Raw genomic sequence first — 57,671 nt, forward strand, 5'->3', positions numbered from 1 at the left:
GCCTCCGGTCAAGCTGCCCCCGGCCAGGCTGCCCCCGGTCAAGCGGCTGTCGGCCCGGTGGTGCCCGTACCGCACCAGCAGGCCGAGCCACCCGCCGCCGAGCCAGCGGCGGGCACTGCTGTCCACGCGGGGGAGGCGGAGCCCCGGTCCCGGCAGGCGGACGGTGACCCGGAGCCGCAGACCTGTGTGACCGAAGCCGAGCTCGGCCCCGTCTGGAACGACGGCGTCATCGCCCGCCGGGTACGTGCCCAACGGGCTCCGGAACCCACCCAGCAAGGCGCGCCCGACCACGCGCCGGGCCCCGACGGCCGCGCGCCGCTCCCGTTCGGTCACGTACCCGCCGCGGAGGAGTCGGCGGAGCGGACGGCCGACCTCTCCGCACCCGGGCTCGCGCCTGCCTGGCGCAGCGTACCCTGGCCGGAGCCCGCCGCAGGCGCGCATGCCGCCACCAGCCGTGATGCCGGTACGGACACCGGGACCGCCCTCCACACCGACGCGCCGGTCCCCGCCCCGACCCCCGCTCCGGACCCCGCCTCCGCTTCCGGCACCGGTCCGGCGCAGGGCTCGGTACCCGGTCCTGCCCCGGCTGCCTCACCCGGCCCCGCCGCCACCGGTGCCGACGCCCCCTCGGCCGCCCGCATCCCCCGGGCGACCGAGGGGGGCGCGCGGTGGGACGCACGCCGGGACGCCGGCCCCGACGCGTACGGCGCCCCCGCCGCACGGGAAGCCGTCGACACGCACGCCACCCGTGACGGACGGGACACGCGGCAGGGACGTGACGGAGGGGACGTCGTCGAGACAGGCGGTGCACGCGAGGAACGGGCCCTGCACGGCACCGACGGATACGACGCCTACGGTGCGCCGGACCGGCACGGCCCGGGCATCCCCCCCACCCCGCGGGAGACCCACGGCCCGAGTGCTTCCCCCGGCCTGAGCGACGCGCACCGCCCGGGTGTCTCCCGCGGTCCGAGTGACGCGCACGGGCTGAGCGAGGCGCACCCGCTGGGTGAACTGCCCGGCCTGCACACCGTGCGGGAGATGCACGGCCTGCACGACATGCACGGCCTGAGCGGCGCCCGCGGGGCCCGCGGCGGCTGTGACGGTCGGGCCGGGAGGGACGGGGACGGCGCTCGCGACGCGGGGGAGCAGCTCCTGCGGCAGCGGCTCGGCGCGCTGCGAGAGCTCGTCGGACTCTCCCGTACCCGGCTGGACGCCGACGTGCTGGCCGAGGCCGGGCGGGTGCTGGACGAGGCGGCGGCCCGCCGCGGACTGCCCCGCTCCTACACCACCGTGGCCCTGGCAGGCGCCACCGGAAGCGGCAAGTCCTCGCTGTTCAACGCGTTGGCGGGGGAGCGCCTCTCCGAAGTCGGCATGCGCCGCCCCACCACCGCCGCGCCCGTCGCCTGCACCTGGGAGACGTCCGCACGGGAGAGCGACGCCGGGCCCGACGGCCTGCTCGACCGGCTCGGCATCCCGGTGCACGCCCGCCACCGCACGCGCGAGAACACGCTGAGCGGACTGGTCCTCATCGACCTGCCCGACCTCGATTCCGCCGCCCCCGGCCACCGCGAACAGGTGGACAGGCTGCTGGAACTGGTCGACGCGGTGGTGTGGGTGGTCGACCCGGAGAAGTACGCGGACGCCGTACTGCACGAGAGCTACCTGCGCCGCATGGCCGGGCACGCCGAGGTCACCTTCGTCGTCCTCAACCAGACCGACCGCCTCACCCGGGACGCCGTCGACGCCGTCCTCGACGACCTGCGGCGCCTGCTGGACGAGGACGGCATGGCTCTGGGCGAGCACGGCGAGCCCGGCGCCGTCGTCCTGTCCGCCTCCGCGCTCACGCACGAGGGCATCGGCTTCCTGCACGAGGAGCTGAGCGGGTTCGTCGCCCAGCAGCGCGCCGCCGTACTGCGGCTCAACGCCGACCTCGACGGCACGATGGAACGTCTCCGCCCCGTCTACGCCGACCCCGGCCCCGGCGCGGCGGGCGGCGGTGCCGGACTCACCGAAGGCGCCCGCGACGACTTCGAGGACCGTCTCGCCGTCGCCGTCGGTGCCGCAGCCGCCGGTCAGGCCGCCGAACGGGCCTGGCTGCGCCAGGTCGAACACTCCTCCGGCGCCCCGTGGGTGAGGGCCCTTCGGTGGTACGCCTCCCGGCCCCGCGTCGCCGACCGTGCCGACGCGTCCTCCTCCCTCGAACAGGAGACGGACGAGGGCTGCGAGGGACCGGCAGAGGCGGGGCCTTCGGTGGACCACGCGGGGCCGGGTGACGGCGCCGAGGGGGCGGGACGAGGGAGCCGACCGCCCCGGGGAGCGGCGGCCGGGGCCCGGGCGGAAGCCGGGACGGGCAGCGACGGTCCCAGGGCCGGACGGCGTACGCGCGACGCAGCCGGCACCCGGGAGACCCTCCAGCAGCCCCGCGCCGCCCGGCCCGTGGTGGCCCAGGCCGTACGAGAACTCGCCGACGCCGCCGCGACCGGCCTGCCCGGCGCGTGGGCCCGCACCGTACGGGACGCCGCGCGCCGCGGCGCCGCCGGTCTGCCGGAGGCGCTGGACGGGGTGATGGAGTCCTGCGCCGCGGACATCCATGGCAGCGCCCATCCGGCCCCGGCCGCGGGCGGGGCCGGAGAAGCCCCCGGGACCGTCGCGCGCGACGCCGAGGCCCGGGAGACCGGAGGAGAAGGGGAAGTTGCGGACGCCCGCGAGGCCGGGGCGGACGGAGCCGTGGAGGACGGCGCCGACGGCAAAGGACGTGCAGGCCGACGGCGGCGTGCGGACCGCACCCGGCGACGGGCCGCCCGCGCGGCTCGGGCCTCACGGGCTTCACGGGCCTCGCGGCCGCCGCGCCCGCCGTGGTACGGCGCCGTACTCGCCGGGCAGTGGCTGCTCCTCTGCCTCCAGGCGGCCGCCGTCGTCTGGGCCCTGGCCACTGTCGCCATGGCGGGCGGCGTCACCCACGCCGTCCTGCTGCCCTGCGTCGCACTGACGGCGTCCACCGTGGCGGGGCCCCTGCTCGCCTGGGGGTGCCGCAAGGCGGCGCGCGGACGCGCCCGTGCCCACGGTCTCGAAGCGGAACGCAAGCTGCGGCAGATGGCCGCCTGCTGCGGTCACGACCGGGTACTGGACCCGGTCGCCGCGGAGCTCCAGCGCTACCGGGAGGTCCGGGAGCAGTACGCCATCGCGGCCGGCTCGGTCGGTGCGGGGGACGAGTTCGAGACCCCCGGTGTCCTCGGCGCTCCCGGCGCGCGCGCCGGCTTGGGCGAGACAGGCGGCCCCGGCGCGTTCGGAACCGCCGGTACGGGGGCGGGAGGCGCCTTCGCGTACGACGACGCCACCCCGTACGACCACGCTGCGGGGAGCGGGGCGGGCCGTGCCCCGGTCGGCGCCTCGGGCGCGGCGGCCTGGGACGAGACCCCGGGTGAGACCTCGGGCGACGCGTGGCGCCGTGCCGATCCCGCCGCCCGTGAGGAGCGCGTCGGCCACGGCGAGCCGGCCGGCCACGTCTGAGCCGGGCAGCCGCTGACGAGTCGGTCGGCCCTCTCCGGGCCGGTCGGTCGCGGTTCGGCCGGGCAGGCTCGACCGGGCCCGAGGGACATGCACAAGCGGCCGGTCCGTGGCAGCCGGGACGCCACGGGCCGGCCGTTGTCACCCACACAAGTGACCGGCCTGTGCACAACTCCCGAGTAATCCACAGATTTCCCTCCCTTTTTCTACGGCCTCGTTCCCTCCCCCACGCTGGAAGCCGAACGCACGAGAGCACACAGCAAACGCGCGGCAGCACCAACCTGCCGCCGCACGGGGGTGGTTCGTATGAATGAGACGCAGGTGACGGTGCTGGGGAACGTGGCGACGAAGGTCGACCACTGGATGTCTCCATCCGGCGTACCGGTGGCCAGGTTCCGGCTCGCCAGCACGGTGCGGCGCTTCGACAGGCGCACCGAAAGCTGGACCGATGTGTCCACCAGCTTCTACACGGTGTGGGCGTGGCGCTCCCTGGCCACCAACGTCGCCTCCTCGATCTCCCGCGGCGAACCCGTCGTCGTGCGCGGCCGGCTCCGCATCGTGGAGGACGAACGCGAGGGCAGGCGCTATCTGACCGCGGATCTGATGGCATCCACCGTGGGACACGACCTGTCGCGCGGCACCGCTGCCTTCGTCCGGGGCTCCCGCGCGCACCCGGAGCTGACACGAGGCCCCGCCCCGGCCTGGCCGCCGGCCGACAGGGACGCCACGCTGTCCGGCCACCGGCACCCCTCGGGGCACTTGGAGGAAGACACCGGCGAGGTCCCTGGCAAAACCGGTGATTCCGGCGGAGGTGCGGACGGAGCCACGGGACGGACGAGGGGAGAGGCGGGCGGGAAAGCGGCGGAAGAACCGAGGGAAGAAGCGGGGAAGAGGTGAGCGGCACGGAGGGGCCCCGGAGAGACAGGTGCTGGTCCGAGGGCGTTCCGGAAGGGAGCGTTCCAGGTCAGTGAGGTGCGCCGTGATCGTCCCGGTCCGCCGGATTCGGCGATAACGATTCCGAGTCGGAATGTGTGACCACCGTGAATCAGGGGGAAAGCGCGCCGTTGATCTTCCTACGATCCCAAACGGTACCGACCGGGGGGTTCGAGCTTTGCGGCAGATCGGAGACGCGGGTCCGATGCGGGACCGGGTGCCTGCTGCCAAGAGGGGAAGACCATGACTTCTGTACGCGCGCGGGCGGCCCACCGCCTGGCGGCCGTCGCCGCAGCCACGGGGCTGTGCACGGCCGTGACGGCGGTGAGCGCACCGCCGGCGGCGGCGCATCCGGCGGCGCACGCGCTCGCCGCCGGTGCCGTGCCCGCCGGAGAGCTGCCCGCTCAGCGCAGCGGAGCGGCGGCCACCCTGAGCGGGCTGAGACTCTCCGACCAGGCGGTCCTCACGGTGGCCGGTGAGCGCCAGAAGGTCAGCGCCGGGCTCTTCGAGATGGCCGTCGACAGCGGCGGCACGCTGCAGACCTACGGAATCGACGCGCTCAACCCCGCTCAGAGCCAGTCCCGTTACGCCGAGGGGGCGTGGAAGTCCTCGCCGCTGTCGGGCAACCGCAACGCGGGCAGGATCCGGTGGGTGGTCGCGCATTCGTATCCGCGCCTGAACGACCTCCAGGCGCTGGCCAAGGCCGCGGGGACCAAGCGGCTCAGCCCGGAGACCGCCGCTGCCGGTACACAGGTCGCCATCTGGCGCCTGGCCGAGAACGGGACACGGGGGGACGCGGGGGGAGGGGGGAGGGGGGCGGCCACCCGAGCCCATCCCTCCATCACCCCCACCTCCCCCGCCGCCCGGAAGCTCGCGGACCATCTGGTCAGGAAGGCCCGGCCGATGGCCGAGCCCGGGGTGTCGCTGGCCTTCGACCGGGGGGAGGTCTCGGGGCGCAGTGGCCGGCGCACCGGTCCGGTGACCGTACGCACGAACGCGTCCACCGTGAGTGTGGCGCCCGGTCCCCGTGCCGCCTCCGCCGGGGTGCGCCTGGTCGACAGGAAGGGCGAGCCGGTCGAGTCCGCCCGCAACGGGACGAAGCTCTACCTCGATCTGCCCAAGGGGGATGACTCGGGGGCGGCCACGCTCACCGCGCAGGCGGCGACGAAGGTGGCGGTGGGCCGGGTCCTCACCGGCCTCGGGGAGCGGGGCAGGAGCCAGGCCCAGATCCTGGCGGGTTCCAGCCAGTCGACGGTCTCGGCCGTCTCCTCCGTCAACTGGGCCGGGAGCGGCCCGGTGCCGGCGACCACCTCCCGGGAGAACTGCGCCGGCCACGGCGTGGACATCACCGTCGCCAACGAGGGGGATGCCGCGTTCCCTCTCCGGGTGGGCAAGCAGCGCAAGGAGATCGCCGAGGGACAGCACGGGACGGTGACGGTGCCCGTGGACGAGGACCAGCCGTACCGGATTCCCGTGCGCGGACCGCACGGGTACGCGAAGACGTTCAGCGGGGTCCTGGACTGTACGACGGCGGCCGCCACCGGCGGCATCACCCGGCGCAGCGCCCCGGAGACGGTCGAACGCCCGGCGACCGTCGGCGGAGGCGGGGCCGTGAGGGGAGACGGTGACCTGGCCGAGACGGGCGGCGGCAGCACGCGGCTGTTCGGAGCGGTGGCCATCGGCCTCCTCGCCGTCGGTGTCACCACGCTGCGGATCGTCCGCCGCCGGGACTGACCGCGAGCGCCCCTGCTTCCTCCTCTGCCCTGCCCGCCCGGCGTCACCGCCCCGTCGCGGTGACGCTGCCATGGCCGCCCCCCACCCCCACGGGGTCCGGGGTGGCGGGCTTCAGAGCGGACGGCCGGTGTCGGGGCGGGAACCGGCGTCGGAGGGTGGCCGTTTTCGGAGGGGGGCGGGGTGCGGGGCGGATCCCGTTTCCGGGGTCGGGCACGAGTGCGGCAAGATGGGGTGCGTATGCCTGACGTGGTACGGCCGCAGCTCACTCATCGGCGAGCACCGCGGCGCGCTGCCGCATGACGAGACGACCCGCGCGGCCTGGCCGCGTGCGACTACCTACGAAAGCTCGGACGGTTCCTCTTGGCTGAGTACATCTACACCATGCGCAAGGCGCGCAAGGCGCACGGCGACAAGGTGATCCTCGACGACGTCACCTTGAGTTTCCTGCCGGGCGCCAAGATCGGTGTCGTGGGCCCCAACGGTGCGGGCAAGTCGACCGTGCTCAAGATCATGGCGGGTCTGGAGCAGCCCTCCAACGGCGACGCCATGCTCTCCCCCGGCTACAGCGTGGGCATCCTGTTGCAGGAGCCGCCGCTGGACGAGTCGAAGACGGTGCTGGAGAACGTCCAGGACGGTGTCGCCGACACCAAGCAGAAGCTGGACCGGTTCAACGAGATCGCCGAGCAGATGGCGACCGAGTACACCGACGCGCTGATGGAGGAGATGGGCAAGCTGCAGGAGCAGCTCGACCACTCGAACGCCTGGGACCTGGACGCGCAGCTCGAACAGGCCATGGACGCGCTGGGCTGCCCCCCCGGCGACTGGCCGGTCACCACCCTGTCCGGTGGTGAGAAGCGCCGCGTCGCCCTGTGCAAGCTGCTGCTGGAGCAGCCCGATCTGCTGCTGCTGGACGAGCCCACCAACCACCTGGACGCCGAGTCGGTGCAGTGGCTGGAGCAGCACCTGGCGAAGTACCCGGGCACCGTGGTGGCCATCACCCACGACCGCTACTTCCTGGACAACGTCGCCGGCTGGATCATGGAGCTGGACCGCGGCCGGGCCATCGGTTACGAGGGCAACTACTCCACCTACCTGGAGAAGAAGCAGGCCCGCCTCAAGGTGGAGGGGCAGAAGGACGCCAAGCGGGCCAAGCGTCTCAAGGACGAGCTGGAGTGGGTCCGCTCCAACGCCAAGGGCCGGCAGGCCAAGTCGAAGGCGCGGCTGACGCGGTACGAGGAGATGGCGGCCGAGGCGGAGAAGACCCGGAAGCTGGACTTCGAGGAGATCCAGATCCCGCCGGGCCCGCGCCTGGGCAACGTCGTCGTCGAGGTGGAGAACCTGAACAAGGCGTTCGGGGACAAGGTCCTGATCGAGGACCTGTCCTTCACGCTGCCGCGCAACGGCATCGTCGGGGTGATCGGTCCCAACGGTGCGGGCAAGACGACGCTGTTCAAGATGATCCAGGGCCTGGAGGAGCCGGACTCGGGTTCCATCAAGGTCGGTGACACGGTCAAGATCTCCTATGTGGACCAGAGCCGCGCCAACATCAACCCGGACAAGACGCTGTGGGCGGTCGTCTCCGACGAGTTGGACTACATCAACGTCGGCCAGGTCGAGATGCCCTCGCGCGCCTACGTGTCGGCGTTCGGTTTCAAGGGACCGGACCAGCAGAAGCCGGCGGGCGTGCTCTCCGGCGGTGAGCGCAACCGGCTGAACCTGGCGCTGACCCTCAAGCAGGGCGGCAACCTGCTGCTGCTCGACGAGCCGACCAACGACCTGGACGTGGAGACGCTCTCCTCGCTGGAGAACGCGCTGCTGGACTTCCCCGGCTGCGCCGTGGTCGTCTCCCACGACCGCTGGTTCCTGGACCGGGTGGCCACGCACATCCTCGCCTACGAGGGTGACAGCCGGTGGTTCTGGTTCGAGGGCAACTTCGAGTCGTACGAGAAGAACAAGATCGAGCGGCTGGGGCCGGACGCGGCGCGTCCGCACCGGGCGACGCACAAGAAGCTGACCCGGAGCTGACCGCGTGCGGCACAGCTACCGGTGTCCGCTGCGCTGGTCGGACATGGACGCCTTCGGGCACGTCAACAACACCGTCTACCTCCGCTATCTGGAGGAGGCCAGGATCGACTTCCTGAGCCGGGCGGCGCGCACGACGGTCCCGGAGGCGTTCGCCGGCGGCACGGTCGTGGCGCGGCACGAGATCGACTACCTGCGGCAGTTGGTGCACCAGGCCGACCCGGTGCTGGTGGAGCTGTGGGTGGAGAAGCTGACGGCGGCCTCGGTGACGTTCGCGTACGAGATCAGGGACGAGGCGGCCGGGGACGGCGAGGGCGCCGCTTCCGGCAGCGGCCCGTACGTGCGGGCGCGCACGGTCGTGGTGCCGTACAACATCAAGGAGGGCCATCTGCGGCGCCTGTCGGCGGCCGAACGGTCCTTCCTGGAGGGCTACTTCGATGACAGCCACAGTGGCTGAGCGGCTCGTCTTCGCCGATCCGGGGGAGGCGGCCGGGCTGGCCGCCTTCCTGGAGCGGCTGGTGCGCTGGGAGAAGAACGCCGCGGTGCGTGTCCAGGCGGGCGACGGCGTGGCCGGGGTGTTCGCCAAGCCGGCTCGCTTCGAGGTGCTGGCGGTGCGGACGGGCCGGCTGCTGGAGCCCGCCGGGCAGCCGGCCGAGCTCGATGTGACGGTCGCGGCCGGGGAGCTGCTGGAACTGGTCGAGGAGGAACGCGAGTCGGTGGGCGTTCCCCGGCCGGTCACGGGGCCGTCCTGGGCGGGGGTGCTGCCGCCCCGCGGTGGCTGGCAGGAGTTCGCCCGGGTGCCGTTGGACGCGGTCGGCTCGGTGGCTGTGGCTGCCGTGGGCGAGTTCCGGCAGCGGGCGGAGAAGTTGCCGCCGGAGCGGCGCGGCCGGCAGGCGCTGGACGCACTCGCGGAGGAGATCTGGTCCCGCCCGCTGGGGCGTACGGGGCTGCCGATGCGCGCCGCGCACGCGGCCCACGCGCTGGGGTTCCTCCGCGGCACCGAGCCGGTCACGCTGCTGGAGTCCGGCGCCTGGCTGCGGTTGCGGACGGCGTACGGTTCGGTCGTGGTACGGCGTCAAGGCGGACCGGGCGCCGGTGCGGGGCTGAGCGTCACCCCGGTGTGACCCTCGACGGTTCTCCGCCCTCCGTCCTGCGCTGCCGGGCCGGCCCGCCCGTCTCCCCGGTCCCGTCGCGCTTGCGGGCTCGGGCCCTTTCCGTGCGGTCGGCCGCGTCCGGCTGATGAGCGCCGCCGTGGTCGTCGGTTCCGCGACCAGGACGGTGGGGTGGTGCCCAGTTCGCTGGTGGCGCGGCGCAGCCCAGGTGGAGGACGCGAAGCGGGCCAGGTCGGGCTCGTCGCCCCCGGTGCCGCCGTCCGTGCCGCCTCTGCCGCCCGGGTCGTCCGCACCAACTCCGTCTCCCGAGCCGCCCGGGCCACGGGTGCGGGCGCGGGTGTCCTTCGGGTGCAGCGAGGGCGGCAGGGCTCAGGGGCCGGAGTGGACACCGGCGGCGACGGTGACGGGCAGCCCGCCGAAGGCGCCGCGCGCCGCCGCGCGGACCGTCTCGCCGGTGCGCGCCCAGGTGCCGGCGGTGACATCGGAGCGCATGTCCAGCACGGTGCGGTCGGCCGGCTGGTGCTCCAGCGCACGGCGCAGCCCCGCGTCCCCGACGGCGGTGCCGAAGGCGGGCGAGGCCAGGACGGAGGTCGCCGCCAGCACGGAGAGCAGAGCCGCGGTGACGAGTAACCGGTGTGCCCGCATACGCGCCACGACGATTCCGCCACGCGCGCTCGGCCCCGGTCCCCTCGGTGCGCGGGGCCGCCCAGGCGCTCTCGACCCCCCGCGTGCGCGGCGGGGTGCGCTCACGTGTCCGCGTGCGGGTCGGCGCGCGCAGCCGACGGGTCGGCGGTCTGCTCAGTCCGGGGAGTTGACCATGGACCCGGCGGCGTAGACGAGGTAGTCCCACAGCGGGGTTTCCAGGTGCTCGGGCAGCTCCAGGCTGTCCACGGCCTCGCGCATGTGCCGCAGCCACGCGTCGTGCGCCGCGCGGTCCACCTTGAACGGGGCGTGCCGCATCCGCAGCCGGGGATGGCCCCGCGAGTCGCTGTAGGTGCGCGGGCCGCCCCAGTACTGCATCAGGAAGAGCGCCAGCCGGTCCTCGGCGGGGCCCAGATCCTCCTCGGGGTACATCGGCCGCAGCACAGGATCCTCGGCGACCCCTTCGTAGAAACGGTGCACGAGCCGTCGAAAGGTCTCCTCGCCGCCGACCTGTTCGTAGAAGGTCTGCGTCGGAAGACTGCCGCGCCTGATCTCCATCACCCGTCCATGGTGGCAGACACTGCGGCGGAGGACCCCGGCCCTAGGACCCGCCCGGGCCGGTCACGCGCCGTCGCCCGGCAGCCGGGCGGCACGCGTCCGTGCGCTCACGTGCTGTCCCGGTCCGACAGCCGGGAGGCGATCAGCGTCGTCACCGCCGCGAGCGGCAGCAGGCCGCCCCTCACCGGCAGTGCCACACACCGGCCTCCGCCGCTGCTGGTCCGGCCGCCACAGCCGCTTTTCCGACATGGCCGGAGAACAGGTGCGGAACCTGCGGTTCCGTTCCGTCGCGGACACCGCTGACCGCGCGCAGTGGGAACCGCCCGGCCGCCCCGCGGCGTGCAAGCGGGTGGGTGCGGCCCCTTGCGGCAGGCGGCGGCCGTCCGGTGCGGGCGGAGGCCCGGGTGCCGACGGCTCGGCGCGGTCGGACAGCACGGGACAGCCGTTCCGGGGTCTCGCGGGCCCGCGCCGGTTTGGTCGCGATACGAACAAGATCCCGGCCGGGCCGGTGTGGTCACCGGCCACTGCGGCCATACTGCTGCACCGAGGCACCACGGCCGCACGCTCCGACGTCCGCGGCCCGGGCAGGGGAGCCGGGGCCGCGCCGGGAGGGGAAGAAGCGCGGGGGAGACCGGCGAGGTGTCTGCACGCGACCGAGGGGGAGGCTCAATCCGTGACACGACCGCCGACCGCGCCACCGACTCCACCGCCCGTGCCGGCGGTGCCGGAACCCGCGCCCGCTGCGCCCGCCGCGGGCAGCGCGGCGACACCGCCGTCGGCGCCCGGCGGGGGCGCGCGCCCCGGGCGGGCGGCGTTCCTCTCCCGGGCGGCGGACGGGTCGCGGGCCGCCGTGACGACCGAGCCGGGCAGGCTGCGGGCGATCGGTGCCGCCCTGGCCGTGCTGCTGGTGCTGTTCGGCGCGGTCACGGCCTGGCAGGTCTCCGACCGGGTGGCCGCGGCCGACTCCGTCGTCGAGCACAGCCAGCCGCTGAGCGCGGACGCGGCCCGCATCTACCGCTCCTTGGCCGACGCGGACACGTCCGCCTCCAGCGGCTTCCTGGCCGAGGGCGACGAGCCCCGCGCGGTGCGGCAGCGTTACGAGAAGGACATCCGGGAGGCGTCGGAGCTGCTGGGCAGCGCGGCCGCCAACTCCTCGGGGTCGGGCACCGCGGAGCGGCAGATCTCCGTCCTGAACCGGGAACTGCCCGTCTACACGGGGCTGGTCGAGGCAGCGCGGGCCGACAACCGGCAGGGGCTGCCGCTGGGCGGCGCCTACCTGCGGTACGCCAACGACAAGATGCGCGGCGAACTCCTGCCGGCCGCCCGCAAGCTGTACACGGTCGAGAACGGGCGGCTGCACGGCGACTACCGGGACGCGACCGCCTGGCCCTACCTCGCCGTCGCTGTCGGCCTCGTCGCGCTGGCGGCGCTGGGCTGGGCACAGCGCCGCACGTACCGCCGCACCAACCGGGTCCTCAACCAGGGTCTGCTGGGCGCCACCGCAGCCACCCTCGCCCTGCTGGTGTGGCTCACGGGCGGGCATGCGCTGGCCCGCGCGGGGCTGCACGAGTCGGACACCAAGGGAGCCCGCTCCCTGCACGCCCTCAACGAGGCGCGGATCGCCACCCTCCAGGCGCGCGGCGACGAGAACATGACCCTGGTGGCGCGGGGTGGCGGCGCGGCGTACGAGGACAGTTACCGCAAGCGGATGAAGGCCATCGTGGGCGAGAGGCGGTCGGCGGCGCACGGTGCGGAGGGGCTGTTGCGTACGGCCCGCGGCCTGGCCGACGACCGTACGGGACGGCAGGCGGTGCGGGACGCCGAACAGGCCCTCGACACCTGGGAGCAACGGCACCTGGCCGAACGGGTCAAGGACAACAACGGGGACTACGAGGCAGCCGTCGAGCAGGTGATCGGCGCGAAGGACAGCACAGGGGAGAGCTTCGACCAGGCCGACACGAGCCTCGGCCGTGCGGGCGCGCACGAGCAGCAGCAGTTCGAGCAGGCCGCCGGATCGGCCCGTGACTGGTTCGACGGCCTGACCGTCGGCGCCCTGCTGCTGGCGGTCCTGGGCGCCGCCGCCGCGGTGCTGGGCGTCGGGCGCAGGCTGGCGGAGTACCGGTGAGGGGGGACGGGATGACAGCCACCGGAAGCGGACACGTGCAGGAACCGGGCGCCGAGGGGGCCCGCCGGAGCGGGGAGACCACGACGGACAGGGCAGACACGACGGACAGGGCGGACGTGGCGGACGGAGCGGCCAGGACGAGAGCGGCCGTGCCCGGACGGGGAACGGCCGCGCGCGGGGCGCACCGCCGCCGGTGGGCCGTCGTCGCGGGCGGTGCGGCAGCCGCCGCCGCGGTCGCCGTGGTCGCGGGGGCCGCAGGGGTCGCCCCCGCTCCGGCACCCGCTCCGGGCGCCGGAGCCCGGCACGTCGCACCCGCCGCCGCGGGCCATCCGGCCTCGGCCACCGACCCGGACGAGAAGCCCGAGCCGGAGAAGTGCGACGACGGCCACAACCCCGCGGCGAGCCTCAAGCCCTCGGGCGACGACGGGGAGGCCGTCAAGCGGATCAAGAAGAACGGCAAGCTGGTCGTCGGCGTCGACCAGAACAGCTACCTGTGGGGCTACCGCGACCCCACGACCGGGAAGATCGAGGGTTTCGACATCGATCTGGTGAAGGCCATAGCGCGGAACCTGCTCGGGGACGACGGGTCCGACAGGATCACTTACAAGACGATCCCGACCGACCAGCGCATCCCCGCCCTGCAGAAGGGCGACGTCGACATGGTGGTGCGCACCATGACCATCGCCTGCGACCGCATCGACAAGGTCGCCTTCTCCACGGCCTACTTCGAGGCGGGCCAGCAGCTCCTCGTGCCCAAGGAGCACGCCCGCGTCAAGGGCTTCGATACGAGTATCCGCGGCAAACGGGTGTGCTACGCCTCGGGTTCGACGGCGGAGACGATGATGAAGTCGGACAGGTACGCGGCCCTGGGCGCGAAGCCCGTCGTGGTCCCCAACCAGCTCGACTGCCTGGTGCGGCTCCAGTTGGGCGAGGCGGACGCCACCGTCACCGACAGCGCCCTGGCCGCCGGGCAGGCGGCGCAGGACCCGTCCGTGGAACTGATCGGCGAGCCGCAGACGATCGAGCCCTACGGTGTCGCGATGAACCTCCACGACAAGGACCTCGTGCGCAGGGTCAACAAGGTGCTGAAGGACTTCCGCAAGGACGACTGGCACACCTCGTACAAGCGGTGGCTGGCCGAGAACATCGAGGGAACGGAAGGAAAGAAGCCCGCACCGCCCGAAGCGCTCTACCGTGACTGAACCGGTGCCGGTCCCGGCCTCGTCCCCGAGGGGGAGACGCCGGACCGCACGTACGCGTCGAACAGCGAGGTGATCGATGGGGACCGCCGGGCCCGCCGGAGAGGTGATGAGCCGGGAGGAGGTCGACCGCGCCCTGGAGCGGCTGGACGCCGAGCACGAGGCGGTCGAGTCCTCCCTGCTGGCGCTCCAGGACCACGCCGGGCGCAGGCTTCTGGAGGGCGCGCAGCTCACCGGGGAGACCGCGGACCGCTGGACGCGGGCCGAGGCGGCCATCACCTCGCTGTGGAACGGGTTCGAGGCCTACTCGCGCACCCTGGAGCAGGCGCGGGAGCTGCGGGCCCGGCGCCGCTGGCCCAGCCGTGACGACCTCGCCGAGCTCACCCGCCTGCTGCGCGGCACCCTGACCGTCTCCGGGGGTGCCCTGCCCGGCACCCCGGGAGCGCGCCTGACCGAAGCACCGAAGCTGGCCGAGGAGGTGACCCTGAGCCGGCTCGTGGAGCGGATGAACGAGTGGTACGCGCAGGCCCTCGACGTGGTGGCGGCCGCCGACTCGGTGTGGTCGGCGCTGCCGGCCCGCATCGACCTGCTCGCCGCCGAACTGGGCCGGGTGCGTTCCCTGGCGCACTCGGTCGGTGTGCGCCCCGGCGAGCACCCGGCCGCCGACGACCTGGAGCGCACCACGGCCGAACTCGCCGCCCTGCGCGAGGAGGTGCTCCGCGATCCACTGGCGTTCTGGATCTCCACCGGCGGCAGCGGCGCCCCCGGCGGCGGCCGGCCCGACACCACGCGCTACGACACCGCCGCCCGCGCCCTGGAGGACGTACGCCGCGAGATCGACGCCGTCCTCGCCGTGCGGCAGGACGCCGAGACCCGGCTGATGAAGCTGCGCGACGTGCTCTCCCGTGCCGACCGCACGCTCGCGGAGGCCCGTGCGGCACGCGGTGAGGTGCTCGCCAAGATCGCCGCCTGGGAGGTGCCCGCCGTCAGCGGGCCGCCCACCGCGCTGCAGGAGCAGCTCGCCACCGCCGCCGACCACCGCAGGCACGCCCGCTGGCACCGGCTCTCACCGCTCCTGGAGAGCCTGGAGGAGCGTGCGGAGGCGGAGCTGGAGCGGGCGCGCGCCGAACTCTCGGCCGTCACCGCGCCGCTGGCGGTCCGCGCGGAACTGCGCGGCCGCCTCGATGCGTACAAGGCGAAGGTGGCACAGAACGGCCTGGCCGAGGACCGCATCCTCATGGAGCGCTACGACACCGCACGCCGCATGCTGTGGAGCGCGCCGTGCGATCTGCGGGCCGCGGAGGAGAACGTGCTGCGCTACCAGCGGGCCGCACAGGAGGCGCTGGCCCACCGGCGGCAGGATGCCCCGCACCGTGCGGGCGGGGACGCCCGGCACCGTGCGGGCGGAGCGATGAACATGGGGGCAGAGTGAGCGAGCAGTCGAGCGCGCTGAACCGGCCGTGCCAACGGCCCCAGTGCGAGGGCACCTACGAGGACATGGGCGGTGGTGAGCTGTACTGCGACACGTGCGGGCTCGCGCCCGTGGTGGCGCCCGGCGGGGTGCTGGGCTCGGCGCCCACCGGGATGACCAGCGCGGGGCGCGGCAGCCGCTCCTTGGGAAGGTCCGGCGGGTCCGGCGCCGGCACCCCGGGTGCCTCGGGCTCGTCCCGCACCGGGTCCGCGCGCGCCTCCTCGCGCTCCCACTCCTCCCGCCGCTCGGTCTCCGGACGGCTCTCGCGCGCCCTGTCGGGCCGCGCCACCGAACGCTCGGTCTCGGTGCGCAGCGCCCGCTCCTCCACCCGCACGTCCGCACGGGGCAGGCTCGGCGCCGGACTCGTCCAGGTCCCCGACGTGCCGCGGCCGGACCCGGCCACCGTCGTGCTGGAGAACCCGGAGGTCCCCGAGCGCAAGCGTTTTTGCAGCAACGGCGACTGCGCCGCACCCGTGGGCCGCAGCCGCGGCGCGCGCACGGGCCGCACCGAGGGGTTCTGCACCCAGTGCGGGCACCCCTACTCGTTCGTGCCCAAGCTGAGCCCCGGCGACATCGTGCACGGCCAGTACGAGGTCGCCGGATGCCTCGCGCACGGCGGGCTCGGCTGGGTCTACCTGGCCGTGGACCGTGCCGTCGCCGACCGCTGGGTCGTCCTCAAGGGCCTGCTCGACACCGGCGACGAGGACGCCATGGCCGCCGCGATCGCCGAGCGGCGCTTCCTCGCGGAGATCGAACACGCCAACATCGTCCGCATCTACAACTTCGTCGAGCACCTCGACCAGCGCACCGGCAGCCTCGACGGCTACATAGTGATGGAGTACGTCGGCGGCAGCTCCCTCAAGCAGATCGCCAACGCTCGCCGCACCCCGGACGGCAAGCGCGACCCGCTGCCCGTCGAACAGGCCTGCGCCTACGGCATCGAGGCGCTGGAGGCACTCGGACACCTGCACAGCCGCAACCTGCTGTACTGCGACTTCAAGGTCGACAACGCCATCCAGCAGGGCGGTCAGCTCAAGCTCATCGACATGGGCGCGGTCCGCCGCATGGACGACGACGACAGCGCCATCTACGGCACCGTCGGCTACCAGGCGCCCGAAGTCGCCGAGGAGGGCGCCTCGGTGGCCTCCGACCTGTACACCGTGGCCCGCACGCTGGCCGTCCTCACCTTCGACTTCCAGGGCTACACCAACGTCTACGTCGACAGCCTGCCCGACCCCGGCAACATCGACGTCTTCCGCAGGTACGAGTCCTTCTACCGCTTCCTGGTACGCGCCACCGACCCCGACCCGCAGCGCCGGTTCGCCTCCGCCGAGGAGATGGCCGAACAGCTGCTGGGCGTCCTGCGCGAGGTCGTCGCCGTCCAGACCGGCCGGCCGCGCCCCGCCCTCTCCACCCTCTTCGGGCCCGAACTGCGGGTCGTGGACACCGACCTGGTCGCCGGGCAGCCCGGCGACGTCTCCCTGCTGGGCGGCCGGGCCACCTCCGGCGGACCGTCCCGGCGCAGCCGCCGCCCCGGCACCGCTGCCGGCCCGGCCCCCGTCGCCGTGCCCGCCCGGTCCACGGGCCCCGCCGCCGTGGCCGCCGCCCCCTCGGCAGTCACCCCCGCCGCACCGGGCACGGCCACCGGCGCGGCAACCGCGGCGCCGGGCACGGGGACGGGTACGGCAGTCGCCGCGCCGGACACCACCGGCGGACCCCTCACGCGCAGCGCGCCGCCCGCGCCGCTGTCCGCCTTCCCCGCGCAGGGCGGGCCCGCCGCCGCGGAGACGACCGGTATCGCGCTGCGACCCCTCCAGGCGCGCGCGACCGCGCTGGCGCTGCCCGTACCGCGCGTCGACCCGTCCGATGCGAACGCCGGGTTCCTCGCCGGGCTGATGGCCTCGGCCCCCGCCGACCTGCTCACCGCGCTGGACGCCGCCACCACCGACTCGCTGGAGCTGCGGCTGCGTACGCTGCGCGCCCGACTGGAGCTGGGCACCGGACCGGCCGGCTCCGCTGCGGACCCCGGCCCTGCTCTCGACGGCCTCGACGCCCTCGACGGCCTCGACGCCCTCGATGTGCTGGAGGCCCGGCACGCCGAGGACTGGCGGGTCGTGTGGTACCGCGGGCTGACCTCGCTGGTGACCGGGGACCGGGAGAGCGCGGCCCTCTCCTTCGACGCCGTCTACGACGCCTTCCCGGGCGAACCGGCACCCAAGCTGGCGCTGGGCGTCTGCGCCGAGGTCCTCGGCCAGATGGACAACGCCGCCGAGTACTACCACCTGGTGTGGACGACCGACCCGGCGTACGTGAGTGCCGCGTTCGGCCTGGCGCGGGTCCGGTTGGCCACCGGCGACCGGGACGGCGCCGTACGGGTGCTGGAGTCGGTGCCCGAGTCCTCCATCCACTTCACGGCCGCACGGGTGGCTGCCGTACGGGCCCGGCTGCGGCAGCGCTCGCCCCACGAGGCGCTGCTGCCCGACCTGGAGGCGTCCGCCCGGCAGGTCGCCCAACTCGAACACCTCGGCCTGGACGCCGTACGCCGCCACGAGCTGACCTGCGAGGTACTCGGCTGCGCGCTCGACTGGCTGCTGTGCCAGGCTGGGGGCGCCCGGGGGTCCGCCCCCGGGACCGCGCCTGCGGGTGCGCCGGGCTCACCACCCGGCGCCGGGGTACGGCTGTTGGACAGTCCGCTCACCGAGGAGGGGCTGCGCTTCGGCCTGGAGCGCTCCTACCGGCTGCTCGCCCGGCACGCGCAGACCGGAACCGAGAGGATCGAACTGGTGGAACGCGCCAACCGCTTCCGCCCCCGGACGTGGGTGTGACCATGCCTCAGCTCGACCAACTGTCCGCCTGCCCGAGTTGCGCGGAGCCGCTGGAGTCGGGGGACCGTTTCTGCGGCGCCTGCGGTGCCGACCTTCAAGCCGCGGCCCGTGACCTGGCCGCGGGCGGGGCACAGGCCGCGCAAGCGCGCACGCCCACCCTCCCGGACGGCGTACCGACCGTGCCGCCGCCCGGCGGCCAGGGCCACCCACCCGTGCCACCGCCCCCTCCGGCGCCCCCCGCGCCACCGGGCCTGCCGGGCGCCGCGGCGCCGGCGCAGCCGGGCGCGGGCGGCGGTACGGACGGGCCCGCCGGTACCGGCCACGCCCCCACCGGCGCCGCGGCCTGGAACCCCCTTCCGGTCACCGGCCCGCCGGCCGGGTCCGAACCGGCCGCCACCGAGCCGGACTTCCCCCTCGCCCCGGCCCAGGATGCACCCCACGCCCACGGCTCACCGTCACCCGCCGCCGGGGCCGCGCAACCCCCAGGCGCACCGGCCGTGCCCGGCACGGCACCGGGCGCCCCCGGGCAGGGCGCGGGCGAGGGCCAGGACGCGGACCACCGACAGGCGGCCGCCCAGGGTCCGGGCGGGACCTCCGCTCCGGCGCACCCGTCTGCGGTGCCGGAGCCCGGGGCGCCGTCGGCGGCCGAGGCCGCACCGCCGCCCACTGCGCCCACCGGGCCCGACCCGCGTACCGTCCTCGACGATCCGGCGCAGCCGCCGGCCGGAGACGGCGCAGCGGGCGGCCCGGCCACGGCCGCCGGGGAGCCCGAGCCGCTCGGGCCCACCTGCGTGGCCTGCGGCACCGGCACCATCGACGGCGACGGCTACTGCGAGCACTGCGGCCACAAACAGCCCCGCGACCGCGACCACATGGAGTTCGCGCTGCAGACCGTGGCGGCCGCCTCCGACCGCGGGCTGCGGCACCACCGCAACGAGGACTTCTTCACCCTCGCCGAGACCACCACCGACCAGGGCGCGCCCGCCACGATCGCCGTCGTCTGCGACGGCGTCTCCTCGGCGACCCGCCCCGACGAGGCCTCGGCCGCCGCCGCCGAGGCGGCCGGCGCCGCCCTGCGCACGGCCCTGTCGCAGGGTCGGCACGCACAGCAGGCGATGCACGACGCGCTGCTCGCTGCCGCGGACGCGGTCAACGAACTGGCCGCGGACACGCCGGTCGACCCGGCGAAGAACGCGCCCGCCTGCACCGTCGTCGGCGCCCTCGAAGCCGAGGGCGTCCTGACGGTCGGCTGGATCGGCGACAGCCGCGCCTACTGGGTGCCCGACGACCGAACGGCCGCCCCCGCACGGCTGACCGAGGACGACTCGTGGGCCGCGCAGATGGTCGCCGCAGGGCTCATGAACGAGGCCGAAGCCTATGCCGACCCCCGCGCGCACGCCATCACCGGCTGGCTCGGCGCCGACGCCTACGAAATCGACCCGCACACCGCCTCGTTCCGGCCCGACCGGGCAGGTGTCGTCGTGGTGTGCACGGACGGACTGTGGAACTACGCGGAGTCCGCCGCGGACATGGCCGCCGCCCTCCCGCCGGACGCCGCCGCCCGCCCCCTGCACTGCGCGCGGCACCTCGTCGGCTATGCGCTGGACGGCGGGGGCCACGACAACGTGACAGTGGCGGTGCTCCCCGTACCCGCACCGCCGGAAGGGGCCGACCCGGCCTGACCACCGACGCCGACAAGCGCACCGGCCGGCACCCCGTGTGCGACCGGTGCGAGGAGCCCGACGAGCACGCTGCGGGGGCCCCAGCACACCCGGGGGAGGGGACGGTGCCGGGGAACGTCCGGGGGGAAGCACCGCGAGCAACCGCCACACTTCCGCCCGCCCCTTTGTGTACCTGTCGCCGTAGAACACACAGGAGCGGAACAGATGGCCAACTTCACCAAGTCGAACGCGCCGCAGTTCTCCGTGGACGTCTATCAGAACGAGTACCTGCACGAGGGCGCCCGTGAGGTGAACGCGATCGTCACCGTGACCTCGACGGGCGGCGGCACCACCGGCGGCCTCCCGTTGCCGGCCGCCCTCTCGGCGCCCGCCGGGGCGGACGCGGCCGTCGTCGTCATGGTCGACTGCTCGGGCTCGATGGACTACCCGCCGACCAAGATGCGCAACGCCCGCGACGCGACCGCCGCCGCACTCGACACCCTGCGCGACGGCGTCCGGTTCGCCGTCGTGGCGGGCACGCACAAGGCCGTCGAGGTCTACCCCGGGAACGGTGCCCTCGCCGTCGCCGACGCCGGCACCCGCTGCCAGGCCAAGGACGCGCTGCGTGGCCTGTCCGCCAACGGCGGCACCGCCATCGGCACCTGGCTGACCCTGGCCGACCGGCTGCTCGGCTCCGCCGACGTCGCCATCCGGCACGGCATCCTGCTCACCGACGGGCGCAACGAGCACGAGGAGCCCGAGCAGCTCAGGGCCGCGCTGGACGCCTGCGCCGGCCGCTTCACCTGCGACGCCCGCGGTGTCGGCACCGACTGGGAGGTCAAGGAGGTCACCGGCATCGCCTCCGCGCTGCTGGGCACGGCCGACATCGTGGCCGATCCCGGCGGCCTGGCCGACGACTTCACGCAGATGATGGAGAACGCCATGGGCAAGGAGGTCGCCGACGTGGCGCTCCGCCTGTGGACCCCGCAGGGCTCCGAGATCAAGTTCGTCAAACAGGTGGCGCCCACCGTCGAGGACCTGACCGGACGCCGCACCGAGGCGGGCCCGCGCGCCGGGGACTACCCGACGGGGTCATGGGGTGACGAATCTCGCGACTACCACGTCTGTGTGGAGGTGCCCGCCGCCGAAGTCGGCCAGGAGATGCTCGCCGCCCGGGTCTCGCTGGTCCTGCCCGCGGCCGACGGAGGTGCCCCGCAGACCCTCTCGCAGGGCCTGGTACGCGCGGTGTGGACGGACGACATGGTGGCCACCACCTCCATCAATCCGCAGGTCGCGCACTACACGGGGCAGGCCGAACTGGCCCAGGCCATCCAGACGGGCCTGGAACTGCGCAAGGTGGGGGACGAAGTGGGCGCGACGGCCAGACTGGGGCGAGCCGTGCAGTTGGCGAGCGCCTCGGGGAACGCAGATACCGCGAAACTGCTTTCGAAGGTGGTCGACGTGGTCGATGCCGCGGCGGGTACTGTTCGACTGAAAGCGAAGGTAGCCGAGGCCGATGAGATGACGCTGGAGACGCGGTCCACCAAGACGGTCCGCGTCAAGCGCTGACCGCGCGCGGTCCCGGCACCGGATCCCTGCCCGGCGAGGCGCCGGGTACGCACCCGAGCAGGAGCACGGAGGGGGAGGCACTCACCATGCCGACTTGCCCGAACGGCCACCAGTCAGCGGCCGACGACTGGTGCGAGGTCTGCGGTCACCGCATGACCGGCGCACCGGCGTCGCCCGCTGGGGCCGTACCGCCGCCCCCTGCGCCACCCGGACCCGCCTCCGGCGGTTACGGCTACCCGGGCCCGCCCGGATCCGGACAGGGCCAGGGGTACGGCTACCCCGGCCCCGAGGCCCCCGCTCCCGGCGGCTACGGCTACCCGGGCCCCGGCGCCACCCAGCCGGAGCTGTGCCCCCAGTGCGGCACCCCCCGCGAGTCGCAGGCCCCCTTCTGCGAGGAGTGCCGCTACAACTTCCTGACCCACACCCCCACCACTCACGCCCCACCACCCGCGCCTGGCGGCCCGGGCGGTCCGCCCGGTCCCCACGGTCCGCCCGGCCCGGGTGCTCCAGGGTTCCCGGGAGGCGGTGGTCCGGCTGGACCCGAGGGCCCCCGCGGTCCAGGTGGCCCCGGCGGACCGGGCGTTCCGGGTGGCGGTGGTCCGGCTGGGCCCGAGGGCCCGGGTGGTCAGGGCGGCCCCGGTGCCTCTGGTGGTCCCGGCGGCCCGGAGGGCCCTGGTTGGTTCGGTGGTTCGGGTGGACCTGGTGGTCCGGTCGGTCCTGCCGGACCCGGAGCGCCCGGTGACTCCGGTGCGCCTGGCGGTCCGGCTGGTCCCGGCGGCCCGGGTTTCCCCGGTGGCCCTGGTCCGGCTGGGCCCGACGGTCCGGGCGATGCCGGTGCGCCTGCTGGCCCTGGTGGTCCGGGTGGGCCCGGGGCGCCTGGTGGCCCTGACGGTCCCGGTGGCTTCGACGGTCCGGGCACGCGTGGCCCGGAGGGGCCGGGCACCGCTGGTCCCGGTGGCCCGGGCGGTCCCGAGGGGCCCGGCAGGCCTGGCTGGCCCGGCCCGGGTGGCCCCGGAGCGCCCGGTGGCCCCGGAGCCGGAAGCCCGAGTGGTCCCGGCGGCCCGGATGTCGGTGGCCCGGGCGGTCCGGGAGCGCCTGGTGGTCCTGGTGGCCCGGGCATCTTCGACGGTCCTGGTGGTTCCGACGGTCCTGGTGCCCCCGGCGGCCCCGGGGCCGGTGGTCCGGGTGGCCCCGGCGGCCCGTTCGGTCCTGGTGGTCCGGGCGGTCCCGAGGGTCCCGGTTGGCCTGGTGGTCCGGGTGGTCCGGGTGCTGGTGATACCGGCGGTCCTTCCGGTCCTGGGGCGCCCGGTGGCCCTGCGGGCCCGGGGCCCGGTGGGCACGGTGGACCTGGTGGTTCCGGCGGGTACCCCGGCGGTCCGGCGGGGCCTGGGGCACACGGCGAGCCGGGCCCGGGCGGGTCCGGTGGTCCTGAGCGCGCGGGCGCCGGGCGGCCCGGCGAGCCCGGCATGCCCGGTGGTGCGGGGTATCCCGGAGCCGGAGGTCCGGGTCCGGAGGGGCCCGGCGCCGGCTTCCCCGGTTCCGGTGGGCAGGCGGGCCCGGAGGGCCCGCCTCCTCCGCCGATGGCCCCCGGTCCGTACGGTCCCGGCGGCCCTGGCCGTCCCGGCCCGGACGGCGCTTCCCCGCAGGGCCTCGGTGGCCCGGACGAACGCGAGCCGGGCGTCCCCGACTGGCCGGGCGGACCCGAGCCGCAGGCCCCCGGTGCGCCGGGACCCGGGTGGCGCCCCGGTGCAGTCGGCGGCGCGGGACCGGACGCTCCCGCCTCGCCCGCTCCGGGCGCACCCGGCATGCCCGGTGGCGCCCCCGGTGGCGAGCCGTACGGCGGGCAGCCCGCCCAGAGCGACTGGGAACTGTCGCCGCCCGCCCCGGCACCGCAGGGCCCAGCCGGACCGCCGCAGGCCCCGCCGCCGGGTGCCCCGCAGGCACCGGACGGCTACCAGGGCCCGCCGCCTCCGCCCCCGGGCGGTCCGGGTCCGCAGGGCGGTCCGGGTCCGCAGGGCGGGGCGCCCGTGCAAGGCGGCGGCCCGTGGACGGCGTTGATCGGTCCGGACCGCGAGTACTTCGCGGCGATGATGCAGCGCAGCGGCCCCGAGGCCGCCTCGCTGAACCTGCCGGCCTACTCCCCGGAGCAGCGGCTGCCGCTGACGGGTCCGCAGGTGACGATCGGGCGTCGGCGCGCGTCGACGGGTGAGGCCCCGGACATCGACCTGGGCCGTCCTCCGGAGGACCCGGGGGTCTCGCACCAGCACGCGGTGCTGGTGCAGCAGCCGGACGGCTCCTGGTCGGTGGTGGACCAGGACTCCACCAACGGCACGACGCTCAACGGCGCGGAGGATCCGATCCAGCCGTTCGTGCCGGTTCCCCTCAAGGAGGGAGACCGGGTGCACGTCGGTGCGTGGACGACGATCACGCTCGTCCGCAGCTAGTCGCGGCGTGGGCGGGCGTCCCGACGTGGGTGCCCGCCCACGGACTTGCGCACCCGCCCACGCCCGCGCGGAGCCCACCCCTCACGGGGCGGACCGGCGGCGGGTCACTTCTCCAGGGCGACGGGCGCTCGCGCTGCCTCCAGGGCGAGCGACTGCTCGTCGACCAGGCGGATGCCCCGCGCGTCGAGTGCCCTCTTGATGCGCCAGCGCAGCTCCCGTTCGACGCCGAGGCTCTTCTCGGGCATCGTCTTGACGGAGACCCGCAGCACCATGGAGTCGAGCGTCACCTCGTCCAGCCCGAGGACGCCGACGGGCTCCCACAGGATCTCGTCCCAGGGGCTCTCCTTGCTCATCTCCTCGCCGGCGGCGAGCACCGCCTCGCGGACCTCTTCCAGGTCCTCGTCGGCGCGCACGCGCACGTCCAGGCCTGCCATGGCCCAGCCTTGGCTGAGGTTGCCGATCCGTTTGATCTCGCCGTTGCGGATGTACCAGATCTCGCCGCCGTCGCCGCGGAGCTGGGTCACCCGCAGGCCGATCTCCAGGACGATGCCGGAGGCCTCACCGGCGTCCACCCGGTCGCCGACCCCGTACTGGTCCTCCAGCAGCATGAACATGCCCGCCAGCACGTCCGTGACCAGGTTGCGGGCGCCGAACCCGAGTGCTACCCCCGCAACACCGGCGCTGGCCAGCAGCGGGGCGAGGTTGATGCCGAGGCCGGAGAGGACGGTGAGCGCGGCGGTGCCCAGGATGACGAACGAGGCGACGCTGCGCAGAATGGAGCCGATGGCCGCGGACCGCTGCCGCCGGCGCTCTCCGTTGACCAGCAGCCCGCGCAGCGCGTTGCCGCTGTCGGCGATCTCGGCACGGCGGTTCATCCGCGTGATGAGCTGGGTGATGGCCCGGCGGATCAGGTAGCGCAGCACGACGGCGACGACGCAGATGAACACGATGCGTACGCCCGAGGCGAGCCAGTGCGTCCAGTTGTCCTGTATCCATCCGGCCGCCGCGCCCGCGCTGTCCTGCGCGTCCTGGAGCGACGTGGGCGGCTGCGGACCGTCGGGCGGGGGAGAGGCACTGAGCAGCCAGTACACAGGATCGACCTTCCGTGCGAGTCACATCCACCGGGCACACGAACGGATGCCTCGACCACACTAACGGCGCAGGGGCTTCACAATTGGTGCCGGAGAAAAGTATGCGGCCACCCGTTCGAGGGAGTTGCCTGATCCGTCGGAGAAGTGTGCGGTGTGGTCCAAAACACGCTCAGCTTCGTGCCCGGTCGTGGTGGCGGAGTGACCAGGCCACAGGACACACTGAGGGGAGATCGTCACGGCGCGAGCCACGCGCCGCCGACGTACAAGGAGGCACCGTGCCGCATGTCCTGGTCCTCAACGCGTCGTACGAGCCGCTGGGCGTCGTACCGCTCCGCCGCGCGCTCGTTCTCGTCCTCAACGAAAAGGCCGTCAGCCTGGAGGACTCCGGCGCCCTGATGCACAGCGCGACCCACGTCATACCCGCCCCCAGCGTCGTCCGTCTCAAGCGTTTCGTGAGGGTGCCCTTCCGGGGCGCCGTCCCCCTCACCCGCCGGGCGCTGTTCGCCCGGGACGGCGGCCGCTGTGCCTACTGCGGTGGTGTCGCAACCAGCGTCGACCACGTCATCCCGCGCAGCAGGGGAGGGGTGCACGCGTGGGAGAACGTGGTGGCGGCCTGCCGCCGCTGCAACCATGTCAAGGCCGATCGCCAGGTGGCCGAGCTGGGCTGGCGGTTGCGTCATCAACCGGCCCCGCCTTCCGGTCTGGCCTGGCGGATCATCGGCACGGGTCATCGGGACCCACGCTGGCTGCCGTACCTTCAGCCGTACGGCGCGGACGACGACCTCGCCCGGATCGACGGCAGAGCCACTGCCTGAGCTCCGGGCTTTGTTGTGTCCGCAACGTCTCCGTGGCGGCCGCGCCACCTCTGGCGCCCCACCGTTCCCGGGCGCCTCGTCGACCCCGGTGATCCCCCGGGAGGGCGGGGGCGCACGGTACGGCCTCGGCGCCCCGGATTCCAGGGTTCCGGGACGCCCCGCGCAGGACTCCGCAAAACCTGCCGTCAGATGTCCGTTTGGTCCCTCGTTCCTCCGTCCCCCGGCCCACCCCTCGGGGAATCCTCGCGGGGAACCGACGTGAGGTGGGACACGTTCTGACTTCTGACACGTCTGCACTCACGCCGACTGGGTAGGGCGAGTCCTGTCCGCATTTCGTCAACGAACGGAGGCCCCCCGTGGCCGCGTCCGCTGAACTGCTGCTGTCCGCGCTCGCTCCGCTTCCCCAGCAGCGGGCACTCTCCAAACGAGGGCACGAGCCGGTAGACCTGTCCGGTGTGTCCGACCCCGACTCCGGACTCGACGGCTCGTGCACGTGCGGGTGCACCGACGCCCCTCTCACCAGCGAGCCCCCACTCGCCGACGCCATCCCGCTGACCAGTGAGCCGCCCCTCGCCGAGGCGCCGCTGACCAGCGAGCCCGCCGGGGTCGGTTACGGCACGGAGCCGGCGGACATCTGATGCCCCCGCCCGAGCCGCCCGGCCAGGCCCCCACCCAACTGGCGAGGCTGGCCGCGGCTCACGGGGTCTCCCTCTCCTACGAGCCCGCGCCCGGTCGTCGGGTCGAGGTGCCGCAGGAGACGGTCGTCTCGGTCCTGGCCGCCCTGGGCGTCGACGCGTCCACGCCGCGCGCGGCCCGCGCCGCCCTGGAGCAGCACGAGTGGGACGGCCGGCGTCTGCTGCCGCCCACGGTCGTGCTGCGCTCCGCCGCCCACCGGGGCACCGCCCCGCACCCTGGCGGCTCCACCCGGCACCAGGGCTCCGCCCCGGAAGCGGCTCCGGCCCCCCTCTCCCCCCTCTCCCCCCTCTCCTCCTTATCCCGGCTTCCTGACGGCACCGTCCTGCGGGTCGTCACCGAGGACGGGCAGACGCTCGACTGGGGCCCGGGCACCGCACTGCCGCTCGGAGTGCACACCCTCTTCGCCCACGCCCCCGACGAACGGTCCGCGCACAGCACCCTCGTCGTGGCGCCCGAGAGGTGCCCGGCCCCTCGCGCGCGGCCCGGCGCCGCGCGCGGGTACGGGCTTCTCGTGCAGCTCTACTCGCTGCTGTCCGGCCGCTCCTGGGGCATGGGCGACCTCGCCGATCTGCGGGAGCTGGCCGCCTGGGCCGGGCGCGGCCCGGGCGCCGACTTCGTCCAGCTCAACCCGCTGCACAGCGCCGTACCGGGCGGCGCCGGCGCCGCGGGCCGTACCGACCCCTCGCCCTACCGGCCCTCGTCCCGCCGCTTTCCCGACCCGGTGCACCTGCGGATCGAGGAGATACCCGAGTACGCCTACCTGGGCCCCGGGGAGCGGGCCGGGGCCGATGCGCTGCTCGGCCGCGCGGCCGCTGCGCGGGAGGCCGTGCTGAGCGGCAGGACGCACATCGACCGGGACGCGGTGTGGGCCCTCAAGAGCGCGGCGCTGGAGCTGGTACGCACGGTGCCGCTCGCGCCGGGACGGCGGGCCGCCTACGACGACTTCCGCGCCGAGCGCGGGCGGCCCCTGGAGGACCACGCCACCTGGTGCGCGCTGGCCGAGGTGCACGGTGCCGACTGGCGCGCCTGGCCCGCCGGTCTCGACGATCCGCGCTCCGACCGCACCGGCCGGGCCCGGGACGAGTACGCGGACCGGGTCGACTTCCACACCTGGGCCGCCTGGCTCACCGACTGCCAGCTCGCTGCCGCTCAGCGCGCCGCGCGCGAGGCCGGCATGGCGGTCGGGCTGGTGCACGATCTGGCCGTCGGTGTCCACCCCAGCGGCGCGGACGCCTGGGCGCACCAGGACGCCCTCGCGCAGGGCATCAGCATCGGCGCCCCGCCCGACCGGTTCACCGCGCGCGGTCAGGACTGGGGGCTGCCGCCCTGGCGCCCCGACGCGCTCGCACGGAGCGGTTACGGCCCGTACCGCGAGGTGCTGGCCGGCCTCTTCCGGCACGCCGGCGCGCTGCGGCTCGACCATGTGATGGGCCACTCCCGGCTGTGGTGGATCCCCGAGGACCGTCCGCCCACCGAGGGCACGTATGTGCGGTACGACACCGAGGCGATGCACGGTGTCCTCGCCCTGCAGGCCCACCGTGCGGGCGCCGCTGTCATCGGGGAGGACCTGGGCACGGTCGAGCCGGGTGTGCGCCAGGAGTTGGCGGCGCGGCGGATGCTGGGCACCTCCGTGCTGTGGTTCGAGCGGGCGTACGGCCAGGCGGGGAGTCCGCCGCTGCCGCCGGGGGACTGGCGGACCGACTGCCTGGCGACGGCCACCACCCACGATCTGCCGCCCACCGCCGCGCGGCTGACCGGCGCCCATGTCGAGCTGCGCGAGCAACTCGGCCTGCTGGGGCGCCCGGAGGGCGAGGAGCGGGCCGCGGAGGACGCCGAACTGGGGGAGTGGCTCGCCCTGTTCGCGCGTCTCGGGCTGCTGCCGGAGGGCCCGAGCGCTCAGGAAGCCGAGAGCGCCGGGATCAAGGCCGTCTACCGCTTCCTGGCGCGCACGCCCGCGCGGATGGTGGGTGTCTGGCTGCCCGACACGGTGGGGGACCGCCGTGCCCAGAACGTACCGGGTACGACGGTGGAGTACCCCAACTGGTGCCTCCCGGTGGCCGATGCGCAGGGGCGTCCCCTCTCGCTGGAGGAGCTGACGGCCTCCGAGCGGGCGCGGGCCCTGCTCACGGAGGTGAGGGAGCACCTCACCGGTGGCCCTCGTCCGCACAACGGGCCGCCCGGCAGATGACCCGGCCGCAATAGGTCGGACCTATCTCTTTTCTCGCCCTTTCAGTTGCGGGACCATGCCCGAGTACCTCGCAAGAGATCGGACCTGTCTCGGGTGAGGAAAGGGGGAGGAGCCATGGCGAGACCCCGTCCCGGCACACGGCTGCGGTGGGCCCTGGCGGCTCTGGTCCTGTTGTCGGCGGCGGCCTGGGGCGGGGCCCCGGTGTCCGCCCGCGCCACCGGGAGCGCCGCGGGGCAGGAGGGGACCGGCTGTCACGCCCCGGTGCGGCCCGCCCCGCAGATGCGGATCGAGCCGTGCGACAGCCCGGAGCGCGTCGTCGAGAAGGCCGCCAAGACGGTGCCCACGAAAGGCCAGTACGCCTGGCAGCAGCGGGAGGTGACGGCGTTCACGCACTTCGGGATGGACACCTTCACCGACCGCGAGTGGGGTTCGGGAGCGGAGGACCGCGCCCTCTTCGACCCCGGGCACATCGACTTCGACCAGTGGATGCGCGCCTACAAGGCGGCCGGCGCCGAACAGGTGATGCTGACGGCCAAGCACCACGACGGCTTCGTGCTGTGGCCCAGCCGCTACACCGGCCACTCCGTCGAGAACTCCCCCTACGGCCGCGACCTCGTCGGCCAGTACGTCGACGCGGCCCGCAAGGCGGGGCTGAAGGTCGGCGTCTACCTCTCGCCCGCGGACGGCGCGGAGCTCCCGCACGGCTGGCACGCGAAGTGGCTGGCCGACCTCCAGGCGAAGCAGGACGCGGGCAAGCCGCTGACCACCGTGGAGCGCACGGCCCTGGCGGACGGCGGCCCGCCCCGGGGGGAGGGCCGGTACGGCAACGGCAGCACGCCGGCGAAGCGCACCATCCCCACCCTGGTGCCGGGCGACGACCGCGCGGCGCGGGTGGCCTCGGGTCAACTGCCCAGCTTCACGGTGCGGGTGAACGACTACGACGCCTATTACCTCAACCAGGTGTACGAGATCGTCACCCGGTACGGTCCGCTGGACGAGCTGTGGCTGGACGGCGCGAATCCGTGGAGGGACGCCGGGATCACCCAGGAGTACAACTGGAGCGAGATCTTCCGCGCGCTGCACCGGATGGCGCCCGGCACGCCGGTGTTCGGCGGCCCGCAGGGCGTGCGCTGGGTGGGCAACGAGAACGGGGTCGCGCGGGAGAGCGAGTGGAGCGTGACCCCGTCCGCGGCGGATCCGTGGACGACGTACGCCGGGGGTCTGCCGAACGACTCCACCGATCCGGACATCGGCTCCCGCGACCGGCTCCTCGACCCGTCGGTGCGGTACCTGCAGTGGTATCCGGCCGAGGCGGACGTCTCGATCAGACCGGGCTGGTACCACCACGCGGACGAGCGGCCCAAGACCGCCGGCGAGCTGCTGGAGCTCTACGAGAAGAGCGTCGGCCGCAACGCCTCCCTGCTGCTGAACGTGCCGCCCGCCAAGGACGGCAGGATCAGTGCGGCGGACGTGCGGGAGCTGGCCGCGTTCGGCGACCTCGTACGCGGCATCTACGGCACCGATCTGCGCCGCAGCGGTCCGGGGCCCTGGACCTTCGACCGGATCGGTCTCGGTGAGGACGTCCGCCACGGGCAGCGGGTCGAGGCATTCCGGGTCGAGGCCCGCACGAACGGCCGCTGGAAGGTGCTCTCCTCCGGTACGACGATCGGACACCGCCGCATCCTGGCGCTGCCCCGCCCGGTGACGGCGGACGCGGTCCGGGTGACGGTCACGCAGAGTCGCGCCGCACCGCATCTGCGGCCGGTCACCCTGCACCGGTCGGCGTCCTTGCGCGCGGCGGCCTCCCCTCGATGAGCCCACCCCGGCGCGCGGGGCGTTCACCCGTCCGATATCTTGGCGGGGTGAGCAACAAGGTCAACAAGAACGCCCTGCGCGCCGGTACGGTCACCGCCGGTGCGACGCTGATGATGCTCCTGTCGTCCCCCGCCTTCGCGCTCACCCGCGACGACGGCGACGACCCGGGCCCGGGTCTGAGTGTCGGTGAGACGCTGGGACTCTACGTCGGCATCCCGGTCCTGCTCTTCCTGGTGATCGCCGGACTCGTCACGCTGGGTGACAAGCGGAAGAAGCACGACTGACGGACGGCGGACCGTTATCGGTCTTCGAACTGCCGTGCTTTAGGGCAGAGTTGTCCGCGTTTCGCGACAGCTCTGTCACACGCGGTGGCACTCCGCCGACGGCGGGGAAGTGCCCCCTCCATGACGCACGACGTACCGCTTCCGCCCCGTACCGGTCTGCCCACCTCCGAGGAGAGGCTGCGCGCCGCCCTGCGCTACGCAGGCGGCGTCCCCACTCCACCCGGAGCGGCCTCCAGAGCGCCGCACTCCGCGATGATCACCGGGCTGGCCGCCCTCGCCCTGCACTGCTTCTCCGCCGCGCCCTCCCTGCTGGACCTGGAGCGGATCGACGTCCTGGTCCCGGAGTTGGACGCCCGGGTCCCGGAGCCGGCGCGGACCACCGCCGGAGCCGCCGCGCCGCTGCCCGCCGCCTGCGCGTACACCTCCGCACATCTGGTGCGCACCCGCATCCTGCCCGAGCCCGAGCAGATCACCGGGCTTCCGGTGGCGCCGGTGCCCCGGGCCCTGGCCGACGCCGTGGCACAGCTCTCCGACGGCGAGACCGTGCGGCTGCTGCTGACCGAGGCGGTACGCGGCGGCTACTGCGAGCCCCAGCCCGTGGTGCGTGAACTGACCCGGGCCCGGCTGCTGAGCGTGCCGCACATCGCCGACGCCGTGGAGAGCCTGCTGGCCGAGGGCCGCGCCCTGACCGAGGGGCTGCTGTACGAGATGGTCTTCGTCCAGGGGCTGCCCGACCCGTGCTGGAACGTGGAACTCCGCGTCCCCGGCGGTCCGCACCTGGGTGCTGTCGACGCCTTCTGGCCGGACCACGGCGTGGCGCTGGAGATCGACGCGCGTACCCCCCGGGCCGGTGCGGAGGCGGCCTGGGACGCGTACGCCCGCAAGCGCGAAACGCTGGAGCAGCTCGGTGTCGACGTCGTGCACGTCACCCCCGCCAGGCTCCGGGACTCCCTCCCCCAGCAGGCGGCGGTGGTCCGCACCGCGCTGATGACCTCCTGCGAACGGGAACCCGCCGCCCCCCTCGAAGTCCTGCCCCGCTGAAGACCGGGCCGGCTCCCGCTGGCGGCAGGAGGGACGTCAGTGCGTGTCGCGGCTGGTATGCCACACGGCGAGGACGACCAGGGCGCACCCCGCGAACTGGGTCAGCGTGGGCCGCTCCGCCATGAAGACGACGCCCAGCAGGACCGCCAGCACGGGCTGGAGCAGCAGCAGCGCGGCGCTGGTCACCGGGGCGAGCCGGGCCAGCGCGGGCCCCAGCAGCACCAGCGACAGCGCCTGCCCCAGCAGCGCCATCACGGCCAGCCACCCCGCCGGCCCCCAGCCGGGCGCCAGGTCGACACCCGTCCACAGGGCGCCGGTGAGGCCCGAGGTGAGCCCGGCGGTCAGGGTGGAGACGGCCACCGGGTGGACGAGGTACGGGCCGCCGCCGCCCAGCCGGGTGAGGAAGAGGTATCCGGCGAAGGCGACGCCCGCGACGGCGCCGTAGAGCACGCCGGTCACCGGGCTGCTGCCCGGCTCCGGGTGCCCGATCGCCCCGCTCGCCAGCGCCACCCCGAGCAGCAGCACGGGCAGGGTGCGCCAGTAGCGGGCACCCGGCCGGACCCGGGTGAGGACGAGGGCGAGCAGCGGGAAGACGGCGATCTGCACGTTGAGCAGCACCGTGGCGATGGACGAGCCGACGTCGTGGATGCTCTGCGCCCAGAAGACGAAGTCGACGCCCAGCAGCGCACCCGCCGCCGCGTCGCACACCTGTCCGCGTACCGGGCGCGGCCCCCACCGCCGCCGCTCGGCCACGGCGAACGGCACCAGTGCCAGCAGCGCCAGCACGCAGCGCCAGAACGCCGCCGTCCCCGCGTTCACCCCCGAGAGCTTCACGAACATCGCGGACGCCGAGACGCACAGCGAGGCGGCGATCCCCGACACCATGGGGTTCAGTCCGGCCGCCCCCGCAGGCGGATTCGGCGAGTTCGGTGAATCCGGCAGGTCGGGCAGGCTCGATGGGGTGGTCCTTTCCTCCGCAGCGGCCATGGCAGTCACTCTGCCTGTCTGGACCCGCAAGCAAAAGCGAAGATTCGTGTCCGGTACTCGTTAGCATTGCTGGAGTGTTGAACTCCGACCGGCTCCGCGCGCTCGACGCCGTCGCCCAGCACGGCTCGCTCGCCCGTGCCGCCCGCGCTCTGCACGTCACGCCCTCCGGCGTCTCCCAGCAGCTGGCCAAGCTGGAACGCGAGACGGGGCACACCCTGCTGGAGCCGCACGGCCGCAGCGTGCGCCTCACTCACGCCGGGCGGGTGCTGGCCGACCACGCCGCCCGCGTCCTCGCCCAACTGGCCGCCGCCGAGGCCGACCTGGCCGACCTCGGCGACGAGATCCTCGGCCCCCTGCGGCTCGGCGGCGTCGGCAGCTCACTACGCACGCTGCTGCCCGACGTGCTCGCCGCGCTGACCACGGCCCACCCCCGGCTGCGGGTCACCGTCGTCGACGGCGAGGTTGTCGACCTGCTGCCGCTGCTGCTCGGCGACGACCTGGACCTGCTGCTGATCGAGAGCTGGCGCAGCCGCCCCCTGCCGCTCCCCGAAGGCGTGCGGGTGACCACGCTGACCGTGGAGGACGTACGGGTCGCCCTGCCCACCGGGCACCCGCTCGCGGACCGCCCGGTGGTGGGACTCGACGAGCTGGCCGGGTCCGTCTGGTCGAGCTGCCCGGCGGGCACCGAACCGTACGAGGCGCTCGTCCAGGCGCTGCGGGCGCGCGGCGTGGAGCCGCGGGTGCGGTACTCCCTCGCCGAGTACGCCACCCAGTTGGCGTTCGTCGCCCGCGGACTGACCGCGGCGCTCGTCCCCGCGATGGGGCAGAAGCCCTGTCCGCCGGGCGTCGTCTTCCTGCCCGTGGACCCGCCGCTGACCCGCGAGGTGCGGGCCGCCTGGCGCGCGGGCGGCGACAGCCCCTCCGTACGGGCCTGCCTGGCCGCCCTCACCGGCCGGGAGCGGGACGGCGGCGCGGACGGCTGGGACGGCGGCGACGGCCGAGACGGCGCGGACGGGCGGGGCGGCCGGTACGGGTGAGGCGGCCGGGGCGGCCACGGTGGCCAGGGGTGAGGCCCGTGGAAGGATGGGCCCCTGCACGACAGCGCCGAGATCCGCGAGAGTCTCGCGGGAGTGGGGAGATCACCAAGTGCCTGGCACGAATCTGACGCGCGAAGAGGCCCAGGAGCGCGCACGGCTGCTCACCGTGGACTCCTACGAGATCGAACTGGACCTCAGCGGCGCGCAGGACGCAGGGGCCTCCCGTCCGGGCGGAACCGAGGAGACGGAAGGGACCTTCCGCTCGGTCACCACGATCCGCTTCACCGCCAAGGAGGCGGGGGACACCTTCGTCGACCTGGTCGCCCCCACCGTGCACGAGGTCACCCTCAACGGCACCGCCCTCGACGCGTCCGCGGTCTTCGCCGACTCCCGTATCGCCCTGACCGGGCTGGCCCGGGGGGAGCAGGAACTGCGGGTCGTCGCCGACTGCGCCTACACCAACACCGGCGAGGGTCTGCACCGGTTCGTCGACCCGGTCGACGGCCAGGCCTACCTCTACACCCAGTTCGAGGTGCCGGACGCGCGGCGGGTCTTCGCGAGCTTCGAACAGCCCGACCTGAAGGCGACCTTCCGGTTCACCGTCCGCGCCCCCGCAGGCTGGACCGTCGTCTCCAACTCGCCCACCCCCGAGCCGGACGCCCAGGGCGTGTGGCGGTTCGCCCCCACGCCCCGCATCTCCACCTACATCACGGCGATCATCGCGGGCCCGTACCACGCGGTGCACAGCACCTGGGAGGACAGGGGAGGTCCGGGCGAAGCCGGGTCCGCCGAGCGGGACGGGGGGCGAGGAGAGGGCCGCAGCGTACCGCTGGGCATCTACTGCCGGCCCTCGCTGGCCGAGTACCTGGACGCCGAGGCGCTCTTCGAGGTCACCCGGCAGGGCTTCGACTGGTTCCAGGAGAAGTTCGACTACCCGTACCCGTTCGAGAAGTACGACCAGCTCTTCGTGCCCGAGTTCAACGCGGGCGCCATGGAGAACGCCGGCGCGGTCACCATCCGCGACCAGTACGTCTTCCGCTCCAAGGTGACCGACGCCGCCTACGAGGGCCGCGCCGAGACCATCCTGCACGAGCTGGCCCACATGTGGTTCGGCGACCTGGTCACCATGGAGTGGTGGAACGACCTGTGGCTGAACGAGTCGTTCGCCACCTACACCTCCATCGCCTGCCAGGCCCACGCCCCCGGCAGCCGCTGGCCGCACGCCTGGACGAGCTTCGCCAACCAGATGAAGACCTGGGCCTACCGCCAGGACCAGCTTCCCTCCACCCACCCGATCATGGCGCCGATCCGCGACCTGGACGACGTGCTGGTCAACTTCGACGGCATCACCTACGCCAAGGGCGCCTCCGTCCTCAAGCAGCTGGTCGCCTACGTCGGCATGGACGAGTTCTTCCAGGGTGTGCGCGCCTACTTCAAGCGCCACGCGTGGGGCAACACCCGCCTGAGCGACCTGCTCGGCGCGCTGGAGGAGACCTCCGGACGCGACCTGCAGACCTGGTCCGAGGCCTGGCTGCAGACCGCCGGCATCAACGTCCTGCGCCCCGAGCCGGTCACCGACGCCGACGGCACCCTCACCGCGCTCGCCGTCCGCCAGGAGGCGCCCGCCCTGCCCACCGGCGCCACCGGCGTGCCGATCCTGCGCCCGCACCGCCTCGGCATCGGCTTCTACGACCTGGTGGACGGCAAGCTGGTCCGCACCGACAACATCGAGCTCGACGTGGACGGTGAGCTGACCCAGGTGCCGCTGCCGGGGCCGCGCAAGCGCCCGGACGTGCTGCTGCTCAACGACGGCGACTACACCTACGCCAAGGTCCGCCTCGACGCCGACTCGCTGGCGGCCGTCACCCGGCACCTGGGCGACTTCGCCGACCCGCTGCCCCGCGCCCTGTGCTGGGCCTCGGCCTGGGACATGACCCGGGACGGCGAGCTGGCCACCCGCGACTACCTGGACCTGGTGCTCTCCGGCGTCGGAAAGGAGTCGGACATCGGCGTCGTGCAGTCGCTGCACCGCCAGGTCAAGCTCGCCCTGGAGCTGTACGCGGCCCCCGCGTGGCGGGAGAGCGGCCTCGTCCGCTGGGCCGACGCCACGCTGGAGCACCTGCGCGCCGCCCGCCCCGGCAGCGACCACCAGCTCGCCTGGGCCCGCGCCTTCTCCGCCGCCGCCCGCACCGACGCCCAGCTCGACCTGCTCGCCGGGCTGCTGGACGGCAGCCGGAGCATCGAGGGCCTGGTCGTCGACACCGAGCTGCGCTGGGCGCTCCTCCAGCGGCTCGCGGCCACCGGGCGGGCCGACGAGGCACAGATCGCTGCCGAACTGGCGCGGGACACCACCTCGGCGGGCGAGCGGCACGCCGCCGCGGCCCGCGCGGCCCGGCCCACCCCCGAGGCCAAGGCCGAGGCGTGGCGGGCCGCCGTCGAGAGCGACACGCTGCCCAACGCGGTGCAGGAAGCCGTCATCTCCGGCTTCGTCCAGACCGACCAGCGGGCCCTGCTGGAGCCCTACACCGAGCGTTACTTCGCGGCCCTCGCGCAGGTGTGGGAGCAGCGCAGCCACGAGATGGCCAGCCAGATCGTCGTCGGCCTCTACCCCGGTCTCCAGGTCTCGCCCGAGACGCTGGAGGCCACCGACGCCTGGCTCGCCTCCGCCGAGCCGAGCGCGGCCCTGCGCCGGCTGGTGGTCGAATCCCGTGCAGGCATCGAGCGGGCGCTGCGCGCGCAGGCCGCCGACGAGGCGGCCGGCGCGGCCGGCTGACGAACGGCCCCGCACACGGACGTCGGCCCCCGGCGGATGCCGGGGGCCGACGTGCGGGGAGGCGGGGCTCCGGACGGCCCGTGGGGGGTGAGGGCCGGTGGGGGGTGGCTGGGCGGGTGGCCCTCGGGCCGGTGCCGGAGCCCCGTGGCGGGCGGCGCGCCCGGATCAGGCGCGCGGGTGGCTCACTTCAGCAGGGCCGCCTTCTCGAAGACCACCTCGGCGACACCGTTGGCCCACAGCTGCTCGACCTGGGAGCGCTCGGCCGCGTTGGGCTGGTCGTTGGTGCAGGAGGGGCCCGGGCCGCCGCCGGACATCAGCTCGTCGCAGGGGCCCTCGTAGTGGTCCGGCAGACCCAGCACGTGACCGGTCTCGTGCGCCACGACCCGGTTGGAGTCGTACTCCTGGTTCTGGGCGTAGTCCAGGAAGATGTAGCCGCTGCCGTGGCCGTCGGTGGAGGCGTAGGAGCCGCGCGGGTCGTCGCCCTCGCGGTAGTCGAAGGTGGCGCTGCCGCCCTCGGCGAGCTTCACGTTGCTGACGGCGGAGTTCCACACGGCGGCGGCGTTGGCGATCTGGCTGCGGAAGGTGGGGGCGCCGCTCGCGTCGTAGTTGATGGTGACCTGCTGGATGCCCGGCTTCGCGGCCTGCTTCTTGAGGGCTTCCTTGACGATGAGCTTGAAGAACTTCTCGTTCTGGGCCTGGCTCTCACCGGTGTAGCCCTGCACGCCGGCGGCGTGGGAGGTGGCGGTCACCGGGGCGTGGTCGTCGGCGGTGCCCGCATCGGAGGCGGCGGCGGGGACGGCGCCGAGGCCGAGGGCGACGGTCACGCCGAGGCCGATCGCCGCGGACAGGGCCGAAGTGCGGTGTCTCATGGGGGGTCTCCTCGGGGTTCCGAGGGGCCGGCGCCGCGCTGGGATGTGGGCGTGGGGGGCGCCGCCGGTCCCTTGGTACGGATTCCTGCTGCCGGAGAGTCTGTTCGAGCGGGCGGCGTTGCGGAATGATGCCACCTGCCGATAGGGCCGGGCTATCCCCGCGCTGCCGTGCGCCGCCCGGTCGCCATCGGCCGCCGTCGCGGGGTCCCGTCGCCGTCTGGTGAGACGTGCGAACGCGCCGCTATGCTCCCAGGCGTGGAGCTGGAAGTGAGGCATCTTCGTGCCCTGTGTGCGATAGCCGACACCGGCAGTGTGCACAAGGCGGCCCGCCAACTCGGCATGACGCAGCCGTCGTTGACGACCCAGTTGCGGCGCATCGAACAAGCCGTCGGCGGTCAGCTCTTCACCCGCCAGCGCACCGGCAGCAAGCCCACCCCGCTCGGCCGCACCGTGCTCACCCGGGCCCGCCCGATCGTCGCCCAGATGACCGAACTGGTCCGCGAGGCCAAGGACGCCGCCGGGCTCGGACCCGCCGGACCCGGAGCGCGACTACGGCTCGCCAGCACCGGCAGCAGGGCCGTCCCCGGCTGGCTGCGCCGCCTCCACCGGCGGCTGCCCGAGAGCGACATCACCTTCCGGACCGACGTCTCCGCCAACACCCTGCTGCGGATGGTCGCCGCCAACCAGTTGGACGCCGCCTTCGTGCACGAGGTCGAAGGCTCCCCGCTGCGGGTGCCCGACGGCGTCGAGCTCCGCGTCCTGGTGCGGCGCGAGCCCCAGTTCGTCGGGGTCCCCGCCGGCCACCCCGCGGCCCGCGCCGAGCGGTCCGTCACCCTCGCCGAACTGGCCGACGAGAAGTGGATGGTCGACCCCTCCGTCGACGGGGACTGGGACGGGCTGCGCCGGGTCTTCATGGCCGAAGGGGTCGACCCGCGGATCGTCTACGGCGACTACCTGTCCGCCGGCGACCTGGTCGCGGCCGGCGAGGTCGTCACCCCCTGCCAGCCCACCGCACAGCCGCGGCCCGGCATGGCCGTCGTCCCCCTGGAGGGCGACCCGCTCGGCGTGCGGCTCGTCGTCGGCTTCCGGCGCGGCACCGCATCCGGCGAGGAGAGCGACGCCCTCCTCGCCGACCTGCGGGCCAGTTACGAGGAGGTCGCCTGGTCCACCCCCGCGTACGCGAGGTGGCTCACCACCCGACGCGGCCACCCCGTGATGGCCTGACCCCCACCCGCACCCCGACGCCACCGGTCACACCCGATCGCCGCGACTTTGCGGGCCGAGACCTCACCCTGGGGCGCCCTTCACGTCCGGTCGCTGCGCCTCTGTGGGTTGGGTCCTCGTTCTGGGGCGCCCTTCACGTCCGGTCGCTGCGCCTCTGTGGGTTGGGTCTTCGTTCTGGGGTGTCCTTCACGTCCGGTCGCTGCGCCTCTGTGGGTTGGGTCTTCGTTCTGGGGTGCCCGTCACGTCCAATTGCGGCGTCCCTCTGGGCTGGGCTCTCGTTCTGGGGTGTCCTTCACGTCCGATCGCCGCGCCCTTGTGGGTCGGGTCCTCGTCCTGGCGGTGCCCTTCACGCCCGATCGCCGCGACCCTGCGGGCCCAGCTCTTGCCGTGTCCGGGCCGGGCATGCCGTTTTCGCGGTTGTGCGGTCACGTCCACGCGGCGGCGGCGCCGGCGCCGGTCACGCCGTCGCGTGCGGCTGTACCGGTATCGGGTCCGGGCCGTGACGGTGCTGTCCGTGTCCGTGTCCGTGCCGCGGCGGTGCGGGCCGGGGCTTGGCCGCGGGAGGGTCGGACGGCCTTGCTGCGGCTGTGCCGGTCCGGCTCCCTCGCCGCGTCCGCGCTGGTCACCTCGTCCTCCGGCGAGGGCGTCGGCCCGCCCGGCCGACGCCCTGGGGCGTCAGTCCCTGGCCGAGGCGTCCGCGCGTTGGGCGGCCAAGGCGCGGGCCAGGTCGTCGCGGGACTCCGTGATCAGGCGGCGCAGTGCGGGTGCCGCGTCCGGGTGGGCGGCCAGCCAGGCGTCGGTGGCGTCCAGAGTGGCCTGGTCCCCCTGGGCGGCGGGGTACAGGCCCCGTACGACGGCCATCGCGATCTCGATGGACCGCGATGCCCACACCTGCTCCAGCACCTCGAAGTACCGCGCGGCGTACGGTGCGGTCAGCGCGGCCTGCCCGGGCTGGCCGAATCCGGCGATGGTGGCCTCCACCAGGGCGTTGGACAGCGCGTCCGACTCGACCACCGACGCCCAGGCCTGTGCCTTGACGGCGGCGGACGGGCGGGAGGCCAGGCACCGCACCTGGTGCCGCTTGCCGGAGGCGGTGTCGTCCCGGGCGAGCTCCGCCTCGATCGTCGCCTCGTCCGCGGCGCCCTCGGCGGCCAGCGGTTGCAGGAGCGTCCAGCGCAGCTCTTGGTCCACCTCCAGGCCGTCGATCCGGGCGGTGCCGGCCAGCAGGCCCTTTAGAAGGCGCAGTTCGTGCTCGCCGGTGGCCACGGCGGCCAGGAAGCGGGCCCAGGCGAGCTGGTGGCCGCTGCCGGGCTCGGCGTGCCGCAGCTGTGTGACGGCGCCCTCGGCGAGCAGCCGGCCGCCTTCGGCGCGCCACTCGGGCGCGGTGTAGTGGTCCAGGGCCAGCTTGGCCTGGCCGTGCAGCAGTTGAAGGACGCCGATCTCGGTCTCGTCCCCGGCGAACCGCAGCACCAGGCGGATGAAGTCCCGTGCGGGCATCAGCCCGTCGCGGGTGAGGTTCCACAGCGCCGACCAGCACAGGGCGCGGGCGAGAGGGTCGGTGAGCTCCCCCAGGTGGTCGCGGAGGGTGGCCAGCGACACCTCGTCGAAGCGGACCTTGCAGTAGGTCAGGTCGGCGTCGTTGACGAGCACCAGGTCGGGCCGGTCGGCGCCGGCCAGTTGCGGCACGGCGGCCCGCGGCCCGGTGACGTCCACCTCGGCGCGCGCGTACTGCTCCAGCGTGCCCTGGGCCGGGTCACGGCGGTAGAAGCCGACGGCGACCCGGTGGGGCCGCAGCACCGGGTGCGCTTCGGGGGCCTCCTGGAGGACGGCGAGTTCGGTGACGCGGCCGGCGGCGTCGTAGGTGAGCTGCGGGGTGAGGGTGTTGACGCCGGCGGTCTGCAGCCAGGCCTTGGACCAGGCGGCCATGTCGCGCCCGGAGGTCTCCTCCAGGACGGCCAGCAGGTGCTCCAGGCGGGTGTTGCCCCACTGGTGGCGCTGGAAGTAGCGCCGGGCGCCCTCCAGGAAGGCGTCCTGGCCGACGTAGGCGACCAACTGCTTGAGGACGGAGGCGCCCTTGGCGTAGGTGATGCCGTCGAAGTTGAGCTTGGCGTCCTCCAGGTCCCGGATGTCGGCGGTGACCGGGTGGGTGGAGGGCAACTGGTCGGCGCGGTAGGCCCAGGACTTGCGGCGGTTGGCGAAGGTGATCCAGCCGCCGGTGAACCGGGTGGCCTCCACCAGGGCGAAGGCGCCCATGAAGTCGGCGAAGGACTCCTTGAGCCACAGGTCGTCCCACCACTCCATGGTGACCAGGTCCCCGAACCACATGTGCGCCATCTCGTGCAGGATGACGTTGGCGCGGCCCTCGTACGAGGCCTCGGTGACCTTGCCGCGGAAGACGAACTCCTCGCGGAAGGTGACGCATCCGGGGTTCTCCATGGCGCCGATGTTGTACTCCGGCACGAACGCCTGGTCGTACTTGCCGAACGGGTACGGGTAGCCGAAGTGGTCGTGGAAGAAGTCCAGCCCCTGCTTGGTGACGGTGAAGATGTCGTCCGCGTCGAAGTGCGGCGCCAGCCCCTTGCGGCACAGCGCGCCGAGCGGGATCTCCAGCTCGCTGCCGTCGGGCAGGGTGCGGCGGTAGGTGTCGGAGACGTAGTGGTAGGGGCCGGCGACGACGGCGGTGATGTAGGTGGAGATCGGCCGGGTGCGGGCGAACCGCCACCGCGCCCCGGCGCCCTCGGAGACCGGCTGCGGCTCCCCGTCCCCGGCCCCGTTGCTCAGCACCGTCCAGCCCGTGGGGGCGGTGACGGTGAAGTCGAAGGGAGCCTTGAGGTCCGGCTGTTCGAAGGTGGCGAAGACGCGGCGCGCGTCGGCGGGTTCGTACTGCGTGTAGAGGTAGGTCTCGCCGTCCTCGGGGTCGAGGAAGTGGTGCAGGCCCTCACCGGTGCGGCTGTAGGCGCACTGCGCGTCGATCGTCACCTCGTTGGCCGCGTCGGCCCGCAGCCCCGGCAGGGTGACGCGGCAGCCGTCGAAGACCTCCTCGACGCGCAGGGACTCGCCGTTGAGGGTGACGGAGTGGACGTGCGGCGCCACCAGGTCGGCGAAGGTGGTGGCGCCCTCCTCGGCGCAGGTGAACCGGATCGTGGTCGTCGAGCGGAAGGTGCGGGGTCCGTCGGCCGGCGGCGCCTGGACGGCCGAGCGCACGTCCAGCGCCACCTCGTACCCGCTCACGCTCAGCAGGGCGGCACGCTGCCGGGCCTCGGTGCGGGTCAGGTTCTCTCCGGGCACGCGACGCTCCCTCTCCGTCCGGTCCTCCCGCCTGCCGCGGGGGACGCCGATGTCTCGCATGGTGAACAACCCGCTCAGCATCGCATGCGCCACCGACAGGCCGTACCCGGGAATGCGGCCGGCCGCCCGTTACGTTGTCCGCATCCGTAACGCCCCTTTTCGTAGCCTGTTCGCACCACGAAGGAGAGCGCATGTCCGGTACGACGGAGAAGACCCCGGCAGACTTCTGGTTCGACCCCCTGTGCCCCTGGGCCTGGCTCACCTCCCGGTGGATGCTGGAGGTGGAGAAGGTCCGGCCGGTGGAGGTCCGCTGGCACGTGATGAGCCTGTCCGTGCTCAACGAGAAGCGCGTGGACGAACTGTCCGACAACTACCGTGCGCGGATCGCCCGCGGCTGGGGGCCGGGACGCGTGCTGATCGCCGCGGAGCAGCAGCACGGGAACGAGGTGCTGGGCCCGCTCTACACCGCGATCGGCACCCGCAGGCACCCGGGCGGGCGCCAGTTGGACCGGGAGGTGATCGTGGAGTCGTTGCAGGAGGTCGGCCTGCCCGCGTCGCTGGCGGACGCGGCCGACTCGGAGGAGTACGACGCGGCGCTGCGCGCCTCGCACCAGGAGGGCATCCAACTGGTCGGTGAGGAGGTCGGTACGCCGGTCATCGCGGTGCCCGGCCGGAGCGGGCAGCAGGTCGCCTTCTTCGGCCCCGTGGTCACGCCCGCGCCCAAGGGCGAGGCCGCGGCCAAGCTGTGGGACGGGACGTTGATGGTCGCGGAGACGCCCGGGTTCTTCGAGCTGAAGCGCACCCGTACGCAGGAGCCGGTCTTCGACTGAGAAGAGCGCCGCACCACCGCCGGGCGCCACCCGGTACAGGCCAGGGGCCCCTTGTGTGTCACGTCCACACAAGGGGCCCCTGTTTCTCCCGCCCGTTCGTGAAGGTTGAGAAGACGATCACGAGGACGGAAGCCGTGCCCGCGCGGCAGGGGAGGTTACGGCGCGAGCAGCAGGTTGTTGGCGCGTTCCTTGGCCGCGGTGTAGCGGGCGGCGACATCCTGCCAGTTGACGACGCGCCACATGGCCTCGACGAAGTCCACCTTCTGGTTGCGGTACTGCAGGTAGAAGGCGTGCTCCCAGGCGTCGAAGACCAGAATCGGCACGGAGCCCTGGCCGATGTTGCCCTGGTGGTCGTAGACCTGTTCGACGATCAGCCGGCCGGTGACCGGTTCGTACGCCAGGACGCCCCAGCCCGAGCCCTGCGTGGTGGCGGCGGCCTTGGACAGCTGTGCCTTGAACTTGGCGAAGTCCCCGAAGGACTCGGCGATGGCGTCCGCCAGCTCGCCGGTGCCGTCCTTCTCCAGCGGCTCACCGCCGCCGTCACCGGTCATGTTCTGCCAGTAGATGGTGTGCAGGATGTGCCCGGACAGGTGGAAGGCGAGGCTCTTCTCCAGGCCGTTGATCGACCCCCACGCATCCTTGTCGCGCGCCTCCGCGAGCTGTTCGAGGGTGTCGTTGGCGCCCTTCACGTACCCGGCGTGGTGCTTGTCGTGGTGCAGCTCGATGATCTCGCCGCTGATGACCGGCTCCAGTGCGGAGTAGTCGTACGGCAGCTCCGGCAAGGTGTATGTCGACATGCTCTCGCCCTTCACTCGCTAATGCACATTACTTGCAACAAGAAGTTAGCAGCAAGAGAGCGCGAAAGAGCGGAGCGCCCCCGGTGTGCGGGGGCGCTCCGCTCTCTCGCGTGCCGGCCCTGAGTTCCGAGCCCTGAGTTCTGCTCCCTGGGCCGTCGGCCGGTCGGTGCCGGGCGCTCTCAGGCGTCCTCGGGCACCGGGGTGCGCGGACGGATCCGCTGCCGTACGTATCCGACGGCGGCCAGCACGACCGTCAGTCCGGCGGTGAAGGCCAACTGGGTACGGGTGTCGCTCTCGCGCAGCATGAGCACCAGGACGGCGACGATGCCGAGTATCGCCACGACGGTCAGCCCCGGGAACAGCCACATCCGCACCACCAGCTTCTGAGGTGCCTCACGCTCCAGCCGGTAGCGGGTGACCAGTTGGGAGACGGCGATGAAGCCCCACACCACCAGCGTCGCGGCCCCGACCATGTTGAGCAGCCAGGTGAAGATCGTCTCGGCCCAGAAGATGTTCAGCAGTACCGCCACGAAGCCGAAGAAGGACGAGGCGATCACCGCGTAGCGCGGCACCCCCTGCGAGCTGAGCCGGTTGAAGAAGGCCGGGCCCTCACCCCGCTCGACCAGGGAGTACGACATGCGGGAAGCGCCGTAGATGTTGGCGTTCATGGCCGAGAGCAGGGCGACGAGCACCACCACGTTCATCACCTGCGCGGCGGCCGGGATGCCCACGTAGTCCAGCACGGCCGCGTACGGCCCCGACTTCACCGACTCGTCGTCCCACGGCATGAGGGTGACGATCACCAGCATCGAGCCGACGTAGAACAGCGCGATGCGCCACACCGCCGTCCGCACGGCCTTGGCGACGCCGGAGACGGGCTTCTCCGACTCGGCCGCCGCGATCGTCACCGTCTCCAGCCCGCCGAAGGCGAACACGGACGCCAGCAGGCCCACGATCAGCCCGTCGGCCCCGGTGGGGAAGAAACCGCCGTCCCCGGTCAGGTGGCTGCCGCCCGGCGTCTCGGTGCCAGGGAGCAGCCCGGCGACGGCCAGCACGCCGAGTATCAGGAACGCGCTGATCGCCAGCACCTTCAAGGTGGCGAACCAGAATTCGTACTCGCCGAAGTTGCGCACCTGGGCCAGGTTGCTCCCGCAGAACAGGAGCATGAACAGCGCGACCCACATCCACTGTTCGGTCGCGGGCAGCCAGCCCGTCATGATCTTGGCCGCGGCGGTGGCCTCCGTCGCGATGGCGACGCACAGCAGCGCCCAGTAGATCCAGCCGGAGGCGAACCCCGCCCAGGGACCCAAAGCCCGCTCGGCGTGCACGGAGAAGGAGCCGGAGGCCGGGCGGGCGGCCGACATCTCGCCGAGCATCCGCATCACCAGCATCACCAGCGCGCCGGAGGCGGCGTAGGCGAGGACGATGGAGGGGCCCGCGGCGGCGATGCCCGCGCCGGAGCCGACGAAGAGGCCCGCGCCGATGACGCCGCCGAGGGCGATCATCGACAGATGGCGCTGCTTGAGCCCGTTGGCGAGGGAACGGCCGTCACCGGGGGCCTCGCCGGGTCTGGAGGAGTCCGCAGCCCCGGCAGGCTGCGAGGGCTCGTCGGGCGAGTGCGGCGCGTCGGACGTCTCGGTGCGCGTCATCAGTGGCCGTTCCTGGGTGTGAGGGGCGAGCGGGGACGGAGTGGCAGGTGGTGCTGTTGCTCCCACAGTGTTCGGGAGGCATCCCCGGCACTTCAATAATCGTGCAGCCCATCCTGGGATACGGACACCCCTTTCCGCGGGGCGATCGGTACGAACAGGGCTTTCCCGCCCCGCCGTCGCCGTGCCCGCGCCGCCTTCATGGCCGGCCGCACTGTTGCCGAACTCACGCCGCTCCCCGCCGCGGCCCCGCACGCCTGACGTCACCACCTCGTGCCGTCACCTCCCGGTGCCGCACTGTCGCCAAGCTCACGCCCGCTCACGCTCGGCAGCGGGACGGATTCGGCTAGCGTCATGGGGCACGAGACCGACGAGACGGAGATGCCATGAGTGTTCTCACTTCCGCCGCAGCCACCCCGCGTCCCGGAGCCGTGCTCGCGGATCTGCTGCCCGCCTCCAGCGCCGCCCGCGCCCGGGTCAGGGACGCCGCGCTGGTCGGCGGCGGCGCCGCGCTGACCGGGGTCGCCGCCCAGATCGCGCTCCCCGTCCCCGGCTCGCCGGTGCCCGTCACCGGCCAGACCTTCGCCGCGCTGCTGGTCGGCGTCGGGCTGGGCGCCGGCCGCGGGTTCCTCGCCCTCGCCCTCTACGCCGTGGCCGGGATGGCCGGCGTGCCGTGGTTCGCGGAGAGCTCCGCCGGAGTCGGCATGCCCACGCTGGGCTACGTCTTCGGCATGCTGCTGGCCTCTCTCGCCGTGGGCGCGCTGGCCCGCCGCGGCGGCGACCGGGGCGCGCTGCGCACGGCCGGGACGATGGCTGTGGGCCTGGCGGTGATCTACGCGATCGGCGTCCCCTACCTCGCGCTGTCGACCGGCATGTCGCTGACCGAGGCGGTCGCCGCCGGGCTGCTGCCCTTCCTGGTCGGGGACGCCCTCAAGGCGGCTCTCGCGATGGGTGCTCTGCCGGCCGCGTGGAAGCTCGCCGGCCGCAGGAGCTGACGCACCGCAGGGAACCACCGAGGGCCCGGCGCCGCACAGGTGCCGGGCCCTCGTCGTGCCCGCGGGGTGCGCGCGTCCCCCGGCTCAGCCCGCGTCCGCGGGGGAGTGCGGCGCGTGCGGGGCCCCGTCGCCCAGCGGTTCGCGGGCGGGCGCCGCCCCGCGCCGGAGGCGGTCCTTGACCAGCGAGGTGATCAGTACGCCCGCCGCGACGGCGAGCGACAGGAGCATCTGGGTGCGCCCGTCGTCGTCGGTGAACATGTAGCCGATCACGAACACGATGAGGCCGATCGTCGCCCAGGTCAGATACGGGTACAGCCACATCCGCACCGTCAGCCGCTCCGGTGCCTCCCGCTCGATGCGGCGCCGCATCCGCAACTGCGAGGCGCAGATGACCAGCCACACGAAGAGCGCGACGGCTCCCGAGGAGTTGAGCAGGAACTCGAAGACGGTGTCCTTGGCGATGTAGTTGAAGAAGACCGCCACGAAGCCGAAGGCCACCGAGGCCAGGATCGCGGCCCGCGGCACGCCCCGCCGGTTGGTGCGGCCGAAGGAGGCCGGGGCGTCCCCGCGCTCACCCAGCGAGAAGGCCATCCGCGAGGCGGTGTAGAGGCCCGAGTTGAGGCAGGAGAGGACGGCCGTCAGCACGACGACGTCCATCACGGTGCCCGCGTAGGGGATGTCCAGCGCGTCCAGCACGGCCACGTACGGCCCGTCGGTGGCGATGGCCTTCGCGTCCCACGGCAGCAGCGCGACGATCACGAACATCGACCCGATGTAGAACAGCCCGATCCGCCAGATCACGCTGGTGACGGCCTTGCGGACGGCGGCGACCGGGTTCGGGGACTCGGCGGCGGCCAGCGTGACGATCTCGCTGCCCATGAACGAGAAGACCACCAGCAGCATCCCGGAGAGGATCGCGCCGGGCCCGTGCGGCAGGAAACCGCCCGCTCCCGTCAGGTTCGCCAGACCGGCGGCGCCGTCGGCGGGCGGCAGCCCCACGAAGGCGATCAGGCCCACGACGATGAACGTGACGATCGCCACGACCTTGATGCCCGCGAACCAGAACTCGAACTCGCCGTAGGAGCCGACGGAGATCAGGTTCGTGCCGGTGAGCACCAGCATCACCAGCAGGGCCCACACCCACTGGTCGACCGCGGGTATCCAGCCCTCCAGGATGTCGGCGGCGGCGGTGGCCTCGACCGCGAGCACCACCGCCCAGAAGAACCAGTACAGCCAGCCGATGGTGAACCCGGCCCAGCGGCCCAGCGCCCGGTCGGCGTAGGTGGAGAACGAGCCGGAGGCCGGATCGGCGGCGGCCATCTCGCCGAGCATCCGCATCACCAGGACGACCAGCAGGCCGGCCAGGGCGTAGGACAGCAGGATGCCGGGGCCCGCGTCGGCGATGCCGGCCTTGGAGCCGACGAACAGCCCGGCGCCGATGACACCGCCGATGGCGATCATGGACAGGTGGCGGTTCTTGAGGCCCGCCTGCAGGCCGTCACCGTCCTGCGCGGTCTCTGCGGCCTGCGGCGGCGTCTGCTGCGGCTCCCCCGGCGTATGCGGGGTGTGCGGGGTACTCATGGGGCAGCCGGCTCCTTGTGGGGTCGTCGTCTTCAACGAGCGTTCACATGTAAGAGGGCGTGCTGCCCACAACGGAAGAGCCGAATCCGGATTGTTGCCCGCACGAGCAGGAGCATCCACGTACCCGGACGCGGCCGTTGCGTACGGTCACCGGCGTGACATCCTGTGCCGCCTCGGCCGCCCTGCGCGGGGCGGGCGGGGGAGGGGATGACACACTCTGCGGTATGCGCGTGTACCTCGGCTCCGACCATGCCGGATACGAACTGAAGAACCACCTCGTCGAGTGGCTGGCCTCCGCGGGCCACGAGCCCGTCGACTGCGGTCCCCACCTCTACGACGCCGAGGACGACTACCCGCCCTTCTGCCTCCGGGCCGCCGAGCGCACGGTCGCCGACAGCGGCTCCCTCGGCGTCGTCATCGGCGGCTCCGGCAACGGCGAGCAGATGGCCGCCAACAAGGTCCCCGGCGCCCGCTGTGCCCTGGCCTGGTCCACCGAGACGGCCGCGCTGGCCCGCGAGCACAACGACGCCAACCTGGTCGGCGTCGGCGCCCGGATGCACAGCACCGAGGAGGCCGTCTCCTTCGTCGAGACGTTCCTGAGCACCTCCTTCTCCGAGGGCGAGCGCCACAAGCGCCGCATCGGCATGCTCGCCGACTACGAGCGCACCGGCGAGCTGCCGCCCGTGCCGGCGCACCACCCCCAGGGCCCGCAGGCCCCGCGAAGCTGAGCCCGTGCCCGAGGGACACACCATCCACCGGCTGGCCCGCGACATCGCGGACCGGTTCGCGGGCCACCCGGTGGACGCCACCAGCCCGCAGGGCAAGTTCGCCGACGGCGCCGCGCTGCTCGACGGCACGGCGCCGACCGCGACCGAGGCGCACGGCAAGCACCTCTTCCTCGGCTTCGGCCCCGTCGGCTGGGTGCACATACACCTGGGTCTCTACGGCACCTTCCGCTTCGGCGAGGGCCCGCCGCCCGAGCCCGTGGGACAGGTACGGCTGCGGCTGGCCACCCGCCCCGACGGGCAGCCGCGCTCCTCCGCCTCCCGGGACCCGCAGGGCCCGCTGTACTACGCCGACCTGCGCGGCCCCACCCGCTGCGAGCTGCTGACCGCCCCCGAGAAGCAGGCCGTCGACGACCGGCTGGGCCCCGACCCGCTGCGCGCCGCCTCCGATCCCGAGGCCGCCTGGGCCCGGATCTCCCGCAGCCGCACCAGCATCGCCGCCCTGCTGATGGACCAGAAGGTCGTCGCCGGGGTCGGCAACGTCTACCGCGCCGAGGTGCTCTTCCGGCACGGCATCGACCCCTACCGCGCGGGCCGCGACCTCTCCCGCACCGAGTGGGACACCCTGTGGGCGGACCTGGCGGCGCTGATGGCCGACGGCGTGCGCAAGAACCGCATCGACACCGTGCGGGACGAGCACACCCCCGAGGCCATGGGACGCCCGCCCCGCGTGGACGACCACGGCGGTGAGGTCTACGTCTACCGCCGTGCCGGGCAGCCCTGCCTGGTGTGCGGCAGCCCCGTCGCCACCGCCGAGCTGGCCGCCCGCAACCTGTTCTGGTGCCCGCACTGCCAGCCGGGACGGGACTGAGCCGCCGCACACGCCGGAGGCGGTCCGTACGCCCTCAGAACCCGTGCGGCAGCCAGGGCGCCACCTCCCCGGCGAAGGCGGCGGAGGCGGCCCGCAGGGCGCCCGAGCCGGGACGCTCCTCGCGCACCAGACCGGCACCGGCCAGCGCCGCGAGCGACGTGCCGCCCAGGTAGGCGCGGCCCAACTCCCGCACGGACAGCGACAGGTCCGCCGGGTCGCCGGTCGGCTCGCACACCGCTCCCTTCTCGTCACCGGCCAGCCGCCACCGGCCGCTGTTCCACGGGCAGAAGGCGTCCTCGATGCCGATGACGACCTCGACGGGTGTCGTGTAGGTGCGCGCGGCCAGCGCGGCGCCGACGTCCACGGGGCGTACGAACAGCGCGTCGCGCACCCGGACCGGGCACCGGCGCGGGTCGTCCACCAGGTGCTGCCAGGCGTCGTCCAGCGGGCGGTCACCGGTGACGATCGAGGTCGTCAGGTCGATGCCGAACAGGAACCGCCAGACCGCGGCGTATCCGGCCGGATCCAGCGCCTCCATGTCGCGCAGCCGTACCTCGCCCTCGGCCGCCACCGCCTCGTTCCAGTCGGTCCTCACGGCGTAGCGGGCGTACGCCACCGGCTCACCGTCGCGCAGTGCCACCACGCAGCGCAGGGGTGAGGCGCCGTCACGCCGGCGCTCGGGATCGAGCAGCGGCGCGCGCTCCCACCCCGGGCGCCGCTCCAGCATCCCCGGGCGCCGGTGCACCACCCGCGCGTAGACCGCCTCGCACTCCGCGAGCAGCGTGGCCGCCTCGTCCGACTGCCGCAGCCGCAGCCCGTCCGCCTCCGCCGCCAGCGGCGCGGGCAGGGCCAACCCCGTGCGGCTGGTGTCGATCCGGGCCGTGAGGGCACGTGTCGCAAGGCCGTACCCGAACCGTCCGTAGATCGAGCCCTCCGACGCCGTCAGCACCGCGAGCGGCTCGCGGCCCGCCTCCCGCACGTCGTCCAACTGCCGCCGCATGAGGGAGCGGAGCAGCCCGCGCCTGCGGTGCGTGGGTGCCACACTCACCGCCGTCACCCCGGCGGCCGGGACGGCGGCCCCGCCGGGCACCGTCGTTGCGAACGACAGCAGCCCGGCGGTGGCCACCGGGCGGCCCTCCTCCCACACCCCGAGACAGCGGCCCACCTCCGTCAACGAGCGCTGCAGCTCCCGCTCCTGCGGCGTCTCCTCGATGGCGAACGCGCTCAGCAGCGCGCTGTACCAGGTGTCCCACTCCGCATCCCGCAGCACCTGCGGCTCAGTCGTCATGGCGCCATCACAACAGGCCGTGCACGCACGGGCGACCGAATTCGACCGTGGACGCGCCGCCCTCCTGCGCGGGCGCGTCGCGCGCGCCCCCCGCGCCCGTACCGGGAATCGACGGGCGGCCGAGGGGGTGGCTAGGCTCCGTGAGCATGGCGGAACGCCACGCGGGCCCCTCCACGGCGACGACCCGGCCGCACCAGGCACTCAAGACCTGGCACCGGGTCCGCACCAACCTGCGCAGGTCAGCCGTCGACTACTTCCGTGGCGGTGCCTCCGACGGGGTCGCCCTGGCCGGACTGCTGCTCACCGTCCCCGCGTTGACCTGGGCCACTGTCCTCACCCCGGTGTGGTGCGCCCCCGAGGCCCTGGTGCTGCCCATCATCGCCGGCGGCCTGCTGCTGCGGCCCGCCAGCCTGCTGGTGCTCTACGCCGCCGCCGCGGTCGCGCTGATGGTCGAGTCGCTGCTGCTGGAGCCCTGGGAGTTCCACGACGGCGCGGGCCGCGTCACCCCCGGCACCGTCCTGGTCGTCGCCGCGGCGGGCCTGTCCGGGCTGCTCATCGCGCAGTTCCGCAGCCGCGTCGGCGTGCCCTGGCGGCGCGGCGGCACCATGCTCTTCGACCTGCGCGAACGCATCCGTGTCCAGAGCAAGCTGCCCAAGCTGCCGGCGGGCTGGCACCACGAGATGTCCCTGCGCCCGGCCGGCGGTCAGTCCTTCTCCGGCGACTTCGTCGTCGCCGCCCGCACCGGCCCGGGAAGGCGCGTCCTGGAACTCGTCCTGACCGACGTGTCCGGCAAGGGCATGGACGCCGCCTCCCGCGCCCTGCTGCTGTCCGGCGCCTTCGGCGGGCTGCTGGGCTCCCTGCCGCCGCACGACTTCCTGCCCGCCGCCAACGGCTACCTGCTGCGCCAGTCCTGGGACGAGGGCTTCGCCACCTCCGTGCACCTCGTCCTCGACCTCGACAGCGGCGACTACGAGCTGCGCTCCGCCGGGCACGTCCCCGCCATGCAGCTCAACGCCGGGTCCGGCAAATGGGAGGAGAAGGCCGCCGAGGGCCCGCTGCTGGGGGTGTACGGCGGCGCCGACTTCGACCCCCTCAAGGGCGCGCTGCGCCGCGGCGACGTGCTGATGCTCTTCACCGACGGGCTGGTGGAGACCGCGGAGCGCGATCTGACCGAGGGCATGGACCGCCTCACCGGTGAGGCCGACCGCTACGTCGCCTCCAGCTTCCACGGCGCCGCCTGGCATCTGATCGAGTCGGTCGCCAAGGACGTCAACGACGACCGCGCCCTGCTGCTGATCTGCCGCGACTGACCCGGCAGGCGGGGAGCGGGCAACCGGGAGGGCGCCCGGTCACCCGCGGCCCGTACGTTCGAGGCTCCCGGCGGCCCCGCGCGACCGCCTCCGTTCCCGCCCGCGCCCCTCGCACGCGAAGCGGCCCCCTTCCTCCGTACGCGGGGGAAGAGGGCCGTCGTAAACGCGTCGACGCTGCGGGGCGGGTTACCGCTTGCGGTGGGAGACCGGCCGCCGGGCGGGCTCACCGTCGGCGCCGGCGGACCCGGAGGAGTGCGAGGACTCCCGCTTACGGGCCAGGGCCCCTGGATCGCGCTTGAAGAACCAGTCCATCTTCGGCTCGATCGCGAACTTGAAGAGCCTGGTCACCCAGGGAGTGCACAGCACCGTCATCATCACGGCCGCCAGCACGGTGATGGCGACGCGGCTCAGCGGGTGGTCGACCCAGTCCATCTCGTACCAGTCGAACTGCCGCGAGCTCTGGATGAAGAAGACGTGCAGCAGGTACGCGTACAGCGTGCCCGCGCCCAGCGCCGTGAACCACATGTGCCGGCGGGGCACCCACGACATGAAGCAGGCGGTCATCACCAGGCCGCAGCCGAACAGCGCGAGGTACATCACAGCGCCCGCCCAGGAGGGCACGTCCATGTCGGCGGCCGCCTTGTCGTGCAGGAACCAGGCCTTGGACATCCGGGGCACCGCCCAGTAGGCGAAGGCGAGGGTGCACAGGGTGACCGGCACGGCCATGTACCGCGTCTGCTTCCGCTTGACGAGCTGGAAGTGGCGGGGCTGGAGTTGCAGGCCGAGCACGAAGAAGGGCAGGAACTGGGCGATGCGCATCAGGTTGAGGTCGCCGCCGATCGAGGGCGTCACGCTGGCTGCCGCCCCGATCGCCAGCGCGACCGGCATGGGCCAGCGCAGGCTCTTCCACAGCGGCGTCGTCAGCCGCCAGAAGAACAGTGCACACAGGAACCACAGCGCGAACCCCGGTTCCTGGAAGTGGAACTCGCGGTCCGGGTCGTCGTTGGCCCAGCGCATGAAGTACGTGTAGACGACCTGGATTGCCAAGTAGGGGACGACGACGCCGGTGACCAGCCGCTGGATCTGCTTGGGCTTGGCCTCGAAACTCCTGGACAGGTAGCCGGAGATGATGATGAACGCCGGCATGTGGAACGTGTAGAGGACGAAGTACAGCGCTTCAGCGGTACGGCTGTCCTCGCGCAGCGGGTCCCAGGCGTGGCCGATCCCGACGAGGACGATCGTCAGGTACTTGGCGTTGTCGAAGAACGGGTCCCGCTGCTTGGCTGCTGGTTTCTTCTGCGCCTTGGGGGACTGCGGCTTCGAAGGCTCCTCCGGGGACGCGGGCGGCGCCTCGGGTGGGGTCTCCTGGCGGACGGGGGGGAGCGGCGCCCGCTCATAACCAGCGTGCAACATCTGCCGCACATTAGCGCTTGAACCTGTGACCCGTAAATTCTCGTCCCGGCCGTTCTTCCCGCCCCTGTTCGCCCTATTCCTCATACACCGGAACCAGGCTGACGGTGCATGGGCCTGATGTTCGGTTCGCCACCTGTTTTCCCGCCTGAATCGGGCATATGGGAGCCCTCCGCGGGGCTGTGCGGCCGCGGCACCGCCCGCCGCGGGTGCCGCTGCGGTGCGGCCCTGTGAGTGAGCCCACAAAGTGCCGTACCGCACGATGAATTCACCGCACGGGGCCCGACGGCACTCGGTGCCGGAAGTTATGCACCAGGTGCACGAGGTGCGGTACGTGTATTGATCGAGCCGAATTGGTGGCCGAATTGCGCACCCTCTCCGCCGACGCCCTGCCCCCGGGGCGGCGCTCTCGCCGTCGCGGCTGTCCCCGCAGCGGGACCCCGCGCGTCCGCCGCTGTCCCATCCGTACCGTTTCTGCACTCCCCCCGAGTGAGGATTTACCCGATGATGGGTCCGACGAACGGTCACCCGGGTCCTCCGACAACGGAGTTGGTGGCACGATGGGTGCGCGCCGAGTGCGCGGGGGCGGGCCACGGTGGCAGGCCCCCAGGCCGGGTGAGGTTCCGACCATGAGGGTGTGAGCAGTTGTGGCCATCTCGCTGTCCGTAGTCGTGCTGTTGGCGGTCATCCTGGTGGTAATGATCCGGGGCAAGTCCATCAAGGCGGGACCGGCGATCGTCGCCATACTCTTCGGCTTCTTCCTGGCCTCCACCGGTATGGCGCCGGCCATCAACCGGTTCCTGAACTCGATCGCGCACACGATCAACCAGATCAGCTTCTGACGGCGGCCGGCCTCCGGCAGCCGCCGGTGGCCGGCGCCTCTCCTGCCGCGTCCCACCGGCCGGGGCGCGGCTCCTGTGCGGGCTGACGCCGCCGGTCCACCCGGCCGCAGCCCTGCCCCGCCGCCCGCGGCGGACACCGTGCGTGGCCCACCTCTTCCGCTGAGTGCTCCCCGAGCGCCGGACCCGCCTCCGGGACCGTCACCCCCCGGAGGCGGCCAGGGCGCGGGCAAGGGTGGCGCCGGGCGGAGGCGCACCTCGGCATGACGAAGGCCCGGCCCCGTCGAGGGGCCGGGCCTTCGTGTGCGAGCGGGCGACGGGAATCGAACCCGCGTAGCTGGTTTGGAAGACCAGGGCTCTACCATTGAGCTACGCCCGCGCAGGCCGGATCGGCACAGCCGCATCCTACGACATGTACTCTACGTGTCGCACCGACGGGGTGTGGCGCAGCTTGGTAGCGCGTCCGCTTTGGGAGCGGAAGGTCGTCGGTTCGAATCCGGCCACCCCGACCACGTACTATGAAAGACGCGCGTGCCTGTGTCGTCTCTGCATGCATACGGGGCGCAGCTCAAGAAACAGCAAGACCCCCGATGCCAGCCCCAAGGAGACCGACCGTGAAGAGCGCCGTGGAGACCCTGAACCCGACCCGGGTTCGGCTCACTGTCGAGGTGCCCTTCGAGGAGCTCAAGGACAGCCTCGACGCGGCGTACAAGAAGATCAACCAGCAGGTCAGCGTTCCCGGCTTCCGCAAGGGCAAGATCCCCGCGCGCCTGATCGACCAGCGCTTCGGCCGCGGTGCCGTCCTGGAAGAGGCCGTCAACGACGCGCTGCCCCAGCTCTACCAGTCCGCCGTCGAGGAGGGCGAGCTCAACGTGCTCGGCCAGCCCGAGGTCGACATCACGGAGCTGAAGGACAACGAGCTGCTGGCCTTCACCGCCGAGGTGGACGTCCGCCCCGAGATCGAGATCCCCGACTACAAGGGCATCGAGGTCGAGGTCGACGCCGTCGAGGTCTCCGACGAGGACGTGGACAAGGCCGTCGAGCAGCTCCGTGAGCGCTTCGCCTCCACCTCGGTCGTCGAGCGCGCCGCCGCCGAGGGCGACGTCGTCAAGATCGACCTTGAGGCCAAGGTCGACGGCGAGGTGCTGGAGGACGGCGTCGCCCAGGGCGTCGACTACACCATCGGCTCCGGTGAGCTGCTGGACGGCATCGACGAGGCCGTCACCGGGCTGGAGGCCGGCGGGTCCGCCACCTTCACCTCCGAGCTCAAGGGCGGCTCCGGCGCGGGCCAGGAGGCCGAGGTCTCCGTCACCGTCGAGTCCGTCTCCGGCCGTGAACTTCCCGAGCTGGACGACGAGTTCGCGCAGATGGCCAGCGAGTTCGACACGCTGGAGGAGCTGCGTGAGGACAGCCGCAAGCGGCTGGCCGACCAGAAGAAGTACGAGCAGGCCACCCAGGCCCAGGAGAAGGTGCTCGACGCCCTCCTGGAGCTGACCGAGGTGCCGGTCCCCGAGAAGCTGCTGGCGGACGAGATCGAGAGCCGCAAGCACAACCTGGTCAACCACCAGCTCGGCCAGCTCGGCCTGGACCTCGCCTCGTACCTGAAGATGCAGGACAAGTCGGAGGAGGACTTCGAAGCCGAGCTCAAGGAGCAGGCGGAGAAGGGCATCCGTACCCAGTTCGTGCTGGACGAGCTGGTCAGCAAGGAGAAGCTCAACGTCAGCCAGGAAGAGCTGACCGAGCACCTGATGCGCCGTGCCCAGTCCTCCGGCATGAGCCCCGACCAGTTCGCGCAGGCTGTCGTCGAGGGCGGCCAGGTGCCGGTCCTGGTCGGTGAGGTCGCCCGCGGCAAGGCGCTGGCCACCGTGGTCGAGGCCGTCACGGTCAAGGACACCTCCGGCGAGGTCGTCGACCTGAGCGACGAGGACGACGACGAGACCGAGGCCGCCTCCGAGACCGAGGCCGCCACCGAGACCGCCGAGGCCGCGGCCGAGGGCACCGAGGCGGACGCCGGGAAGGCCGAGAAGGCCGAGGGCTGACCCGGACGCCCGATCCGACCCACGAACGGGGGGCGGCCGGGGCGCGCGAGAGCACGCCCCGGGCGCCCCCCGTTCGGCTGTCGGCCCGGCCGGTCGGCGCACCTGCGCTCACAGCGAAATGCGCTCTGACCGGGATGGCTGCCGCCGGGCAGCGCGTTAGGGTCCCCAGTAGACGAAGACCCCAGTGACGGCCAGCTTCGCGTGGCCGTCCGGACACGAGCAGGTGGACACGTGACGCTTCCGAAGCCTTCCGCCGCCGGTGAGCCCAACTACGGTGGCGGCCTCGGCGACCAGGTCTACAACCGGCTGCTCGACGAGCGCATCATTTTCCTCGGCCAGCCGGTGGACGACGACATCGCCAACAAGATCACCGCCCAGCTCCTCCTCCTTGCCGCCGATCCGGACAAGGACATCTTCCTGTACATCAACAGTCCGGGCGGTTCCGTCCAGGCGGGCATGGCGATCTACGACACCATGCAGTACATCAAGAACGATGTCGTCACCATCGCGATGGGACTCGCGGCGTCGATGGGCCAGTTCCTGCTGACCGCCGGTACGCGCGGCAAGCGGTTCGCGCTGCCCAACGCCGACATCCTCATCCACCAGCCCTCCGCCGGTCTGGCGGGCTCCGCCACCGACATCAAGATCCACGCCGAGCAGCTGCTGCGCACCAAGAAGCGGCTGGCGGAGCTGTCGGCGGCGCACAGCGGCCAGACCGTCGAGCAGTGGACCCGGGACGCGGACCGGGACCGCTGGTTCACCGCCGAGGAGGCCAAGCAGTACGGTCTCATCGACGAGGTCTACGGCAGCGCCGCGCAGCTTCCGGGCGGCGGCGGCACGGGCGCGTGAGGCCCGCCACAGCGCCGCACGGCACCCGCCCCGACCGCAGCCACCAGATCCTCTCCAGGAGAACCTCCCGATGACCTCACTTCAGCCGGGCCCGCGGGCCGAGTTCACCGGCATCGCGCCCGAGTCCCGCTACATCGTCCCGCGCTTCGTGGAGCGCACCTCGCAGGGCGTGCGGGAGTACGACCCCTACGCGAAGCTCTTCGAGGAGCGTGTGATCTTCCTCGGGGTGCAGATCGACGACGCCTCGGCCAACGACGTCATGGCGCAGCTGCTGTGCCTGGAGTCGATGGACCCCGACCGCGACATCTCCGTCTACATCAACTCCCCGGGCGGCTCCTTCACGGCGCTGACGGCGATCTACGACACGATGCAGTTCGTCAAGCCCGACATCCAGACGGTCTGCATGGGCCAGGCGGCCTCCGCCGCCGCCGTGCTGCTCGCCGCCGGCACCCCCGGCAAGCGGATGGCGCTGCCCAACGCCCGGATCCTCATCCACCAGCCCTACAGCGAGACGGGCCGGGGCCAGGTCTCCGACCTGGAGATCGCCGCCAACGAGATCCAGCGGATGCGCGACCAGCTGG

At 73.4% G+C, this 57,671-nt stretch carries 42 protein-coding genes and 2 tRNA genes (1 of these 44 running past the window's edge); 32 read left to right on the forward strand and 12 right to left on the reverse strand.

The window, feature by feature from the left end; genetic code table 11:
* The first annotated feature begins 1,056 nt into the window (after positions 1-1,056).
* The 6 genes from H297_RS40575 (at position 1,057) to H297_RS0129335 (ending at position 9,320) form a co-directional block, all read left to right on the forward strand.
* The gene (locus H297_RS40575; protein WP_486589737.1) at positions 1,057-3,510 is read left to right on the forward strand and encodes a GTPase; all 2,454 of its coding nucleotides are present in this window, start codon (positions 1,057-1,059) and stop codon (positions 3,508-3,510) included.
* Positions 3,511-3,813: 303 nt separating this feature from the next.
* Entirely contained in the window at positions 3,814-4,404 is a 591-nt protein-coding gene (locus H297_RS39090) for a single-stranded DNA-binding protein (protein WP_078514803.1), read from the forward strand.
* 279 nt (positions 4,405-4,683) lie between these two features.
* Positions 4,684-6,174, forward strand: coding sequence for a thioester domain-containing protein (locus H297_RS0129320; RefSeq protein WP_027739956.1), 1,491 nt, complete (start codon positions 4,684-4,686; stop codon positions 6,172-6,174).
* Positions 6,175-6,534: 360 nt separating this feature from the next.
* On the forward strand, positions 6,535-8,199 hold the full coding sequence (gene ettA, locus H297_RS0129325; RefSeq protein WP_027739957.1) for an energy-dependent translational throttle protein EttA: 1,665 nt from the start codon (positions 6,535-6,537) through the stop codon (positions 8,197-8,199).
* A 4-nt stretch (positions 8,200-8,203) separates the two neighbouring features.
* Positions 8,204-8,653 carry an acyl-CoA thioesterase gene (locus tag H297_RS0129330; RefSeq protein ID WP_027739958.1) on the forward strand — a complete coding sequence of 150 codons (450 nt, stop codon included), beginning with the start codon at positions 8,204-8,206 and terminating at the stop codon, positions 8,651-8,653.
* On the forward strand, positions 8,634-9,320 hold the full coding sequence (locus H297_RS0129335) for a DUF8185 domain-containing protein (protein ID WP_027739959.1): 687 nt from the start codon (positions 8,634-8,636) through the stop codon (positions 9,318-9,320). Before H297_RS0129330 ends, H297_RS0129335 begins: the two co-directional genes overlap by 20 nt.
* A gap of 357 nt (positions 9,321-9,677) precedes the next feature.
* Here the strand turns inward: H297_RS0129335 and H297_RS0129340 are convergent, their stop codons facing one another.
* Positions 9,678-9,962: a hypothetical protein gene (locus H297_RS0129340; RefSeq protein ID WP_158693771.1), complete on the reverse strand. Its 285-nt coding sequence runs from the start codon at positions 9,960-9,962 to the stop codon at positions 9,678-9,680.
* 144 nt (positions 9,963-10,106) lie between these two features.
* On the reverse strand, positions 10,107-10,508 hold the full coding sequence (locus H297_RS0129345; RefSeq protein ID WP_027739961.1) for a globin: 402 nt from the start codon (positions 10,506-10,508) through the stop codon (positions 10,107-10,109).
* Between the two features lie 673 nt (positions 10,509-11,181).
* Between H297_RS0129345 and H297_RS0129355 the strand changes: the two genes are divergently transcribed.
* From H297_RS0129355 to H297_RS42250, 7 genes are all read left to right on the forward strand, one after another.
* Positions 11,182-12,633, forward strand: a complete 1,452-nt coding sequence (locus H297_RS0129355) for a hypothetical protein (RefSeq protein ID WP_027739962.1) — start codon at positions 11,182-11,184, stop codon at positions 12,631-12,633.
* 11 nt (positions 12,634-12,644) lie between these two features.
* A complete protein-coding gene (locus H297_RS39100) occupies positions 12,645-13,835 on the forward strand; it encodes a glutamate ABC transporter substrate-binding protein (protein WP_078514805.1) in 1,191 nt (396 codons plus the stop codon).
* Positions 13,836-13,941: 106 nt separating this feature from the next.
* Positions 13,942-15,264, forward strand: coding sequence for a coiled-coil domain-containing protein (locus tag H297_RS0129365; protein ID WP_486589720.1), 1,323 nt, complete (start codon positions 13,942-13,944; stop codon positions 15,262-15,264).
* Between the two features lie 17 nt (positions 15,265-15,281).
* Complete coding sequence (locus tag H297_RS0129370; protein WP_027739964.1) at positions 15,282-18,128, forward strand: tetratricopeptide repeat protein; 2,847 nt, start codon at positions 15,282-15,284, stop codon at positions 18,126-18,128.
* A gap of 2 nt (positions 18,129-18,130) precedes the next feature.
* Complete coding sequence (locus H297_RS0129375; RefSeq protein ID WP_027739965.1) at positions 18,131-19,810, forward strand: protein phosphatase 2C domain-containing protein; 1,680 nt, start codon at positions 18,131-18,133, stop codon at positions 19,808-19,810.
* Between the two features lie 204 nt (positions 19,811-20,014).
* Positions 20,015-21,358 carry a VWA domain-containing protein gene (locus tag H297_RS0129380; protein WP_027739966.1) on the forward strand — a complete coding sequence of 448 codons (1,344 nt, stop codon included), beginning with the start codon at positions 20,015-20,017 and terminating at the stop codon, positions 21,356-21,358.
* Between the two features lie 86 nt (positions 21,359-21,444).
* Positions 21,445-23,802 (forward strand): FHA domain-containing protein, encoded by a 2,358-nt coding sequence (locus H297_RS42250; protein ID WP_078514807.1) that lies wholly within the window; start codon positions 21,445-21,447, stop codon positions 23,800-23,802.
* A gap of 104 nt (positions 23,803-23,906) precedes the next feature.
* Here the strand turns inward: H297_RS42250 and H297_RS0129395 are convergent, their stop codons facing one another.
* Positions 23,907-24,893, reverse strand: a complete 987-nt coding sequence (locus tag H297_RS0129395; protein WP_027739968.1) for a mechanosensitive ion channel family protein — start codon at positions 24,891-24,893, stop codon at positions 23,907-23,909.
* Between the two features lie 275 nt (positions 24,894-25,168).
* On the opposite strand from H297_RS0129395, the gene H297_RS0129400 reads away from it, so the two are divergent.
* From H297_RS0129400 to H297_RS0129425, 6 genes are all read left to right on the forward strand, one after another.
* Positions 25,169-25,708 carry an HNH endonuclease gene (locus H297_RS0129400; RefSeq protein ID WP_027739969.1) on the forward strand — a complete coding sequence of 180 codons (540 nt, stop codon included), beginning with the start codon at positions 25,169-25,171 and terminating at the stop codon, positions 25,706-25,708.
* A gap of 356 nt (positions 25,709-26,064) precedes the next feature.
* Positions 26,065-26,346: a hypothetical protein gene (locus tag H297_RS0129405; RefSeq protein WP_027739970.1), complete on the forward strand. Its 282-nt coding sequence runs from the start codon at positions 26,065-26,067 to the stop codon at positions 26,344-26,346.
* Positions 26,346-28,592, forward strand: a complete 2,247-nt coding sequence (gene malQ, locus H297_RS39115) for a 4-alpha-glucanotransferase (RefSeq protein ID WP_051352284.1) — start codon at positions 26,346-26,348, stop codon at positions 28,590-28,592. The genes H297_RS0129405 and malQ overlap by 1 nt, the downstream gene beginning before the upstream one ends.
* 114 nt (positions 28,593-28,706) lie before the next feature.
* The gene (locus H297_RS0129415; RefSeq protein WP_051352285.1) at positions 28,707-30,407 is read left to right on the forward strand and encodes an alpha-L-fucosidase; all 1,701 of its coding nucleotides are present in this window, start codon (positions 28,707-28,709) and stop codon (positions 30,405-30,407) included.
* Between the two features lie 47 nt (positions 30,408-30,454).
* A complete protein-coding gene (locus tag H297_RS0129420) occupies positions 30,455-30,691 on the forward strand; it encodes a hypothetical protein (protein WP_027739972.1) in 237 nt (78 codons plus the stop codon).
* Between the two features lie 120 nt (positions 30,692-30,811).
* A complete protein-coding gene (locus H297_RS0129425; protein WP_027739973.1) occupies positions 30,812-31,732 on the forward strand; it encodes a hypothetical protein in 921 nt (306 codons plus the stop codon).
* A 36-nt stretch (positions 31,733-31,768) separates the two neighbouring features.
* Here the strand turns inward: H297_RS0129425 and H297_RS39120 are convergent, their stop codons facing one another.
* A complete protein-coding gene (locus H297_RS39120) occupies positions 31,769-32,719 on the reverse strand; it encodes a DMT family transporter (RefSeq protein WP_078514810.1) in 951 nt (316 codons plus the stop codon).
* Positions 32,720-32,793: 74 nt separating this feature from the next.
* Here H297_RS39120 and H297_RS39125 point away from each other — a divergent pair, with 74 nt between their 5' ends.
* Positions 32,794-33,756, forward strand: a complete 963-nt coding sequence (locus H297_RS39125) for a LysR family transcriptional regulator (protein ID WP_078514813.1) — start codon at positions 32,794-32,796, stop codon at positions 33,754-33,756.
* 109 nt (positions 33,757-33,865) lie between these two features.
* Entirely contained in the window at positions 33,866-36,529 is a 2,664-nt protein-coding gene (gene pepN / locus H297_RS0129440) for an aminopeptidase N (RefSeq protein ID WP_027739974.1), read from the forward strand.
* Between the two features lie 182 nt (positions 36,530-36,711).
* On the opposite strand, the gene snpA is transcribed toward pepN (H297_RS0129440), so the two are convergent.
* The gene (gene snpA / locus H297_RS0129445) at positions 36,712-37,398 is read right to left on the reverse strand and encodes a snapalysin (RefSeq protein ID WP_027739975.1); all 687 of its coding nucleotides are present in this window, start codon (positions 37,396-37,398) and stop codon (positions 36,712-36,714) included.
* 243 nt (positions 37,399-37,641) lie between these two features.
* On the opposite strand from snpA, the gene H297_RS0129450 reads away from it, so the two are divergent.
* Entirely contained in the window at positions 37,642-38,622 is a 981-nt protein-coding gene (locus H297_RS0129450; protein WP_027739976.1) for a LysR family transcriptional regulator, read from the forward strand.
* Between the two features lie 675 nt (positions 38,623-39,297).
* Here H297_RS0129450 and pepN (H297_RS0129455) read toward each other — a convergent pair.
* Positions 39,298-41,910, reverse strand: a complete 2,613-nt coding sequence (pepN, locus tag H297_RS0129455) for an aminopeptidase N (protein WP_027739977.1) — start codon at positions 41,908-41,910, stop codon at positions 39,298-39,300.
* Between the two features lie 191 nt (positions 41,911-42,101).
* On the opposite strand from pepN (H297_RS0129455), the gene H297_RS0129460 reads away from it, so the two are divergent.
* Positions 42,102-42,740 carry a mycothiol-dependent nitroreductase Rv2466c family protein gene (locus H297_RS0129460; protein ID WP_027739978.1) on the forward strand — a complete coding sequence of 213 codons (639 nt, stop codon included), beginning with the start codon at positions 42,102-42,104 and terminating at the stop codon, positions 42,738-42,740.
* A gap of 155 nt (positions 42,741-42,895) precedes the next feature.
* On the opposite strand, the gene H297_RS0129465 is transcribed toward H297_RS0129460, so the two are convergent.
* Together H297_RS0129465 and H297_RS0129470 are read right to left on the reverse strand one after the other, a co-directional pair.
* Positions 42,896-43,537 carry a superoxide dismutase gene (locus H297_RS0129465; RefSeq protein WP_027739979.1) on the reverse strand — a complete coding sequence of 214 codons (642 nt, stop codon included), beginning with the start codon at positions 43,535-43,537 and terminating at the stop codon, positions 42,896-42,898.
* Positions 43,538-43,716: 179 nt separating this feature from the next.
* Positions 43,717-45,186: an amino acid permease gene (locus H297_RS0129470; RefSeq protein WP_027739980.1), complete on the reverse strand. Its 1,470-nt coding sequence runs from the start codon at positions 45,184-45,186 to the stop codon at positions 43,717-43,719.
* 383 nt (positions 45,187-45,569) lie between these two features.
* On the opposite strand from H297_RS0129470, the gene H297_RS0129475 reads away from it, so the two are divergent.
* The gene (locus H297_RS0129475) at positions 45,570-46,178 is read left to right on the forward strand and encodes a biotin transporter BioY (RefSeq protein WP_027739981.1); all 609 of its coding nucleotides are present in this window, start codon (positions 45,570-45,572) and stop codon (positions 46,176-46,178) included.
* 84 nt (positions 46,179-46,262) lie between these two features.
* Here the strand turns inward: H297_RS0129475 and H297_RS39130 are convergent, their stop codons facing one another.
* On the reverse strand, positions 46,263-47,759 hold the full coding sequence (locus H297_RS39130) for an amino acid permease (RefSeq protein WP_051352286.1): 1,497 nt from the start codon (positions 47,757-47,759) through the stop codon (positions 46,263-46,265).
* A 224-nt stretch (positions 47,760-47,983) separates the two neighbouring features.
* Between H297_RS39130 and H297_RS0129485 the strand changes: the two genes are divergently transcribed.
* Both H297_RS0129485 and H297_RS0129490 read left to right on the forward strand, forming a co-directional pair.
* On the forward strand, positions 47,984-48,487 hold the full coding sequence (locus H297_RS0129485) for a ribose-5-phosphate isomerase (RefSeq protein ID WP_027739982.1): 504 nt from the start codon (positions 47,984-47,986) through the stop codon (positions 48,485-48,487).
* Between the two features lie 4 nt (positions 48,488-48,491).
* The gene (locus tag H297_RS0129490; RefSeq protein WP_027739983.1) at positions 48,492-49,355 is read left to right on the forward strand and encodes a DNA-formamidopyrimidine glycosylase family protein; all 864 of its coding nucleotides are present in this window, start codon (positions 48,492-48,494) and stop codon (positions 49,353-49,355) included.
* 34 nt (positions 49,356-49,389) lie between these two features.
* Here H297_RS0129490 and H297_RS0129495 read toward each other — a convergent pair whose 3' ends face one another.
* Complete coding sequence (locus H297_RS0129495; RefSeq protein WP_027739984.1) at positions 49,390-50,643, reverse strand: GNAT family N-acetyltransferase; 1,254 nt, start codon at positions 50,641-50,643, stop codon at positions 49,390-49,392.
* A 146-nt stretch (positions 50,644-50,789) separates the two neighbouring features.
* Between H297_RS0129495 and H297_RS0129505 the strand changes: the two genes are divergently transcribed.
* Complete coding sequence (locus H297_RS0129505) at positions 50,790-51,953, forward strand: PP2C family protein-serine/threonine phosphatase (RefSeq protein ID WP_027739985.1); 1,164 nt, start codon at positions 50,790-50,792, stop codon at positions 51,951-51,953.
* A 186-nt stretch (positions 51,954-52,139) separates the two neighbouring features.
* On the opposite strand, the gene H297_RS0129510 is transcribed toward H297_RS0129505, so the two are convergent.
* The gene (locus H297_RS0129510; protein WP_027739986.1) at positions 52,140-53,366 is read right to left on the reverse strand and encodes an acyltransferase family protein; all 1,227 of its coding nucleotides are present in this window, start codon (positions 53,364-53,366) and stop codon (positions 52,140-52,142) included.
* A 644-nt stretch (positions 53,367-54,010) separates the two neighbouring features.
* Here H297_RS0129510 and H297_RS0129515 point away from each other — a divergent pair.
* A complete protein-coding gene (locus H297_RS0129515; RefSeq protein WP_027739987.1) occupies positions 54,011-54,205 on the forward strand; it encodes a hypothetical protein in 195 nt (64 codons plus the stop codon).
* 305 nt (positions 54,206-54,510) lie between these two features.
* On the opposite strand, the gene H297_RS0129520 is transcribed toward H297_RS0129515, so the two are convergent.
* Positions 54,511-54,581 (reverse strand) — tRNA-Gly (locus H297_RS0129520).
* A 56-nt stretch (positions 54,582-54,637) separates the two neighbouring features.
* Between H297_RS0129520 and H297_RS0129525 the strand changes: the two genes are divergently transcribed.
* From H297_RS0129525 to H297_RS0129540, 4 genes are all read left to right on the forward strand, one after another.
* Positions 54,638-54,714, forward strand: a tRNA-Pro gene (locus H297_RS0129525).
* Between the two features lie 102 nt (positions 54,715-54,816).
* Complete coding sequence (tig, locus tag H297_RS0129530; RefSeq protein ID WP_027739988.1) at positions 54,817-56,241, forward strand: trigger factor; 1,425 nt, start codon at positions 54,817-54,819, stop codon at positions 56,239-56,241.
* 231 nt (positions 56,242-56,472) lie between these two features.
* Positions 56,473-57,090, forward strand: a complete 618-nt coding sequence (locus H297_RS0129535) for an ATP-dependent Clp protease proteolytic subunit (RefSeq protein ID WP_027739989.1) — start codon at positions 56,473-56,475, stop codon at positions 57,088-57,090.
* Between the two features lie 70 nt (positions 57,091-57,160).
* Positions 57,161-57,671 carry the 5' portion of an ATP-dependent Clp protease proteolytic subunit gene (locus tag H297_RS0129540; RefSeq protein WP_027739990.1) on the forward strand. 149 nt of this gene lie beyond the right edge of the window, so the window shows 511 of its 660 coding nt (coding positions 1-511); its start codon is at positions 57,161-57,163; the stop codon falls past the right edge of the window.

This window comes from Streptomyces sp. CNT360 (assembly GCF_000424785.1).

What these genes read in the sequence shown, in the direction of transcription:
- H297_RS0129425 (WP_027739973.1), top strand. Translation starts at nt 30,812, where the DNA reads ATGACGCACGACGTACCGCTTCCGCCCCGTACCGGTCTGCCCACCTCC.
- H297_RS39090 (WP_078514803.1), top strand. Translation starts at nt 3,814, where the DNA reads ATGAATGAGACGCAGGTGACGGTGCTGGGGAACGTGGCGACGAAGGTC.
- H297_RS39100 (WP_078514805.1), top strand. Translation starts at nt 12,645, where the DNA reads ATGACAGCCACCGGAAGCGGACACGTGCAGGAACCGGGCGCCGAGGGG.
- H297_RS0129475 (WP_027739981.1), top strand. Translation starts at nt 45,570, where the DNA reads ATGAGTGTTCTCACTTCCGCCGCAGCCACCCCGCGTCCCGGAGCCGTG.
- H297_RS0129365 (WP_486589720.1), top strand. Translation starts at nt 13,942, where the DNA reads ATGAGCCGGGAGGAGGTCGACCGCGCCCTGGAGCGGCTGGACGCCGAG.
- H297_RS0129510 (WP_027739986.1), bottom strand. Translation starts at nt 53,366, where the DNA reads ATGTTGCACGCTGGTTATGAGCGGGCGCCGCTCCCCCCCGTCCGCCAG.
- H297_RS0129460 (WP_027739978.1), top strand. Translation starts at nt 42,102, where the DNA reads ATGTCCGGTACGACGGAGAAGACCCCGGCAGACTTCTGGTTCGACCCC.
- H297_RS39120 (WP_078514810.1), bottom strand. Translation starts at nt 32,719, where the DNA reads ATGGCCGCTGCGGAGGAAAGGACCACCCCATCGAGCCTGCCCGACCTG.
- H297_RS0129335 (WP_027739959.1), top strand. Translation starts at nt 8,634, where the DNA reads ATGACAGCCACAGTGGCTGAGCGGCTCGTCTTCGCCGATCCGGGGGAG.
- H297_RS0129495 (WP_027739984.1), bottom strand. Translation starts at nt 50,643, where the DNA reads ATGACGACTGAGCCGCAGGTGCTGCGGGATGCGGAGTGGGACACCTGG.
- H297_RS0129465 (WP_027739979.1), bottom strand. Translation starts at nt 43,537, where the DNA reads ATGTCGACATACACCTTGCCGGAGCTGCCGTACGACTACTCCGCACTG.
- H297_RS0129415 (WP_051352285.1), top strand. Translation starts at nt 28,707, where the DNA reads ATGGCGAGACCCCGTCCCGGCACACGGCTGCGGTGGGCCCTGGCGGCT.
- H297_RS0129450 (WP_027739976.1), top strand. Translation starts at nt 37,642, where the DNA reads ATGCTCCCAGGCGTGGAGCTGGAAGTGAGGCATCTTCGTGCCCTGTGT.
- H297_RS0129485 (WP_027739982.1), top strand. Translation starts at nt 47,984, where the DNA reads ATGCGCGTGTACCTCGGCTCCGACCATGCCGGATACGAACTGAAGAAC.
- H297_RS0129320 (WP_027739956.1), top strand. Translation starts at nt 4,684, where the DNA reads ATGACTTCTGTACGCGCGCGGGCGGCCCACCGCCTGGCGGCCGTCGCC.
- H297_RS0129380 (WP_027739966.1), top strand. Translation starts at nt 20,015, where the DNA reads ATGGCCAACTTCACCAAGTCGAACGCGCCGCAGTTCTCCGTGGACGTC.
- snpA (WP_027739975.1), bottom strand. Translation starts at nt 37,398, where the DNA reads ATGAGACACCGCACTTCGGCCCTGTCCGCGGCGATCGGCCTCGGCGTG.
- H297_RS0129470 (WP_027739980.1), bottom strand. Translation starts at nt 45,186, where the DNA reads ATGACGCGCACCGAGACGTCCGACGCGCCGCACTCGCCCGACGAGCCC.
- malQ (WP_051352284.1), top strand. Translation starts at nt 26,346, where the DNA reads ATGCCCCCGCCCGAGCCGCCCGGCCAGGCCCCCACCCAACTGGCGAGG.
- H297_RS40575 (WP_486589737.1), top strand. Translation starts at nt 1,057, where the DNA reads ATGCACGGCCTGAGCGGCGCCCGCGGGGCCCGCGGCGGCTGTGACGGT.
- H297_RS42250 (WP_078514807.1), top strand. Translation starts at nt 21,445, where the DNA reads ATGCCGACTTGCCCGAACGGCCACCAGTCAGCGGCCGACGACTGGTGC.
- H297_RS0129505 (WP_027739985.1), top strand. Translation starts at nt 50,790, where the DNA reads ATGGCGGAACGCCACGCGGGCCCCTCCACGGCGACGACCCGGCCGCAC.
- H297_RS39130 (WP_051352286.1), bottom strand. Translation starts at nt 47,759, where the DNA reads ATGAGTACCCCGCACACCCCGCATACGCCGGGGGAGCCGCAGCAGACG.
- H297_RS0129375 (WP_027739965.1), top strand. Translation starts at nt 18,131, where the DNA reads ATGCCTCAGCTCGACCAACTGTCCGCCTGCCCGAGTTGCGCGGAGCCG.
- H297_RS0129345 (WP_027739961.1), bottom strand. Translation starts at nt 10,508, where the DNA reads ATGGAGATCAGGCGCGGCAGTCTTCCGACGCAGACCTTCTACGAACAG.